48 protein-coding genes are annotated in these 46,008 nt (G+C 53.6%); 35 read left to right on the top strand and 13 right to left on the bottom strand.

The genetic code is table 11. The annotated features are described in order from the left end of the window. Positions 1 to 388: 388 nt before the first annotated feature. From EVJ33_RS13805 to EVJ33_RS13820, 4 genes are read left to right on the top strand one after another with little or no spacing between them, the layout of a single operon-like run. Positions 389 to 745: a flagellar protein FlaG gene (locus EVJ33_RS13805; RefSeq protein WP_131437988.1), complete on the top strand. Its 357-nt coding sequence runs from the start codon at positions 389 to 391 to the stop codon at positions 743 to 745. A gap of 12 nt (positions 746 to 757) precedes the next feature. Continuing rightward, positions 758 to 2,236: a flagellar filament capping protein FliD gene (fliD, locus tag EVJ33_RS13810; protein ID WP_131437990.1), complete on the top strand. Its 1,479-nt coding sequence runs from the start codon at positions 758 to 760 to the stop codon at positions 2,234 to 2,236. A gap of 14 nt (positions 2,237 to 2,250) precedes the next feature. Further along, positions 2,251 to 2,625 (top strand): flagellar export chaperone FliS, encoded by a 375-nt coding sequence (gene fliS / locus EVJ33_RS13815; RefSeq protein WP_201739719.1) that lies wholly within the window; start codon positions 2,251 to 2,253, stop codon positions 2,623 to 2,625. Beyond that, complete coding sequence (locus EVJ33_RS13820; protein ID WP_131437992.1) at positions 2,622 to 2,975, top strand: flagellar protein FliT; 354 nt, start codon at positions 2,622 to 2,624, stop codon at positions 2,973 to 2,975. Before fliS ends, EVJ33_RS13820 begins: the two co-directional genes overlap by 4 nt. A 35-nt stretch (positions 2,976 to 3,010) precedes the next feature. Here EVJ33_RS13820 and EVJ33_RS13825 read toward each other — a convergent pair whose 3' ends face one another. After that, the gene (locus EVJ33_RS13825; protein ID WP_131437994.1) at positions 3,011 to 3,388 is read right to left on the bottom strand and encodes a DUF3021 family protein; all 378 of its coding nucleotides are present in this window, start codon (positions 3,386 to 3,388) and stop codon (positions 3,011 to 3,013) included. A 191-nt stretch (positions 3,389 to 3,579) separates the two neighbouring features. Here EVJ33_RS13825 and EVJ33_RS13830 point away from each other — a divergent pair, with 191 nt between their 5' ends. From EVJ33_RS13830 to EVJ33_RS13840, 3 genes are all read left to right on the top strand, one after another. Beyond that, the gene (locus EVJ33_RS13830; RefSeq protein WP_029595024.1) at positions 3,580 to 3,765 is read left to right on the top strand and encodes a hypothetical protein; all 186 of its coding nucleotides are present in this window, start codon (positions 3,580 to 3,582) and stop codon (positions 3,763 to 3,765) included. Positions 3,766 to 3,913: 148 nt separating this feature from the next. After that, entirely contained in the window at positions 3,914 to 4,543 is a 630-nt protein-coding gene (locus tag EVJ33_RS13835) for a hypothetical protein (RefSeq protein ID WP_131437996.1), read from the top strand. Between the two features lie 147 nt (positions 4,544 to 4,690). Next, positions 4,691 to 5,332: a DUF4352 domain-containing protein gene (locus EVJ33_RS13840; RefSeq protein WP_236634638.1), complete on the top strand. Its 642-nt coding sequence runs from the start codon at positions 4,691 to 4,693 to the stop codon at positions 5,330 to 5,332. Positions 5,333 to 5,363: 31 nt separating this feature from the next. On the opposite strand, the gene EVJ33_RS13845 is transcribed toward EVJ33_RS13840, so the two are convergent. The 8 genes from EVJ33_RS13845 to EVJ33_RS13880 all read right to left on the bottom strand — a co-directional run bounded on the left by EVJ33_RS13845 (position 5,364) and on the right by EVJ33_RS13880 (position 11,018). Then, positions 5,364 to 5,864, bottom strand: a complete 501-nt coding sequence (locus EVJ33_RS13845) for a DUF1572 family protein (RefSeq protein WP_131437998.1) — start codon at positions 5,862 to 5,864, stop codon at positions 5,364 to 5,366. A 279-nt stretch (positions 5,865 to 6,143) separates the two neighbouring features. Further along, the gene (locus EVJ33_RS13850; RefSeq protein WP_131438000.1) at positions 6,144 to 6,809 is read right to left on the bottom strand and encodes a DUF2225 domain-containing protein; all 666 of its coding nucleotides are present in this window, start codon (positions 6,807 to 6,809) and stop codon (positions 6,144 to 6,146) included. Positions 6,810 to 6,818: 9 nt separating this feature from the next. Then, positions 6,819 to 7,262, bottom strand: coding sequence for a YaaR family protein (locus EVJ33_RS13855; protein ID WP_131438002.1), 444 nt, complete (start codon positions 7,260 to 7,262; stop codon positions 6,819 to 6,821). A gap of 21 nt (positions 7,263 to 7,283) precedes the next feature. Continuing rightward, a complete protein-coding gene (locus EVJ33_RS13860; protein WP_131438004.1) occupies positions 7,284 to 8,108 on the bottom strand; it encodes a flagellin N-terminal helical domain-containing protein in 825 nt (274 codons plus the stop codon). Then, entirely contained in the window at positions 8,092 to 8,472 is a 381-nt protein-coding gene (locus EVJ33_RS13865; protein ID WP_131438005.1) for a flagellar export chaperone FliS, read from the bottom strand. The genes EVJ33_RS13860 and EVJ33_RS13865 overlap by 17 nt, the downstream gene beginning before the upstream one ends. Continuing rightward, positions 8,469 to 8,759: an EscU/YscU/HrcU family type III secretion system export apparatus switch protein gene (locus EVJ33_RS13870; protein WP_029595031.1), complete on the bottom strand. Its 291-nt coding sequence runs from the start codon at positions 8,757 to 8,759 to the stop codon at positions 8,469 to 8,471. Before EVJ33_RS13870 ends, EVJ33_RS13865 begins: the two co-directional genes overlap by 4 nt. Before the next feature lie 9 nt (positions 8,760 to 8,768). Continuing rightward, complete coding sequence (locus EVJ33_RS13875; protein WP_236634639.1) at positions 8,769 to 10,433, bottom strand: hypothetical protein; 1,665 nt, start codon at positions 10,431 to 10,433, stop codon at positions 8,769 to 8,771. 90 nt (positions 10,434 to 10,523) lie between these two features. Next, positions 10,524 to 11,018 (bottom strand): competence protein ComK, encoded by a 495-nt coding sequence (locus EVJ33_RS13880; RefSeq protein ID WP_131438009.1) that lies wholly within the window; start codon positions 11,016 to 11,018, stop codon positions 10,524 to 10,526. Between the two features lie 272 nt (positions 11,019 to 11,290). Here EVJ33_RS13880 and cspD point away from each other — a divergent pair, with 272 nt between their 5' ends. From cspD to EVJ33_RS13940, 12 genes are all read left to right on the top strand, one after another. Next, positions 11,291 to 11,488: a cold-shock protein CspD gene (gene cspD, locus EVJ33_RS13885; protein ID WP_021065411.1), complete on the top strand. Its 198-nt coding sequence runs from the start codon at positions 11,291 to 11,293 to the stop codon at positions 11,486 to 11,488. 315 nt (positions 11,489 to 11,803) lie between these two features. Further along, positions 11,804 to 12,364, top strand: a complete 561-nt coding sequence (gene hpf / locus EVJ33_RS13890; RefSeq protein ID WP_021065412.1) for a ribosome hibernation-promoting factor, HPF/YfiA family — start codon at positions 11,804 to 11,806, stop codon at positions 12,362 to 12,364. Between the two features lie 141 nt (positions 12,365 to 12,505). Beyond that, positions 12,506 to 15,028 carry a preprotein translocase subunit SecA gene (secA, locus tag EVJ33_RS13895; RefSeq protein ID WP_131438012.1) on the top strand — a complete coding sequence of 841 codons (2,523 nt, stop codon included), beginning with the start codon at positions 12,506 to 12,508 and terminating at the stop codon, positions 15,026 to 15,028. A 54-nt stretch (positions 15,029 to 15,082) separates the two neighbouring features. After that, positions 15,083 to 16,183 (top strand): peptide chain release factor 2, encoded by a 1,101-nt coding sequence (prfB, locus tag EVJ33_RS13900; protein ID WP_131438013.1) that lies wholly within the window; start codon positions 15,083 to 15,085, stop codon positions 16,181 to 16,183. 61 nt (positions 16,184 to 16,244) lie between these two features. Beyond that, positions 16,245 to 17,102 (top strand): YitT family protein, encoded by an 858-nt coding sequence (locus EVJ33_RS13905; protein ID WP_131438015.1) that lies wholly within the window; start codon positions 16,245 to 16,247, stop codon positions 17,100 to 17,102. 107 nt (positions 17,103 to 17,209) lie between these two features. Then, positions 17,210 to 17,542 carry a cytochrome c551 gene (gene cccB / locus EVJ33_RS13910; RefSeq protein WP_131438016.1) on the top strand — a complete coding sequence of 111 codons (333 nt, stop codon included), beginning with the start codon at positions 17,210 to 17,212 and terminating at the stop codon, positions 17,540 to 17,542. 382 nt (positions 17,543 to 17,924) lie between these two features. Beyond that, complete coding sequence (gene ftsE / locus EVJ33_RS13915; RefSeq protein WP_131438018.1) at positions 17,925 to 18,611, top strand: cell division ATP-binding protein FtsE; 687 nt, start codon at positions 17,925 to 17,927, stop codon at positions 18,609 to 18,611. Continuing rightward, complete coding sequence (gene ftsX, locus EVJ33_RS13920; RefSeq protein ID WP_131438020.1) at positions 18,601 to 19,503, top strand: permease-like cell division protein FtsX; 903 nt, start codon at positions 18,601 to 18,603, stop codon at positions 19,501 to 19,503. Before ftsE ends, ftsX begins: the two co-directional genes overlap by 11 nt. 30 nt (positions 19,504 to 19,533) lie before the next feature. Then, positions 19,534 to 20,892, top strand: a complete 1,359-nt coding sequence (locus tag EVJ33_RS13925; protein WP_131438022.1) for a murein hydrolase activator EnvC family protein — start codon at positions 19,534 to 19,536, stop codon at positions 20,890 to 20,892. Positions 20,893 to 20,991: 99 nt separating this feature from the next. Beyond that, entirely contained in the window at positions 20,992 to 22,395 is a 1,404-nt protein-coding gene (locus tag EVJ33_RS13930) for a S41 family peptidase (RefSeq protein WP_131438024.1), read from the top strand. A gap of 40 nt (positions 22,396 to 22,435) precedes the next feature. Next, the gene (locus EVJ33_RS13935) at positions 22,436 to 23,572 is read left to right on the top strand and encodes a PDZ domain-containing protein (RefSeq protein WP_131438026.1); all 1,137 of its coding nucleotides are present in this window, start codon (positions 22,436 to 22,438) and stop codon (positions 23,570 to 23,572) included. A gap of 270 nt (positions 23,573 to 23,842) precedes the next feature. Further along, entirely contained in the window at positions 23,843 to 25,204 is a 1,362-nt protein-coding gene (locus EVJ33_RS13940) for an IS1182 family transposase (RefSeq protein ID WP_131438028.1), read from the top strand. Positions 25,205 to 25,332: 128 nt separating this feature from the next. On the opposite strand, the gene glpK is transcribed toward EVJ33_RS13940, so the two are convergent. From glpK to EVJ33_RS13955, 3 genes are all read right to left on the bottom strand, one after another. Beyond that, positions 25,333 to 26,850 carry a glycerol kinase GlpK gene (gene glpK, locus EVJ33_RS13945; RefSeq protein ID WP_131438030.1) on the bottom strand — a complete coding sequence of 506 codons (1,518 nt, stop codon included), beginning with the start codon at positions 26,848 to 26,850 and terminating at the stop codon, positions 25,333 to 25,335. A 30-nt stretch (positions 26,851 to 26,880) separates the two neighbouring features. Further along, a complete protein-coding gene (locus EVJ33_RS13950) occupies positions 26,881 to 27,588 on the bottom strand; it encodes an MIP/aquaporin family protein (protein WP_131438032.1) in 708 nt (235 codons plus the stop codon). 101 nt (positions 27,589 to 27,689) lie between these two features. Further along, positions 27,690 to 28,544 (bottom strand): sulfite exporter TauE/SafE family protein, encoded by an 855-nt coding sequence (locus EVJ33_RS13955; protein ID WP_145963186.1) that lies wholly within the window; start codon positions 28,542 to 28,544, stop codon positions 27,690 to 27,692. Between the two features lie 144 nt (positions 28,545 to 28,688). Here EVJ33_RS13955 and uvrB point away from each other — a divergent pair, with 144 nt between their 5' ends. The 4 genes from uvrB to EVJ33_RS13975 all read left to right on the top strand — a co-directional run bounded on the left by uvrB (position 28,689) and on the right by EVJ33_RS13975 (position 35,207). Then, on the top strand, positions 28,689 to 30,665 hold the full coding sequence (uvrB, locus tag EVJ33_RS13960; protein ID WP_131438036.1) for an excinuclease ABC subunit UvrB: 1,977 nt from the start codon (positions 28,689 to 28,691) through the stop codon (positions 30,663 to 30,665). Next, a complete protein-coding gene (uvrA, locus tag EVJ33_RS13965) occupies positions 30,666 to 33,539 on the top strand; it encodes an excinuclease ABC subunit UvrA (RefSeq protein ID WP_131438038.1) in 2,874 nt (957 codons plus the stop codon). 66 nt (positions 33,540 to 33,605) lie between these two features. After that, the gene (locus EVJ33_RS13970; protein ID WP_131438040.1) at positions 33,606 to 34,784 is read left to right on the top strand and encodes a DUF4097 family beta strand repeat-containing protein; all 1,179 of its coding nucleotides are present in this window, start codon (positions 33,606 to 33,608) and stop codon (positions 34,782 to 34,784) included. Positions 34,785 to 34,847: 63 nt separating this feature from the next. After that, complete coding sequence (locus EVJ33_RS13975; RefSeq protein ID WP_131438042.1) at positions 34,848 to 35,207, top strand: hypothetical protein; 360 nt, start codon at positions 34,848 to 34,850, stop codon at positions 35,205 to 35,207. Positions 35,208 to 35,256: 49 nt separating this feature from the next. On the opposite strand, the gene EVJ33_RS13980 is transcribed toward EVJ33_RS13975, so the two are convergent. Continuing rightward, on the bottom strand, positions 35,257 to 35,613 hold the full coding sequence (locus EVJ33_RS13980) for a hypothetical protein (RefSeq protein ID WP_131438044.1): 357 nt from the start codon (positions 35,611 to 35,613) through the stop codon (positions 35,257 to 35,259). Positions 35,614 to 35,766: 153 nt separating this feature from the next. Between EVJ33_RS13980 and hprK the strand changes: the two genes are divergently transcribed. The 12 genes from hprK (at position 35,767) to EVJ33_RS14040 (ending at position 45,857) form a co-directional block, all read left to right on the top strand. After that, a complete protein-coding gene (hprK, locus tag EVJ33_RS13985) occupies positions 35,767 to 36,705 on the top strand; it encodes an HPr(Ser) kinase/phosphatase (RefSeq protein WP_131438046.1) in 939 nt (312 codons plus the stop codon). Continuing rightward, on the top strand, positions 36,705 to 37,523 hold the full coding sequence (gene lgt / locus EVJ33_RS13990; RefSeq protein ID WP_131438048.1) for a prolipoprotein diacylglyceryl transferase: 819 nt from the start codon (positions 36,705 to 36,707) through the stop codon (positions 37,521 to 37,523). Before hprK ends, lgt begins: the two co-directional genes overlap by 1 nt. After that, the gene (gene ppaX, locus EVJ33_RS13995; RefSeq protein ID WP_131438049.1) at positions 37,523 to 38,173 is read left to right on the top strand and encodes a pyrophosphatase PpaX; all 651 of its coding nucleotides are present in this window, start codon (positions 37,523 to 37,525) and stop codon (positions 38,171 to 38,173) included. Before lgt ends, ppaX begins: the two co-directional genes overlap by 1 nt. Next, positions 38,166 to 38,648 (top strand): acyltransferase, encoded by a 483-nt coding sequence (locus EVJ33_RS14000; protein WP_131438051.1) that lies wholly within the window; start codon positions 38,166 to 38,168, stop codon positions 38,646 to 38,648. Before ppaX ends, EVJ33_RS14000 begins: the two co-directional genes overlap by 8 nt. A gap of 295 nt (positions 38,649 to 38,943) precedes the next feature. After that, positions 38,944 to 40,416, top strand: a complete 1,473-nt coding sequence (locus EVJ33_RS14005; RefSeq protein WP_236634640.1) for a tetratricopeptide repeat protein — start codon at positions 38,944 to 38,946, stop codon at positions 40,414 to 40,416. A 68-nt stretch (positions 40,417 to 40,484) separates the two neighbouring features. After that, the gene (gene trxB / locus EVJ33_RS14010; protein ID WP_131438053.1) at positions 40,485 to 41,438 is read left to right on the top strand and encodes a thioredoxin-disulfide reductase; all 954 of its coding nucleotides are present in this window, start codon (positions 40,485 to 40,487) and stop codon (positions 41,436 to 41,438) included. Between the two features lie 125 nt (positions 41,439 to 41,563). Further along, positions 41,564 to 42,436, top strand: coding sequence for an RNase adapter RapZ (gene rapZ / locus EVJ33_RS14015; protein WP_029595053.1), 873 nt, complete (start codon positions 41,564 to 41,566; stop codon positions 42,434 to 42,436). Between the two features lies 1 nt (position 42,437). After that, complete coding sequence (locus EVJ33_RS14020; RefSeq protein WP_131438055.1) at positions 42,438 to 43,433, top strand: gluconeogenesis factor YvcK family protein; 996 nt, start codon at positions 42,438 to 42,440, stop codon at positions 43,431 to 43,433. Positions 43,434 to 43,464: 31 nt separating this feature from the next. Beyond that, entirely contained in the window at positions 43,465 to 44,418 is a 954-nt protein-coding gene (whiA, locus tag EVJ33_RS14025) for a DNA-binding protein WhiA (RefSeq protein ID WP_131438057.1), read from the top strand. 86 nt (positions 44,419 to 44,504) lie between these two features. Then, on the top strand, positions 44,505 to 44,741 hold the full coding sequence (locus tag EVJ33_RS14030; protein ID WP_021065439.1) for a hypothetical protein: 237 nt from the start codon (positions 44,505 to 44,507) through the stop codon (positions 44,739 to 44,741). Between the two features lie 95 nt (positions 44,742 to 44,836). Beyond that, positions 44,837 to 45,352 (top strand): DUF2179 domain-containing protein, encoded by a 516-nt coding sequence (locus tag EVJ33_RS14035; RefSeq protein WP_131438059.1) that lies wholly within the window; start codon positions 44,837 to 44,839, stop codon positions 45,350 to 45,352. Between the two features lie 64 nt (positions 45,353 to 45,416). Continuing rightward, positions 45,417 to 45,857 (top strand): hypothetical protein, encoded by a 441-nt coding sequence (locus tag EVJ33_RS14040; protein WP_131438066.1) that lies wholly within the window; start codon positions 45,417 to 45,419, stop codon positions 45,855 to 45,857. Positions 45,858 to 46,008 lie beyond the last annotated feature (151 nt).

The raw sequence follows: 46,008 nt of genomic DNA on the forward strand, positions 1-46,008 counted from the left end.
TTCCTCCAAATCCATTCCCTCCAGATAAAATAGCCTCAACTACTCTATCGGAGTTCTGTTCTGATTCTTCGGCAATAGTGTAAAATCGTATCGAGCAAAAACTGTCAATTTTATTCTAGCGTTCACATCCTCCCCAATCCATTACGTCTCATCTCCCCATTTAAAAATCATCACTAGTTATATTCCCGATTATGTCAAAAGACCTAAAACATTAAAGTGTGACGTCGAAAATATTTACATTCCTTGATTCACTCAATTAATTAGAAGCTGGTTATGAAAAGTTATTCTTTTAGAGATACTAGCTACATTTCGATAAATTGCTACAAACTATGAAGAAACATGTCGATATAGTAGACGAGAACAATTAGTAAATGAGGAGTAGAACATTATGAATCCGACCATATCTGAAGTCCGGCTTCACTTACCTTCTTCTGTTTTGCCGTATGAACAAACAAAAAGTGTGTTCGTTGAAGCGAATCAAAAACGTCTCGCAGACGAGGGGATTGTCATTCTTCCAACGCCTCAACATGTGACCAAGTTAGAGGTAGCCGTAGAGAAGGCAAATCGAGTTCTTGAGCAACAACGAACTGGACTCAAATTTATGAAGCACGAAAAATTAAATGATTTTTATATTCAAATCGTAGATACAAACAATGAGGTAATTCGTGAAATTCCAAGTAAAAAATCATTAGATTTTTTTGCGGCATTTATGGAGTTTAACCAATTGTTTGATGAACGTGTATAAAGGAGGAGACATATGACGACACCTATACGATTTGGTGGAATGGCAAGTGGAATTGACACAGAGTCGATTATAAAGCAACTAATGGCCGTTGAAAGAATACCTGTAGATCGGTTAGAACAAAAAAAGCAATCTACAGGTTGGAAAGTAGATGGATATAGAGAAGTTAATAAATCATTGCTGAACCTCCGAAATGCTGCAGTAGACCTAACACTAAGTAAAAACTTCTATGCTCGTTCGGCTACTTCTTCCGATAGCACAAAAATCAGTGTGACGGCAACCCCTGCAAGTGGAAGTACTTCGCTTCAAATCGACTCTGTACAAGCACTTGCTAAACCAGCTTCTACCTTTAGTGCTACTGATACAGATGTGATGGATGAAAATGGTGTAAAGGTCACTCGAACAACAAAATTAACCGATTTAACTGATGTCACTGATCCGACTACTCTTTCATTCAAGTCTAGTGTTAGTGGAGAGTTTGTATCGCTAGGTTTATCAGCTGAAGCTACAGTCGAAGATTTGCTTACAAAATTGAATGCTAAAGGAAGTGGGGCAACTGCTTTCTTTGATGACGCGACTGGTAAACTTTCGCTGACATCTCGACTTACTGGAAGTGATGCAACGATCCAATTCAATGATGCTACACTGGCCACTGCATTCCATTTAACAAATGGGGTGACTGGGACAAACGCTGAATTGACTGTCAATGGACTCGCTATTTCGAGACCTAGTAACACCGTCACAATTGACAACGTCACCTTCACACTAAATCAGACTTTTGATAGCACTAGCTCTCCAGTGTCGTTGAACACGAAACCTGACACGCAAGCTGTACTCGATAACATTAAAGCGTTTGTAACTAAATACAACGAAACAATGGAATTGATGAATAAGAAATACGGTGAACAACAGTATCGAGATTTTCCACCGCTCACAAAAGCTCAAAGAGAAGAATTAAGTGAAGATGAAATTAAGAAGTGGGAAGAGAAAGCAATGAGTGGCTTATTACGTGGCGATAATATGCTCCAAACTGCGACGAGTAGATTACGCTCTTCCTGGTCCTCTACTGAGGTCACAACGAGTGGGCCTACACAAATGTATCAAGTTGGTCTTTCTACAGGTAAAGATTTTCGAGCGGGTGGGAAAATTGAAATTGATGAAACAAAATTAAAAGCATCAATTGAAGCTGATCCGGAAGCGGTGTATAAGCTATTTACTGACACGACTAATGGGTTGTTAGGAAAAGTAAGGACGATTACTAACGATTCGAGAAGTTCAATTACAAGAGTTGCTGGTGCTGAGGGGGGAACTTTGAATACCTTCAGTTTAGGCAGGGAGTTAAGTTCAATAGATACACGTGTTGATCGATTGAACGATTTATTATTAGCAAAAGAGAATGCCTACTATCGTCGTTTTTCTGCTATGGAAACAGCGATGAACCAAGCAAATGCTCAAGCTGCTTCATTACAACAATTTATGAGTGGTGGTATGTAAGAGGAGGAATTAAAATGATAGCCAATCCATATGCAGCATATCAAAACAGTGCGGTCACGACCGCGAACCCACAGGAACTCACGCTCATGCTTTATGATGGGGCGCTCAAGTTCATGCGCCTCGCCAAACTCGCCATCGAGCAAGGGAATCCTGATTTGAAAAATAAGAACATTCAGAAGGCGCAAGCCATCTTTCAAGAGATGCGCTTGACTTTGAATAAAGACATTGCCATCTCGGCGAATTTAGATTCGCTCTATGAGTACATGTGGCGTCGTCTCGTCGATGCGAACGTCAAAAATGACACGACCATCCTCGACGAAGTACTCGACTTCACGACCGAGCTCCGCGACACGTGGAAGGAAGCGATGAAACTCGCGAAGCAAGCATGAGACCTATCGATGAGATTATCTTCAAAACGCAACGACTAAAGGACTTGTTGGCGAAAGTCCCGGAAGAACCGACGTACGACACATGGATGGACCAAATCCATGATCTACTTGACGACCGTGAGCAATTGCTCGCGGCGCACGGTCCGGACTTGAAGGACGCTGACCAGACGGTAATTCGTCAGCTCGTCGATGACAGCCAACAGATTGCCCGCTTAATCGAGGCCGAGCATCAACGGCTCGGCATGACGCTCGGGACGGCGCGACAAGAACGGAAGACAGTCAAGTCGTACGTCGACCCGTACGAAGACGTCGATTCAAATTTCTCGGGGTTATTCGACGAACAGACATGAAACAGCTCGAAGGTGCGCCTTCGAGCTGTTGTCGTTCATAGAGTTTTAGCTTGCCGTCGTACCTTTTGTATTACATAGGATGAGCTGAACAGGATCAGCCCACTCACATTAAACTTCAAGTAAACCAACAGGGCGTCTTGCAACGACGTCACCGGGAGAAAACCGCTGAATATGACGAGCGGCAGAATCGTCACATGCATCGTGACCCAATGAATCAGAATCTGTTTCGGGAACGACCAACGTTTCACTTCGTAGATGACGCTTGTCAGACCAAGGAAAAATGCCATCCCGCCATAGACGAGCATATTATGTACATCTTCCATATTTCCATTCCACCACTGATATATTGCAAGAAATCCAAATAACGCGAACCACTTCACGCCACGAACGAATCCTATTTTCAATAACATCATCTATATCGTCCCCTCATCTATTCGTTATCATCATTTACGACCCAGCTACTAAAAAGTTTCATTCCATTTGATAGGGATGCAAAGACGTCTGATTTCAATTACAATCGACTCTATACCATTTAAACCGGTAGAAAACCGGGTAAATACCACTGTAACCGTTGCTTCTTTTCTGGAAAGGGGAGGGAAACGAGATGAGTGAGAAAAAGGTAAAGCCTAAGTCGTCGAAAGATCGTCGTTACTTCGTCTACGGTCCAGAAGGGGCGTACGATGAGTATGTGGAACGTGACCCGAAACTTGAAGCGTACATCGAAGACGATGCGCCAATCGAAGACGGTCCCGATCCGTATGAAGAAGAAGAACTCAAATCAAGAGGATAAAGCATGAGAAGTCAAGGTCCAATCGCGGACCTTGGCTTTTATTTATTCAGGATGACGACCCTATACGTTTTCTTACACCGGTCAGGCTAGACAATCCAGTATGCTCATCTTATCAACCACCATTCATACGAAAAAGGAGAGAAATAAGATGAACATGAAACGATACGGATTGATCCTCGCTTTACCTTTAACACTGCTTGTAGGCTGCGGAGAGGCCGATGAACTGAAGACGACAGCGACCGATACGGAGGAAGTTGTAGAGGCAGAGAAAAAGGAAGAACCAGCGGCAGACACAAAAGAAGAAGCAGAAGTGCAGGAGAGTGAACTTGGTTCAAACCAAATCTTCATGAAGAACAAGGCGCTCGACATCAAAGAGACGATTGGCTCTGTCAACTTCGCCATCGATAAAGTGCAGACATCCCGACTCACTGTTAACGAAGCGTATCGCGACTCGTTCGATGGACAAGAAGAAGTGACGGTCGTCGCGATGAACATGATTGTTGAGAACACGATTGATGAGACAATCAACTTTTATCCGGATCAAGCGACGCTCGTGACGAACACGGGCGAACAAGTGTCAGCCGACTTGTGGTTCTCGGATGATGTCGGCGGGGAGTTCCTCGGCAAAGTGAAGAAGGAAGGGAACGTCCTGTTCTTCGTCAAGGCGATGCCGAGAGATTTGGCGGATGTGAAAGTCGTCATCGATGGACCGTCTGACGCGGATTATCAGTCGATTGGCGAGTCTCGCTACGAATATACAATCAACGTCGAGAAATAAACAATGGCCGCGCTAGGCAACTGGCGCGGTCGTTTTGTGTCCTGATTAACACCAAAAAATTTAGCATTGACCTCGAATGCCCTTCTAAAAATGGGGAATAAGATTTATATAAGTTGGAAAAGTCTAGAGGTAAAGGAGAGGATTGGATTGAAGTCGTACGGATTCGTCTTAGCCATTCCCTTGCTCATGTTAGTCGGATGTGGAGACACGGAGTCATCATCGACTACTACCGAACCTACCAGTCAAAGTGAAAGCGTTCCGTCGACAGACAGCCAAAAAGAGACGACAGAAACAGAAACGGTACAAGAGGAAGAGTTTGAAGTACAGGAAGATGAGGTTGGCCGCAGTCAGATATACATGAAGAATCGAAATCTTGGAATCGAAGAAGTAATTGGACCAATCATCTTTCAAATCGATAAGGTGCAAACGTTGCGTCTAGAAGTCGCTACTGATTATCGTTTCTTCTTCGATGATCAAAAAGAAGTGACCATCGTCTCGTTCAATGTCATCGTCGAAAACACGAGTGACGAGACGGTCAGCTTTCATCCAAACCAAGCCAGGCTCGTCACGAACACAGGCGAACAGGTTGATGCTGACATCGTCATTTCAGAGGATGTAGGCGGGGAGTTTTTAGGGAAAGTGAAGAAAGAGGGTGGCGTACTGTTCCATGTCGAGTCGATGCCTGAGGAATTGACCGAAGTCCGTTTTGTTGTGGAGGGACCATATGATGATCAATTCCGTAAAATTGCCGAGGAGCGTTATGAATACACGATCGACGTCACCAAATAAGAGAACGCACATCTTCGCGATGCGCGTTCTCTTATTGTCGCTGATGCGGCAACGGAATCGTCAACACGTTCCAGTTCTCGCCGGCGAATACTTTCGCGAGATAGACGATTTGCCCGACGTGGTAGCTATAGTGCGAGACTTGCTTCTCGATCCCCCAGATGACGGTCTTCTCTTCGCCACGGATGAAGACGGTCTTGCCGAGGTCTTCCGGTGTGAGGCTCGAGAGTACGTCGTCCAACAGTTGCCAACGCTCATCCCACGTCGCCATCAGTTCGAACCGGGTCTGTTGTTGGTCCTCGAACTCGGCGTCACGGTTCCGGTCCGGCTTCTCGCCGTCCGTCGTCAAAAAGTCGGTCCAGCGCGACTTCATGTTGTTCGAGATGTGCTGGACGATGACCGCAAGCGAGAGCGTGTCTTTCGCGAGCACGCGATGCATGTCCTCATCGTTCACTTGCTTCAACGCGTCCTCGGCGAGCTGTTTCTGTTCCTGGAAAATCGAGCGTACCGTTTCGATATAGCGGGCTTCAAACATGGAATGACCTCCTTTGGATTCATCACTAGAATACCCTAATCTCGACGCGATAAAAATAATAGTAAAATAGCGAAAACCGGATTATAATGAGAATGAACCGTGCAAGACGCCACCGCGTGGTCGGTTCTTGGGTGCCCTGTTTAGGTTTTGATGCGAGTCATGTCGCGTATATCTCCTTTCGGTTTGGGGGTTCATCCGTTAAGAGAACCGACCGCGTTTGTCCGTGAGTGGATGAGCGCGGTCTTTGTATACGAAAAGGGAGAGCCGCGGCTCTCCCTTTTAAGCGTGTTCCGTCCGAAAATCTTCCCAATGTGACCGGGCCTGGGTACGGATCCGCTCTGACACTTCCTTACTGCCGAGCAGGATGCCGTACCAACGCCTCGCATCTTCATACAGACCGAGTGCGGCCGACAAGTCGGCAATTCGCAACATGAGCTGGTCATACGGGAGGCCTGTCCGGACTTGGTCCGTGTACGCCTCCTGTACTTCATTGTACTTGTCGAGCGTCCGCTTCATCCATTCCTTCTCGGACGCCTCATTCCCCGTCAGGCGATACATCCAGACGAGTCGCATGCCGAGCATGGCGACGACAGACGGTTTCTGTCCGCTCAGTTGGGCCGTCACGACGGCGAACTTGTATAGTCGGATGACGTGATCGGCCGAGCGGTCGCCCGTGAGCGCGTCCGCGTTCACCCGGTCGAAGTAGCCATTCTCGAGCGCCTCACGGTGTGTCTTTCTCACTTTGTCGAACGAGTCATGGAAAACGAGGTGACAGTGACTGCAAACGGTCGGCTCATAAAAGTACGGGTTGGCACCGGCATACGTCGTGTACCCGTCCTTCGCGACTTCCTGCGGCCGGATGTGGCGCGATAGGACGCGTGGCGTCTCGCTCTGTTTCAAACAATACGGACATTTCACTTTTTTCGAAAAGATATGTTCTGCCATCATCTCACCTCACACGTATACGTTGACGAGCAGGCCGCGAATCTCACCGACTTGGTCGAGGAGCGACAAACGTGACGCCTCACCCGAGATGACCTGGTCCGTCAGCGCGAGCAGCTTTTGGTCGACCTGTTCGACAATCTTATAGATTTTAGCCCGGCCGCGGCGGTTGAAGCCACGTTTGTCCTCGAGGCGGAGCGCCGCGTCGACGGCGTCTTTCATAAAGTCTTTAATGAGTTGCTTATATTCAGCGAGTGACTCGACGGTCTGACTCTCGGCGAGGAGCTCGCCTTTCTCGTGGATGGCCGCGATTTGGCGTTGGAAACGCTCGTGCTCGCGGTCCTCACGCTTTTGACCGATGACGTTTTGGAACGAGACGCCTGCCTCGGCGTCAGGGCGTTTCGCCTTCCCCGTGCCGTGAAGCGACTGCGTTTCCATGATGCGACGAATGTCCATAGGGATCCGTCCTTCCTTAAGTTAGTTCAATAATTGTAGCACGCCTTGCGGCAAGGCGTTCGATTGGGCAATCATCGCCATGCCGGACTGGTTCAAGATGTTGAGGCGGGCAAAGTCCATCATCTCGCGCGCCATGTCGGCGTCGCGGATACGTGACTCGGACGCCGTCAAGTTCTCAGAACCGATCGTCACGACGCTCACATTCGCTTCCAATCGGTTTTGGATGGCACCGAGCTTCGAGCGTTCGAGCGACACTTTTTGGATGGCGGCGTCAAACTTGGCGATGGCGTCATTGGCGCCACCTTGCGTCGTCACGTCAAGCCCGTCGATCCCGAGCGCGCCGGCGCGCATATCGTCAACGTTCAAGACGACACCTTCACCGCTACCGGCCCCGAGTTGGAAGAAGAGTGTCTCACTGCCGGCTATAAAGTCGCCGTTCATGATTTTCTTCGAGTTGAACTCGGTCGTCTCGGCGATCCGCGTCACTTCATCGGTTAGCGCCGTGATTTCGTCTTGAATCGCTTTGGCGTCATCACCACTCAACGTCCCGTTAGACGCTTGAACCGACAGCTCGCGCATCCGTTGCAGGAGTGAATGTGTCTCATTCATGCCGCCTTCGAGTGTCTGCGTGAGCGAGATGCCGTCGAGCGTATTTCGTTCGGCCATCGACAGTGAGTCGAGCCGGATGCGCATCTTCTCGGAGATGGCGAGTCCGGCGGCGTCATCGGACGCCTTGTTGATGCGGATACCGCTCGAGAGGCGATCCATCGTCTTCTTCATCGTCGCCTGGTTGACCGTGAGCGACGAGTAGGCTTTCAGTGCTTGCACGTTATTGGTAATTTTCATAACGGTTTCCTCCTGCAGGTACGGGTTTCAGACGAGCGTTCTCAATCGCTTCGCCCCACGTCTTGTCGAGCTCGGTCGCGAGGCCATGGAGCTCCTCGATTTTGTCCATATCTTGTTCAATCAACGCCTCGAGGCTTGATTTCGCCATATAGAGGTAAAGCTCGTCGAGTTGAGCCGAGATGATGCCGCCACCGTCGTGAAGTCCTTGGTGGAGCTTCGCGAGCAGTTCGCGCGCTTGACGCAAGTGACGGTTGCGTTCGGCGATCGTTGCCGTCCGGGCTTGCTCGTAATGATAGACGAGTGCGTGGAGCATCGCTTGGGTCAGTTCTTGCGGGCTCATTTCGTATAGTCGGTTCGGGTTCATGATGGATCTCCTTTGATAGTGTCGAGTTCTTCGATCAGTAATAGCACTTCGGCCATGACGTCATACAGTTGAGGGGGGATTGCGTCCCCGAGGTCGAGGTCGAGCAGGTGGCCAAGGAGCGAGTGGTCATGCTCAATGGCGACGCCGCGTGATCTCGCCTCGTCTAAAATCTTATCGGCGACGGCGCCCGTCCCGCGGGCGACGATGACCGGCGCCCGGTCGATCGTCTCGTCATAGCGGACGACAGCGGCCGTCTTGCGTTTCGTCAAATCCATACGTTGATACATAACAGCCTCCTAGATGCGGAAATCATAACCGGTCGTCTCGAGCGTCGGACGCTCGATTTCTGGTTTGTCCGTCTTCGTCAGTGGACGGAACTGGGTCGTCACGCTCCGGTAGCCAATCGCCTCGAGCGTCGTCTCGATCTTTCCGAGAAGCGGTTTGGCGAGCGTCTCAACGACCGGGTCATCATGTTCAAGCGTGAGCCGGAGATTTCGGTCGATCGCCTCGAGCTTGACGCCGATTTCGCCGAGACGTGGTGTCTCGAGCCGGATATAGAGCACGCTGTTCTCCCAGTCGACGACGTCCCCGGCCTCACGGTTTTGGATATGGACGTGGATGCCGGTGTCGATTTCTTGGACTTTCGCCGGTAAGGCGAGGATGAGCTGTTGGAGCTGTCCGCCGTCGAGCCGGTTCAATGTCTGTTGGACTTGGAAGAACGAGGCGAGTCGTTGCGCTTCGGGTGTCGCCGCATCGGGTTTCAATGACAACGTCGACGCCTGGACACGTTGGGCCGTCTCTTGGATGACGCGACCCGATAGGTTCGGGTCGACCTTGAACGGCGTGACGCGCGATAGTTCACCGGCGCGCGTCGCCTGATGCGGGATATATTCAAGTCGGACGTGGTTCGGCACGTAGCGGAACTCGTTCAAGCTGGCACGTACTTCTTTGATGAGCGCGGCACTCTCGGCCGGTTTCGTCGACAGCAGGCCGAGGGCGACGTCGAGCTTCGCCGTCATTGCGACGAGCGCTTTCTCTTGGGTCGCGCTCGTATGTAATAGGGCGTCCGTCTTTTGGATGAGTTGCGTCAGCCGGGTCGATACCGTCTCGAGAGCGGGTCTTGCTAGATGCGGATTCGTCTCGACGAGGGCGGCGACTTGGCCGAGCTGTTTCGTCACCGTCACTTGCTCGTTTCGGAACGTGTTCGTCACGTTCGCGAGATGCGTCGTCACTTCCTTGACGAGCACCGGTCGTCCGAGGACAGGCGGTAACGACTCGCGTGGTTCGATTCGCGTCGGGCGCGGCTCTGGCAATTCATTGATGAGTCGATCGACCGTCTCCGGCGTCGGTGTCATGCGCTCGCTGACCGGGCGCGACAAGTTGACGTGCTCGATGAAGCGTTCTTTTTGCGGGTACGGAGCGTCAGGTGCGGGCCGTGTCACGAGTTGTCTCGCTTCATCTAATGACGCGACAGCGATGTCACGGGCGACGTCAGGCGGGAGCGTCGGTGCCTCGATCGTCTTCAGCCAAAGGACCGCATCGCGCATGTCGCCTTTAAAGACGGTCTCGAGCAGACGCACCGTGTCCTCGTTCATCGGCAGGCGTCCGGATTGGAGCAGGCGGCTGACGGCGCTCCGCACTTCGGGCGGGAGCGACGCGAGCAAGACTTGGATTTTCGTATCGAGTTTTACCGGTTGACCGCTTGGCATGTCCGGCGTCTCTGGCTCAGGTTTGACGACGATCGTTCCGATGAGCTTTCCGTCTTGTTCAGCGAGCGTCAGTTGGAACGGATTCGTCTTCGGGAGCCCGCCCTCGAACGTGACCTCGACGTGCTCGCCGTTGATTTTGACGATGCCGGAGTCGGGTCCGGTCTGTTTGACGAGTTCGGCCTTATAGACCCGGTTCGTCTGAATGCCGGCTGTGACCGCGACGGCCGCGGTCAAGGGGGCTTGGATTTGCATAGTTGTCACCTCGACCAATATATCGACCTCTTTTTCAAAAAGTGAAGCGAAACCGACAGAAAAAAACCTCCCGTCAACACGACGGAAGGGTCAGGATTCGAGCAAGGCGCTCTGGTTCAATTGTTGGAACCGGGCGACGAGTTCTCCCGTCGCTTTCAGCTGATTGCGAAGGACATAAGCGGTCGCGTTCGTTTGAATCCGGTGGCCGTTTTGGGTGACGACTAAGCCATTTGACTCCAACGGGTCACTCGAGATGTCACGAATGTGAGACCAGGCGTACCATTCGCAGTCGGGGCGCTTCGGAGATTTCGTCGGGAAGAAGACGAGTCCGGACGTCGGTTCGATGACGACGGGCACTTTGCCTTTGACACCGGCGACGCGTTTGGCGACGAAGATGCGTTCTTCGATCGAACTGCTGTACTGACGGCATGAAAGTTGCAAGAGTTGGTAAGGGCGAAGCGGCGTCATAATCTCGGAGCCGTCCTCAAGAACGATTCGCGATTGCATCAACGTATCAAAACAGGGTAGAATCGCAACCGTCCGTTTCGTGATGCGGTATTTCTCTTCGGAATGGTAGGGGCGCATAGGGCTGCACCGTCCTTTTCGTATTAGATTTTCAGGCTTGGCCATAAGCATGGAACACGTGCCTAAATCATCTTTAATATGATATATCACAAAAAATGTAAATTCAATAAGTCGATATGAAAAGTAGGGAAATAGAATTCCAATGTAAGCCAAACGGGAATTCGTTTACAAAAAAATGAGAAAGTGTTTGTCACGCTTCCAATAAGGTGGTAAGATTACCGATAGAGGGAAAGCCTCTGTATTCTTCAATGGTGAAAGGAATGGATTTACACATGGTAGGTAAAGTAAAATGGTTTAACTCAGAAAAAGGTTTTGGATTCATCGAAGTAGAAGGCGGCAAAGACGTGTTCGTACACTTCTCAGCAATCCAAACTGACGGCTACAAATCACTTGACGAAGGTCAAGAAGTTGAGTTTGAAATCGTTGATGGCGAGCGTGGCCCACAAGCGGCTAACGTAACAAAATTATAATTTCGAACTACGAGTCGGCTCCTAACGGGGCCGACTTTTTTATTTTTCTCACATAATGAACATTCCGATCAAAATTGCGTTTAAGAACGGGCAGAACGGGTAGTTTGTTTCTATACTACCGATTCATCTAGAAGACGGACCTGTCGGAACAAAATTGTCATTATTTTCTGATGATAACGTTTTCAAATGATTTGGATTCGGGGTATACTATAAATGAGCCACCTGGTTCCACTTTCTTTTTAAGAAATGAAGCAGGAGATTCGGTCCAGTCTGACGAATCATTGGGTCAAGCGGTTATTTTAAGGAGGAGTTCAGATGATTTATAACATTCGCGGCGAAAACATTGAAGTCACACCAGCTATTCAAGACTATGTCGAGAAAAAGTTGGACAAATTGACTCGGTATTTCACAACTCCTACGGATGCACAGACGGCTTACGTCAACTTGAAAGTTTATAATGAGAAACAAAAAGTGGAAGTGACGATCCCGATGCCGAACTTGTTGCTCCGTGCTGAGGAAACAAACCTCGATATGTACGCGGCAATCGACCTCGTTGTCGACAAATTGGAGCGTCAAATCCGTAAACACAAAACGAAACTCAACCGTAAATCGCGTGCGAAAGATGGCGGTATCGGCGAGTACTTCAAATCACTCGAAGGTCCCGAGGACGTGGTCGTCTATGATGAGGACGAGGCAGAACTCGAACTCGTTCGGACGAAGCGTTTCACGCTCAAACCGATGGACACGGAAGAAGCGATTCTTCAGATGGACATGCTCGGTCACAGCTTCTTCGTCTTCTCAGACGCAGAGACGGGCAACACGAACGTCGTCTACCGTCGTAAAGATGGCAAATACGGCTTGATCGAACCAGAATAATTCAACCTTGAAACCACACGGCCTTCCGATTCGGAAGGCCGTTTCCTTTTGCCTTTCCTTGAAAGCGAAGGTCACTTCGGTTAAACTGTACATTAGGGAAAAAACATGCATTTTTCAGTGAATGCAGAGGAGATAAAGCGTATGGCGAACTTTTTGAAAGATTTATTTGCTCCACAGAAACGAGTATTGAAAAAAGCAGAAAAAGCGGCCGACCTCGTCGAGTCGTTCGCCGAACCAATCAAGGCGTTGTCTGACGAAGCACTTCAGGCGAAGTCGGTTGAGTTCCGTGAGCGCCTAGACAAGGGCGAGACGCTTGACGATATCTTGCCAGAAGCGTTCGCGGTCTGTCGTGAGGCGTCCGAGCGCGTGCTCGGCATGCGCCACTATCGCGTCCAGCTCATCGGGGGCTACGTGCTCCACAACGGTGACATCGCCGAGATGAAGACCGGGGAAGGGAAGACGCTCGTCGCGACCCTCCCAGTATATTTGAACGCGCTCACGGGCCGCGGCGTTCACGTCGTGACGGTCAACGAATACTTGGCCCGCCGTGACAAAGAACTCATGGAACCACTCTACTTCGCGCTCGGACTTTCGGTCGGCCTCAACGTGTCGAACATGGACCGCGTCGAGAAGCAGGCGGCATACAACTGTGACATCACGTACTCGACGAACAACGAGCTTGGTTTCGACTACTTGCGTGACAACATGGTCCTTTATAAAGAAGATCGTGTCCAACGCGAGCTCTACTTCACGATTGTCGATGAAGTCGACTCGATCCTCGTCGATGAAGCGCGGACCCCGCTCATCATCTCGGGATCGGCTCAAAAATCGACAGAGCTCTACACGCGGGCCGATGCCTTCGTACGGACGCTCAAGATTGAGGATGACTATACGGTCGACGTGAAGACGAAATCGGTCCTCTTGACGGACAACGGGGTCGACCTCGCCGAGAAGTTCTTCGGCATCGACAACTTGTTCGCGATCGAGCACGTCTCGGTCAACCACCACGTCGGGCTCGCCCTACGTGCCAACGCCGTCATGCATCATGACGTCGACTATATGGTCCGCGACGGCCAAGTTATGATCATCGACCAGTTCACCGGTCGGGTCATGGACGGACGCCGCTACTCGGAAGGGTTGCACCAGGCGATTGAAGCGAAAGAAGGCGTCGAGATTCAACGCGAATCGATGACGCTCGCGACGATCACGTATCAGAACTACTTCCGTATGTATGAGAAGCTGGCCGGGATGACCGGGACGGCGAAGACAGAGGAAGAAGAGTTCCGTAACATCTACAACATGCAGGTCGTGACGATCCCGACGAACAAACCGATCCTTCGGGAAGACCGTTCGGACCTCATCTTCAAATCGATGGAAGGCAAGTTCAAAGCCGTTGTCGACGAGATCATGGCAGCCCACGCGACGGGACAACCGGTCCTTGTCGGGACGGTCGCCGTCGAGACGTCGGAGTATTTGAGCAAGCTCCTCTCGAAGAAGAAAATCAAACACGAAGTGTTGAACGCGAAGAACCACGCCCGTGAGGCTGAAATCGTCGAGAACGCGGGCCAAAAAGGCTCGGTCACGATTGCGACGAACATGGCCGGACGCGGTACCGACATTAAGCTCGGCGAAGGTGTCATCGAGCTCGGCGGATTATACATCGTCGGGACCGAGCGCCACGAGTCGCGCCGGATCGACAACCAGCTCCGTGGACGGGCCGGACGACAAGGAGACCCGGGTAAATCCCAGTTCTACTTGTCACTCGAAGATGAGCTCATGCGCCGCTTCGGGACGGATAGCCTCCAAAACATGATGGAGCGTCTCGGCATGGACGACACGCAACCGATCGAGAGCCGTATGGTCTCGAAAGCGGTCGAGTCGGCCCAGAAACGTGTCGAAGGGAACAACTACGACGCCCGGAAACAGCTTCTCGGGTACGATAACGTCATGGCCGACCAACGGAAAGTCATGTATAAAGACCGGGCGAGCATTCTCGAGAACGAGTCGGTCACGGACATCGTCCGTTCGATGATTCAAGAGACGGTCGAGACGGGCGTCGCGCAATACACGCCACTCGAGCTCGTACCGGAAGAGTGGAACATCGATGAGCTCGCGCACTGGGCCAACCAGACGCTCGCCCTCGAGCATCCGGTCGAAGGTAAAGACTTCTTCGGCAAAGAGCGCGAAGAGATCATCGAGCTCCTCGCTGAACGCACGAACGCGCAGTATGAGGCGAAACGCCAACTCGCGCCGCCGGAACGCTTCAACGAGTTCGAGAAGATTATCGTCCTCCGTGCCGTCGATTCGCACTGGATGGCGCACATCGATCATATGGACCAACTCCGTCAAGGGATTCATTTGCGCGCGTACGGACAGAACGACCCGCTTCGTGAGTATCAGGCGGAAGGGATCAATATGTTCGATGCGATGAACGCGGCCATCTCCGAAGAAGTAACCGGCTTCGTGCTCCGTGCCGAAGTCGGCGACAACCTCCGACGCGAGAAAGTCGTCGAGGAGGAAGTGGCGGTGTCTGGCAAGGACGACACGCCGGTGAAGAAAAAACCGGTCCGTCGCTCTGAAGACCAACGGCTCGGGCGTAATGACCCGTGCTGGTGTGGTTCAGGCAAGAAGTTCAAAAACTGCCACGGCAAACAACAGGCTTAATTTTGAAAGAGGCGAGTCCGCTCGCCTCTTTCCTACGGAAAGGTGACCTACACTATGGAAATTTCAGATATTCGCAACGAACTCGAGGCGATGGCGAAACGCCTCGAGAATTATCGCCAATCGCTCAACCTGACAGAGAAGCAGGCCCGCATCGCCGAACTCGAGAACGAGATGACGTACCCGGACTTCTGGGACAGCCAAGAGAAGGCGCAAAAAGTCATCGACGAGTCGAACGCGCTTAAAGCGATGGTCGACAAGTATCAACAGCTTGCGGATGGCCATGAGGACGGCGACGTCACACTTGAACTCATCAAAGAAGAGCCGGATGCCGAGATGCAGAACGACCTCTCAGAGATGGTGACAGCGCTCAAGGCCGACTTCGACGCGTTCGAACTCGAGATCCTCTTGAACGGACCGTACGATGCCAACAACGCCATCCTCGAGTTGCACCCGGGGGCGGGCGGTACCGAGTCACAAGACTGGGCGTCGATGTTGCTACGCATGTATCAACGTTTTGCTGACAAGCAGGGCTGGAAAGTCGAGACGGTCGACTACCTTGCGGGCGAAGAGGCCGGTGTCAAATCGGTCACGCTCCGCATCGTCGGTCATAACGCCTATGGTTATTTGAAGGCGGAGAAAGGGATTCACCGTTTGGTCCGCATCTCGCCGTTCGACTCGTCGGGCCGTCGTCATACATCGTTCGTCTCGTGCGACGTCATGCCGGAGTTCAATGACGACATCGAAATCGAAGTGAAGACTGAAGACCTCCGCATCGACACGTACCGCGCGTCAGGCGCCGGCGGTCAGCACATCAACACGACCGACTCGGCCGTCCGGATCACACACGTGCCGACGGGTGTCGTCGTCTCATGTCAGGCTGAGCGTTCGCAAATCAAGAACCGCGAAGCAGCGATGAAAATGCTTAAAGCGAAACTGTATCAACGCGAACTCGACGAGCAGCAACGCAAGCTCGATGAAATCCGCGGCGAGAAGACAGACATCGGCTGGGGTAGCCAGATCCGTTCGTACGTCTTCCACCCGTACGCGATGGTCAAAGACCACCGGACGAGCTATGAAGTCGGGAACACAGGCGGCGTCATGGATGGGGACATCATGGGCTTCATCGACGCGTACCTTCGCAAGACAAATATGTGATGCAAGTGGCTCAAGGACTGACGTCTTTGGGCCACGTTGTATGTAGAGGAGAAAACCTTTAATGAAGCAAATCGTCAAAGACTACATCTATTTACTCACCGGGTCCGTGTTCGTCGCCTCGGCGTTCAGCTTGTTCCTGTTGCCGAACAACCTCGCCTCAGGTGGCGTAAGCGGGATCTCGATCATCACGTATGAGCTGTTCAACATCTCGCCAGGGGCGTTTCAGCTCGTGTCGAACGTGTTGCTCCTCCTCGTCGGTTGGATGATCCTTGGGCTCGGTTTCGGCGTCAAGTCGCTCGTCGGATCGATTTTCTTGCCAGGCGTGATCTTATTCTATGAAGCGATCGATGCAGGTGCGGCCGTCAATGACACGTTGCTCGCGGCCATCTTCGGCGGGGCCGGCGTCGGGATTGGTCTCGGTCTCATCTTCCGGGGCCGGGCCTCGACCGGGGGGATGGATTTGCTCGCGCAAATCCTACATAAGTTCACCCATATCCCGCTCTACCTCTGTATCGCTATTCTTGACGGAGCGGTCGTCCTCGTCGCTGCCGTCACGTTCTCGTTCACGACGGGGCTATACGCGCTTATCGCGCTTTTCATTACGATTAAGATGATCGACTTCGTCCAGCTTGGCTTCACGCAGGACAAAATGGCCTACGTCATCTCGGAGAAGCGGGACGTCATCACGCGCGCCGTCTTCGATGAGCTCGACCGAGGCGCGACCGAGATTCAAGCGATCGGAGCGTACTCGCGTCTTGAGCGCCCGATGCTCCTCGTCGTCGTCCGCCAGAACGAAGTGAGCCGTCTGAAAGAGATCATTCGCCGCATCGACCCGGAAGCGTTTCTCATCTTCAGTGAGGCGCACGAGGTGATGGGACAAGGCTTCACCTCGGACAAACGTTACATCAACGTCCCGTGAGTTGTGGAATCTTTGTGTATTTTTGATGAGTTAGGTTAGAAAGCGGTTCATAACGGCTATAATGGTAAAAGTAGGTTATTTCTACAACTTAGGAGGGGAACCCTATTATGAAGAAATGGATGATGGCAATTGGACTCGGCGCCATGCTCACGCTCGGTGCGTGTGGCGGTGGCGATGAAGAAGAGACGACGAGCAACGGGGACGGCGCGAACACGGCGTCGGTCGACGCGGAAGCAGTGTACGCACAAAACTGTGCGGCGTGCCACGGCGCGAACTTAGAAGGGATGAGCGGTCCGGCACTTGAAGACGTCGGTGCCCGCCTTTCGGCAGAAGAGATTGAGAACGTCATTCGAAACGGACAAGGCGCCATGCCTGCGAACGTGATCGAGAAGGACGAAGAAATCACAGCGGTCGCGGCTTGGCTCGCTGAGAAGAAATAAAAATCGAAACCACGAGGTGACTTGTGGGTTGAATGGAGGCACTCGCGGATGCGGGTGCCTTTTTGAATGTGCGTTTCACTGTGTGTGTCGATCTCGTGAAGCCCATCTTCATTTCGACAATTTCCCACCGAACTCAATCCAACTGAAACAATCCTGTAATGGTTATTTAAAAGTTCGATTGTTATAATTGTAGCGCTTGAACTAACGCCTGACCGATTTTTTGGACGGGGTGACCGGGACAGGGTCCCTTGACAGGTTACCTGATTATCGTGTAGAACAGAGGCTAGGTGAAAATATTCACTTAACGAATCAATTCAACGAAGCCAATTCAGAATTTGTCATAGATGCATGAAAAATATATAAAAAGGGTAGGGAATACGTTATGATTTCGATGCAAAAAGTCAGCAAAGTATATCCAAACGGCGTCGTCGCAGTCGACGACCTCGATTTGCAGATTCAAGACGGCGAATTTCTATATGTCGTCGGACCATCCGGCGCCGGGAAATCGACGTTCATGAAAATGATTTATCGGGAGGAGAAGCCGTCGAGCGGGCAGCTCTTAATTGATGGAATCGATGTCGGTAAGCTGAAAAACCGCCACGTCCCAAAACTGCGCCGTCAACTCGGCGTCATCTTCCAAGATTATAAGTTGTTGCCGTCCCTGACGGTTTATGAGAACGTCGCATTCGCACTCGAGGTCGTCCAAGCCGATACGAACACGATGCGTAAACAGGTCATGGACGTGTTGAACCTCGTCGGCCTGAAGCATAAGGCGCGCAACTATCCGGACGAACTATCGGGTGGGGAGCAACAGCGTGTATCAATTGCTCGTGCCATCGTTAATAAGCCGAAGCTCATCATCGCCGATGAGCCGACGGGTAACTTAGACCCGGACACGGCTTGGGGGATCATGGAAGTGTTCCAAGAGATTCACCGTCGCGGGGCGACCATCGTCATGGCGACCCACAACCGTGATATCGTCGACAAGATTCGCCATCGCGTCATCGCGATCGAGAACGGGAAAGTCGTACGCGATGAAGAGAAAGGAGCATATGGCTATGATATTTAAAAGTGGAATCCGTCATCTGCGCGAAGGGTTCAAGGGAATACTTCGCAACGGGTGGATGACGTTCGCGGCTGTCAGTGCTGTCACCATCACTTTGTTACTCGTCGGGGTATTCGCCCTCGTCATGTTTAACGTCAACGAGATCTCGGAGAACGTCGAGAACGACGTCGAGATCCAAGTGTTCGTCACCCGGACCGCGGAGGAAGGGAACGTCGAGAAGCTCGGTGAGAATTTAGAGCAGATTCCTGGCGTCGCGTCGGTCACGTTCAGCTCGAAAGAAGATGAACTTGAAAACTTCCGTAATCAACTTGGGGAAGACGCGAATGCGTACGGAACGGTCGAGAAGGACAACCCGCTCCACGACCGCTATATCGTCAAGGCATCAGACCCGCTCAATACAGAGACGGTCGCGGATGCGGTGCAATCGCTCGCTAACGTCGATAAGGTCACATATGGACAGGACTATATTGACAAAATGTTCGCCTTCTTCAACGGGATTCGCATCGGTGGACTCGTGTTGATCGTCGGTCTCACCCTCATGGCGATGTTCCTCATCTCGAACACGATCAAGATGACGATCTTCTCACGCCGTCGTGAGATTGAAATCATGCGTCTCGTCGGAGCGAAAAACAGCTTCATCCGCTGGCCGTTCTTCATCGAAGGGCTTCTCCTCGGTGTGCTCGGCGCGCTCATCCCGATCGCCGTCATCTACTTCGGTTATGACGTCGCATATAGTGCTTTACAACCATCGCTAGATCAACTGAATAGTGATATATTTAAATTGATTGATCCATCGGTACTGACGACACAAGTGTCGCTCGTCCTCTTGGCGCTCGGTGCTTTCATCGGGATCTGGGGCTCGACGACATCGCTCGGTCGGTTCTTGAAAGTCTAATCTAATTTAAATATGAGGAGGAGTTGGCGGATGAAACGTTCGCTTGCGCTTGGATTAAGTTTGACGCTACTTGCCTCGCCGGTCATGGCGACGGAGAAAGACACGCTGAAAGCACGACAAGATCGTCTATCCAATCAATTGGAGGAGTCCAAAAAAGCGCAAGACGAGACGGACGCCGAGCTCGACATCACCGAGGCGGAACGCGACGCGGTATCGACAGAAATCCGCGCCGTCAATGAACGTCTCGAAGGATTAAGTGAACAGATCGCCGTCCAGCAAGAAGAAGCGGACGCGGCGCGCACTGAGCTCGAGGAAACCCGTGATCAACTCGCTGCCCAAGGGCAGTACCTCGAAAGCCAGAAGGCGCTCCTCAGTGAGCGCCTTCGTGTGCTTCAAGTACACGAGGACCGGTCCTATCTCCAGGTCGTCTTTGAGTCCCGTTCGTTCGGGGACTTCGTGACGCGGCTCTTGACCGCGCAGACGATCGCGGAGCAGGACCGGGACCTCATACATACCTACATGAGTGAAGTCGAGCGGCTCGAATCGCTCGAGGCACGTCAGCGGACGCAGCTGTCGTTCTTAAAGCAAAAAGAGCGCGAGCTCGTCGTAACGAAACAAGCGCTCGACGTCGCCGCCGAACAGAAACGTGACTTGTTGAGCGAGCTGAACGAACAAGTCGAACTGCTCGAACTTGAAAAAATGAGCCGTGCCGAAGAGCAGGCGCTCATGAACGAACAGAGCCGTATCATCGCCGGACAGCTCGAAGCGATCGCCACGGCGGAGCGAGAAGCGGCCGAAGCGCAGGCGAGAGCCGAAGCGGAAGCACGGGCGAAGGCAGAAGCAGAGGCGAAAGCACAGGCCGAGGCCAAAGCCGCAGCGGAAGCGAAAGGACAGTCGGAGGATAAGCCCGCGGCTTCTCCAGCGCCGGCACCGTCACCACCCGCGAAAGTCCCGACGAACGTGTCTACACCGGCGACCTCATTCGTCCGTCCGGTGTCCGGATACGTATCGAGCCCGTTCGGCCCGCGTCAAAACCCGCTCACGGGCGTGGCGGAATCGCATCGCGGCATCGATCTCGTCAATGCGACCGGGACCCCAATCGTCGCTGCGGCACCAGGCATCGTCATCAAGGCGGCACCTGCGACCGGATACGGCAATGTCGTCTTCGTGTCCCATATCGTCGGCGGGGAAGTGTGGACGACCGTCTACGCCCACCTCGACGCGATCACGGTCACGTCGGGCCAGACGGTCTCTGCTGGACAGACCGTCGGTACGCTCGGCAACACGGGCTGGTCGACGGGTCCGCATCTCCACTTCGAGTTGCATCGTGGACAATGGGCGCCAGGGCAACCGAATGCGGTCGACCCGGGTCCTTATATCGGTTATTAATGAGACGGACGTGTTCCAAATTTGTGGAACGCGTCCGTTTTTCTGAACTTTTTGCTATACTGAATGAAAGACTGACAAAGAGAAAAGAGGGAATCACCCGTGAAAAATACAACCGCAGGATTACTAGCCGGCGCCACGTTCGTTGCCGGGGCCGGTGCAGGGCTCGCAACGATGGCGTTTACGGATACGGCGCTACCGATTCAACCGAAGGCTGAAGGCTGGGACAAAGTCGATCAAGTCCGCCAATTGATCGAAACGCATTCGCTCAAGGATATTTCGGAAGAAGACCTGTTGACAGGAGCGCTCGACGGCATGACCGGGGCGCTCGACGACCCGTACTCGGACTTCCTCGACGCTGAAGAGACGTCGCAGTTCACCGATTCGATCGAGTCGAGTTTTGAAGGAATCGGCGCGACTTTGGAGAAGAAAGGAGAAGACATCTTGATTGTCGCTCCAATCAAAGGCGCACCGGCCGAAGAGGCGGGTCTCCGGGCCGGAGACGTCATCACGGCTGTCGATGGGGAATCGATTGAAGGAATGGCCGTCGAAGAGGCGGTCCAGCTCATCCGGGGCGAGAAAGGGACCGTCGTCACACTCACGATCCGTCGTGGCGGCCAAGAGGCCGACTATGAGATTACACGCGATACAATTCCGATCGAGACCGTCTATTCAGAAGTGAAAGAACAGGACGGAAAAAAAGTTGGTTATATCGAGGTGACCCAATTTTCCGAGCCGACGGCGGACGAGTTTTTAGAGCAACTCGAGACGCTTGAATCGGAAGGGGTCGATAGCCTCATCATCGATGTACGAGGCAACCCGGGTGGCTTGCTCCCTGCCGTCATCGAGATGACCGAAGGATTCGTCCCGACGAACAAACCGGTCGTCCAAATCGAGAATGCGGACGGGGACCGCGAGTCGCAGAGCGGTCGTGCCCGTGAAGCGAAGCCGTACGACTTGTTCGTCTTGACGGACGAAGGGTCGGCATCGGCGTCTGAAATTCTGGCCGGTGCCCTGAAAGAAGGTGCCGGAGCCACGATCATCGGCAACAAGACGTTCGGCAAAGGTGTCGTCCAGACGGCGTTCGACTTAGAGGATGGCAGCAACTTGAAGCTGACGACGAGCAAATGGCTCACACCAGACGGGAACTGGATCAACGAGAAAGGCATTGAGCCGGACGTTGAGGTCGACCAACCGGATTATTTCAATGTCACCCGCATCCTCGCTGATGCGGATACGCTCAAAGTCGGGGACTACGGGGAAGCGGTCTCGAACTTGCATACGGTGTTGACGGGAATCGGCTATGAGCCGGGAGGGCAGCCGGGCTATTTCGGAGATACGATGGCCCGTGCCGTCAGCGACTTCCAAGCCGACAACAACTTGCCGGAAGACGGGGTCGTCAATGAGACGACGGCGTCGGCGCTCGAGTCACGTTTGCTCGAGGAGATTCAAGACGAGGTGAACGATGCCCAATTGAATCGCGCGCTCGAAGAAGCTGCAAAATAAGGATTAGGGAAAGGATTGGACAAGTGTGGACGTTCTACGAATGAGTTTTACTGCTTTGTTGACCTTGATCGGTAGTCCGCTACTCTGGGCGACGCTCGTCGCCCTCGCTTACATATCCATGACGCGCATCAAACGGGAGCGAGGCATGTTCCGTTCGCGCCGGCGTTCGCCGAAATCGGACTGGCGTCATTTTGCATGGCCGAGTCTGTTGCTCGCCGTCATCGGTTCGGCGGCACTGATTTTGCTCGAGACGACCGTCAACTGGGAATGGCTCGTGACATTCAGCGTGCTGTATGCGCTCATCGTCTTGACGATGCACCCGCGCTTCAGCAGCCCGGCGTTTCCGTTTTTGATCATGCTGACGGCAGTCTCGCTTCGCGGCGTCGTCGAGTATGGCGCCTTCACGGACTGGATGGACCGCATGGCCGAGGTCGACTGGCCGGTGTATGCGCTCGTGTTTGGTGTCGTCACACTGGCGGAAGCAATTCTCTTACGTTGGAGCGGTCCGGTCGAGACGTCACCGACGCTCATCTTGTCCAAACGCGGCCAGTTTATCGGCGGACACGTCGTCAAACGGCTCTGGTTCTTCCCGCTCGTCGTCTTCCTCCCGCCGTCATTCGGAATCGACGGCCCGGTACCGATCATCTTACCGATTCCGATCGGCGTCAGCCTGTTGTCGACGGGAGCGCTCCCGGGGACACTGCTCGGGCGCTTGAGCCTGTATCGCGGCCTGCTCGCGCTCATCGCCCTCGGTTTGTTCGGGGCCTCCTACGTCATCGATGTGCCGTATGCGGCCTACGGCTTGCTCGGTCTGTTCGTCTTGTATGAGCTGGCGCTACAACTCATCAAACGAGAAAATCGAGGAACGACACCGGTGTTCATCAACGGCAACCGGGGCGCGGTCATCATCGACACGCTCCCGGGCTCACCAGGTGAAGCGATGCTGCTCATCCCAGGTGAATCGATTTATAAAGTGAACGGGAGTGTCATCACGGGCGGGAGCAGCTTCTATGAGGCGCTCCAGCTGCATAAACCGTACATCAAACTCGAGGTACTCAACTTGAACGGGGACATTCGCTTCGTGCAACGGGCGATGTATGAGACCGACCCGCACGAGCTCGGCATCTTGTTCGTCGCTGAGCCGGCGAGCCCTCGTCTGCGATTACAGAAACTATAAAAGGGAGCATCCTTGGTGGATGCTCCCTTCAGACTGTAGACAAAACATTGTCTGCAGTCTTTTTTATTTGCCCGACCGGGCACAGCTCGCTTTTCTGGGGGCAAGCAGGGAGCCGCATCGCGACTTTGCCGCTGCTGGGTCTCCCTTTGCTTGCTAATCCCCTGGAAGTCTCGCCGTGCCCGCAGTCGGCCCACGCATCAATCCCTCTTTTCGTACCGTCGTCGCTTTTTTATAATGAGAGATATAGAAACAATTATGGAGGCGAATCGGATGATCAGGAAATCAACAGAATCGGAAACCAATCGGACACAACTGGAGATGGTCACGCTCGACGAGCTTGTGCCAGCGGACCATCTGGTCCGAAAAATCGAGGCGGTGATTGACTTTGAGTTCATCTATCCGCTCGTGGAGGACTTATATTCTGAGGACCGTGGCCGGCCAAGCGTCGACCCTGTCGTCCTGATCAAGATGGCCTTCCTTCAGTACCTGTTCGGTATCCCATCCATGCGACAGACAATTCGTGAGATCGAGACGAACGTCGCATACCGTTGGTTTCTCGGGTTCGGATTCACGGACAAGGTACCACATTTCTCGACGTTCGGGAAGAACTATGTGCGTCGGTTCCAGTACACGAGCTTATTCGACGACATCTTCTATCATATCCTTGAACAGGCTGCGGACGCAGGGTTCATCGATCGCGCCGTCCTATTCGTAGACTCGACACACGTCAAAGCGAACGCAAACAAGCGGAAGCTCGTCAAGAAGACCGTCCGGCAAGAGGTGAAACACTATCAGGAACAACTCGATGCCGAGCGAGACCGCGAAGAAAGTGGAAAGAAGCCCTTAGGGCCAAAAAAGAATCAGGCGGAGGAGACGAAGGAAATCAAGGTCAGCACGACAGACCCTGAGAGTGGATATTACGTAAAAGGTGAGCGTGAGAAGCAGTTCGCTTACTCTGTCCATGCGGCGAGCGACGCCCATGGGTTCGTGCTCGGTGCTATCGTCACACCGGGTAACGTGCACGATAGTGTAGCGTTCCCCAATCTGCTCGACAAGGTCTCCGACCGCCTGATTCAACCGTTCGCCGTCGCCGCCGACTCCGCCTATAAAAATCCGGCCATTGCCAAGCTGCTGATTGACCGTGGGATCCTGCCGGTCTTCCCATACACTCGCCCGAAGGGTAAGAAGGGCGCCTTCAAGACCAAGGATTTCATCTACGACGAGCACCATGACGTCTACATCTGTCCAAACAACGAGTTATTAACGTACAGTACGACGATGCGCGAGGGGAAACGCAAGTACGTCTCGAATCCCGCGGTTTGTGTGAACTGCCCGCTGCTCGAGCAGTGCACGAAGAGCCAGAAGCACCAGCGGATAATCGAGCGACACCTCTGGCAACCCTATATGGACGAGGTCGAAGACCTCCGCCACACGGAATTGAACCGCAACATCTATGACCGTCGTAAACAGACGGTCGAGCGCGTGTTCGCGGACGCAAAAGAGAAGCATGGCATGCGTTGGACCCGTTATCGGGGACTTGAAAAAGTTTCAATGCAGGCGATGCTTACTTTTGCTGCCCTCAATCTCAAGAAGATGGCGGGCTGGGCATGGAAGAACGCCCAGCCCGCTTGAAAAGGGGCTCGGGCAGAGCGCCTAAAGGCCCGAAAACGACAAAATCACGTTTCAGTTCGCCTGAAACGTGACTTTGTCTACAATCTGAAGGGAGCATCCTTGGTGGATGCTCCCTTTCGTGCGTTCGATTAAAGCTCAAGTTTTGATGGTTTGAAGCCCATTGTCGCTTCGACTGCGTGTTGCCAGCCTTTATAAAGATTTTCGCGGTGTGACTCGTCCATCTTCGGTTCGAACTGGTGGTCGAGTTTCCACTGTTGTTTGATCTCAGCTTGGTCTTTCCAGAAGCCGACGGCGAGACCGGCGAGGTAGGCGGCACCGAGAGCCGTCGTCTCGCTCACTTCCGGCCGTTCAACCGGGACGTTCAAGATGTCCGCTTGGAACTGCATGAGGAAGTTGTTGTTGACCGCACCACCATCGACGCGGAGTGTCTTCAACTCGATGCCAGAATCTTGTTCCATCGCCGTCAAGACGTCGCGCGTCTGATAAGCGAGTGACTCGAGTGTCGCCCGGACGAAATGCTCTTTCTCCGTCCCACGTGTGAGGCCGAAGATGGCACCGCGGACGTCCGAGTTCCAGTACGGGGCACCGAGTCCGACGAAGGCTGGGACGACGTAGACGCCGTCTGTCGTTTCGACGCGGTTGGCGTACTGTTCCGTATCTTTCGCTGACTTGAGCATACGAAGTCCATCACGGAGCCATTGGATGGCTGAACCGGCGACGAAAATCGAACCTTCGAGCGCATATTCGACTTTACCGTTATACCCCCATGCGATCGTTGTGAGCAGACCGTGGTCTGATTTGACGGCTTCTTCACCCGTGTTCATGAGCATGAAGCAACCTGTTCCGTACGTGTTCTTGCCTTCCCCTGACTCGAAGCAGGCCTGACCGAACAGGGCCGCCTGTTGGTCACCGGCCGCGCCGGCGATTGGGACTTCAAAGCCGAAGAAGTGATACGGGATCGTGTTGGCGTATACTTCACTCGACGGTTTGACTTCCGGGAGCATCGATTTTGGTACCGTCAAGATCTCAAGCAGTTCATCGTCCCATTGTTGCTCATAAATGTTATACATGAGCGTCCGTGAGGCGTTCGAGTAGTCTGTGACGTGGGCGTGGCCGCCTGACAGTTTCCAGATGAGCCAAGTGTCGATCGTTCCGAAGAGGAGGTCACCGGCTTCTGCTTTCTCGCGGGCACCTTCGACGTTGTCGAGAATCCATTTGACTTTCGTACCTGAGAAGTAGGCGTCAATCAAGAGGCCCGTCTTATCGCGGAACAAGTCGCCATGACCCGCTTCCTTCAATTCATCACAAATGCCGGCCGTTTGACGTGATTGCCAGACGACAGCGTTATAGACCGGGCGACCTGTCGATTTCTCCCAGACGACGGCTGTTTCCCGTTGGTTCGTAATCCCGATGGCAGCGATCTCTTTCGGATCGATGTCGGCCGAACCGAACGCCTCGGCCATGACGGCGAGGACGGAACCCCAAATCTCATTGGCGTTATGCTCGACCCAGCCTGGCTTAGGGAAGTATTGTTTGAACTCGCGCTGGGCGGTCGTGACGATTTTGCCGTCGTGGTCGAAGATGATGGCCCGTGAGCTTGTCGTTCCTTGGTCAAGTGCTAAGATGTAGCGTTTTTCTTTCTCCATATGAGAGAGCCTCCTTAGAAATTAGAAAGATTATGGTACAAGAATGCCGTACAGCAATGCGGCGATGACCGCCCCGATGATCGGTCCGACGACCGGGATCCATGAGTAGCCCCAGTCCGACGTGCCTTTACCTTTGATTGGAAGGATCGCATGCGCAATCCGTGGCCCGAGGTCACGCGCTGGGTTGATGGCATATCCCGTTGTACCACCAAGCGAGAGACCAATCGAGACAATCAAGAAACCGACGATGAGCGGATTCAATCCGTCGGCAAAAGTGTTGGCCCCAAATGACAAGAGGGCGAAGACGAGGACGAACGTGCCGATGATTTCCCCAATCAAGTTGAACGGCGTGTTACGAATCCCTGGTGCGGTCGAGAACGTCGCCAATTTGGCGCCTGGGTCGTCGGTCGCATCATAGTGCGGTTTGTAATGGACATACACGAGGACGGCCCCGATGAACGCCCCGATGAATTGTGCCAAAATATAGCCTGGCACATCGGCCCATGGGAATGAGCCTGCTGTCGCAAGTCCGATAGTGACGGCAGGGTTGATGTGCGCCCCTCCGTAGATGCCGGCCGCATAAACCCCGACCATAACGGCCAAGCCCCAACCGAACGTGATGACGATCCAGCCTGCGTTCTCCGCTTTTGAGTGACGGAGGACGACGCCGGCGACGACACCGTTACCGAGCAAGATGAGTAGCATTGTACCAATAATTTCGCTGATGAATGCTGACATGTGATACTCCCTTCCTTCCATATTAAATTTGGCTTACCACTTCATTATATGCCCCAAATGTAAGCGTTTCAAAACCGAATATGCAAAAAAAACCACTTTTCTTATGAAAAGTGGTTTTGATTGACAAACCGCCGTCTGAAATCGAGGGTGATGCCGACGAGAAAAGCAAGGAGGACAGCCAAACTCGCGTATGTGAGCAGGGGGAATCTCGTAGTGCCGAGGTCGAGGATGATCGACGCAATGACGGAAAGATAGAGCCAAGCAAGTCGTCTTGAAATCTCTTTGTCGTTATAACGATTCGTCAGTGTTGCACCGATCGGCGCACCGATGAATGCCCCGAGGACGAGGGCGAGCGGCGTCACATAATCGAGCGACAGCGATGGCAGATAGCCGACGAGGCCACCGAGCGAGATGAACAAGACCGCAGCCAAGCTCGTCCCGACCCCGCGATGCGTCGTGAAGCCGAGCCAACTGACGAGGAGCGGGACGATGATGAACCCGCCACCGATGCCGAGGAGGGCGGACAACAGTCCGGCCATCGCCCCGATCATGATCCCGGCAAAGAGTGTTGATTTTTTAGGCTTCTGCGGTTTTGATGTTTTCTTTAATAGCGTAACGGCAAAATAAGATAGGATAGCGAGATAAAATAGGTTCAACAACCAATCGTACGTCCCGGAAATCGAGAGGACGAGTCGGCTCGACAGCTGTGCTGTCAAGGCGCCGGTCAATCCGACCGTGATACCCGTCGACCAGGACACGTTGCCGAGAGATGTATGTTTTTTCGCGCCGGACAGGCTCGTCCCGACGACGAACAAGAGCGACGTGGCGACGGCCTCTGCTGCCGAATAACCACTAAAGAGAAGCACCGGGACGATGACGACCCCGCCGCCGATACCGAAGAATCCGGACAAGGCACCCACGATGGCACCGAGCGGGATGAAGAGAAGCGACCACATGACGACCAACTCGTTTCTATTTAGATTCACTCTCCATCATAACGAAAAGCGGAACGAGTTGGGAAGCGTGTCAGAAGCGAATATTTGTTCGCGTATGTGCTATAATCAAGTCAATATGCAAGGAACAGAAAGCGAGGAATATACATGGATAAGATTAGCGTTCCGTTCGGCTTACAATCAGAATATAAGCCGGCCGGCGACCAACCGGAGGCGATTCGACAGCTCGTCGAGGGTGTCAATCGCGGCGACCGGTACCAAACGTTACTCGGGGCGACCGGTACCGGGAAGACGTTCACCGTATCGAACGTCATCCAAGAAGTGAAGAAGCCAACGCTCGTCTTGGCCCACAACAAGACGCTCGCCGGACAGCTCTACTCCGAGTTCAAAGAATTCTTCCCGAACAACGCCGTCGAATATTTCGTCAGCTATTACGATTACTATCAGCCAGAGGCGTACGTGCCGTCGACCGACACGTTCATCGAGAAAGACGCCTCGATCAACGATGAGATCGATAAACTTCGCCACTCGGCGACCTCGGCTCTGTTCGAGCGCGATGATGTCATCATCGTCGCTTCGGTATCGTGCATCTACGGTCTCGGTAACCCGGAAGAATATAACAGTCTCGTCTTGAGTCTCCGTGTTGGGAAAGAGATGGGGCGCGATCAAATGCTCCGCAAATTGATCGACATCCAATATGAACGGAACGACATCGACTTCCAACGGGGTCGGTTCCGTGTCCGTGGGGACGTCGTCGAAATCTTCCCGGCGTCACGTGACGAGCAGTGCTTACGCGTCGAATTTTTCGGGGACGAGATTGATCGGATTCGCGAGATGGACCCGCTTACCGGCGAAATCATCGCCGATCGCGAGCATGTATCGATTTTCCCAGCATCCCACTTCGTCACGCGTGACGAGAAGTTACAAAAAGCGATCGTCAACATCGAGGCCGAACTCGAACAACAGCTTGAGAAGTTCCGTGAAGAAGGCAAGTTACTCGAGGCGCAACGTCTCGAGCAGCGGACGAACTACGATCTCGAGATGATGCGTGAGATGGGCTACTGTTCAGGCATTGAGAACTATTCGCGCCATTTGAACTTGACGGAGGCAGGAGCGACACCGTACACGCTCATCGACTACTTCCCGAAAGACTTCTTGCTCATCGCTGATGAGTCGCACGTGACGCTCCCGCAAGTGCGCGGGATGTATAATGGGGACCAAGCACGGAAACAAGTGCTCGTCGACCACGGTTTCCGTCTGCCGTCGGCAAAGGACAACCGGCCGCTCAAGTTTGACGAGTTCGAGAAGAAGTTGAGCCAGGCCATCTTCATCTCGGCGACACCGGGTCCGTATGAGCTCGAACATACGCCGAACATGATTGAACAGATTATCCGACCGACGGGTCTCCTCGATCCAACGATTGAGATTCACCCAATTAAAGGGCAGATTGACTACTTGATGGACCAAATCCGTGAGCGCATTAAACAGGACGAACGCGTCCTCGTGACGACGCTCACGAAGAAGATGGCCGAGGACTTATCGGACTATCTGCGTGAAGCGGGCATCAAGGTCAACTATATGCACTCGGAAATCAAGACGCTCGAGCGGATTGAGATTATCCGCGACTTGCGTCTCGGAAAATACGACGTCCTCGTCGGAATCAACTTGCTGCGGGAAGGTCTAGACATCCCGGAAGTGAGTCTCGTCACGATTCTCGACGCCGACAAGGAAGGCTTCCTCCGTTCGGACCGGTCGCTCATCCAGACGATCGGACGGGCAGCCCGGAACTCGAACGGCCACGTCATCTTGTTCGCGGATAAGATGACCGACTCGATGACACGGGCGATTGAAGAGACCGACCGCCGTCGCTCGATTCAACAGGCTTATAATGAAGAACACGGCATCACGCCGCAGACGATCCGCAAAGAAGTGCGCGGTGTCATCCGGGCGACGGTCGACGCCGAGGAGGATGTGCTCGAATCGCTCAGTTCGATGAAACCGGCCGAGCGCGAAGAAGCCATCGCCAAGCTAGAAGAAGAAATGAAACAAGCGGCCCGCGACCTCCAGTTCGAACGGGCGGCCGAATTGCGTGACTTAATCTTGGAGTTGAAGGTAGGGAATTAAATGGCTGAGAAGAAAAATGCGATCGTCATCAAAGGCGCTCGCGTCAATAACTTAAAAAATATTGATATTGATATCCCCCGTGATCAGCTCGTCGTCTTGACGGGCTTGTCGGGTTCCGGGAAATCGTCACTCGCGTTCGATACGATTTACGCCGAGGGACAGCGTCGCTACGTCGAGAGTCTATCGGCCTACGCCCGTCAGTTCCTCGGACAGATGGACAAGCCGGACGTCGACACGATTGAGGGCCTCAGCCCGGCTATCTCGATCGACCAGAAGACGACGAGCCGTAACCCGCGCTCGACCGTCGGGACGGTCACGGAAATCTATGACTACTTACGCCTGTTGTTCGCTAGGATCGGGAAACCGGTCTGTCCGCGTCACGGCATCGAAATCTCGAGCCAGACGATTTCGCAAATGGTCGACCAAGTGATGGAACTGCCGGAGAAGTCGCGCTTGCAAATTTTGGCGCCAATCGTCTCAGGTCGCAAAGGGACGCACGTCAAAGTGTTCGATTCGCTTAAAAAGGAAGGCTTCGTCCGCGTCCGTGTCAACGGGGAGACGATCGAACTGACCGATGAGATCGAACTCGATAAAAATAAGAAACATTCCATCGAAGTGGTCGTCGACCGCCTCGTCGTCCGTCCTGACGTCGAGGGCCGTCTCGCCGACTCACTCGAGACAGCGCTCCGTCTCGCCGACGGCCGGGCCATCATCGATAAGATGGATGGGACCGAGCTCCTGTTCAGCGAGCATCACGCCTGTCCGATCTGTGGGTTCTCGATCGGTGAACTCGAGCCGCGCATGTTCTCGTTCAACTCACCGTTCGGCGCTTGTCCGACGTGTGACGGACTCGGCACGAAACTCGATGTCGACCCTGAACTCGTCATCCCCGATCCGTCGAAAACGCTGAAGGAAGGCGCGGTCGTCGCTTGGCAGCCGACAAGTTCGCAATATTATCCACAACTGCTCGCCTCGATGTGCAAACACTTCGACATCGACATGGACGTGCCGTTCGAACGCCTATCCAAGCGGGACCAAGAGCTCGTCTTGCACGGGACGGACGAAGAGTCGTTCTTGTTCCGTTACGAGAACGACTTCGGACAAGTCCGGACGAACACAATCTTTTTCGAAGGGGTACTCCGAAACATCGAGCGCCGCTACAAAGAGACGACGTCCGATTACATCCGTGAACAGATGGAGACGTACATGGCGACACATGCTTGTCCGACATGTAGCGGCTACCGGTTGAAAGAAGAGACGCTCGCCGTTAAAATCACGGGACACCACATCGGGCAAGTGACGAACTTGTCGGTCGTCAACGCCATCGACTTGTTCGATTCAATCATGACGGAGTTGAGCGAGAAAGATATCGCCATCGCCCGTCTCATCTTGCAAGAAATCTGTGAGCGGCTCAGTTTCTTGAACAACGTCGGTCTCGACTATTTGACGCTGTCACGTGCTGCCGGGACGCTCTCTGGTGGAGAAGCGCAACGGATTCGTCTCGCGACGCAAATCGGTTCACGGCTCACGGGCGTCTTGTACGTCCTCGATGAACCGTCGATCGGGTTGCATCAGCGTGATAACGACCGCTTGATCGCGACGCTGAAACAGATGCGTGACATCGGCAACACGCTCATCGTCGTCGAGCACGACGAGGACACGATGATGGCAGCCGACTACTTGATCGACATCGGGCCGGGTGCCGGCGAACATGGTGGAGAAGTCATCGCCGCCGGGACGCCGAAACAGCTCATGAAGAACAGAAAGTCGCTCACGGGGCAATACTTGTCTGGTAAGAAGTTCATCCCGCTCCCGGCCGAACGGAAAGTGCCGGATGAGCGTTTCTTGAAAATCTTGAAGGCGGAAGAGAACAACTTGAAAGGGGTCGACGTCTCGATTCCGCTCGGGATGTTCATCGCCGTCACCGGCGTCTCGGGTTCCGGGAAGTCGACGCTCATCAATGAGATCCTCTACAAATCGCTCGCCCATCATATTAACCGGGCCAAGGCGAAGCCAGGGAAGCATAAGAAAATCGAAGGGCTCGACCATATCGATAAAGTCATCGATATCGACCAGTCACCGATTGGCCGGACACCGCGGTCGAACCCGGCGACGTATACCGGCGTGTTCGATGATATCCGTGACGTGTTCGCATCGACGAATGAAGCGAAGATGCGCGGCTATAAGAAAGGCCGGTTCAGTTTCAACGTCAAGGGCGGACGCTGCGAGGCGTGTCGCGGGGACGGGATCATCAAAATCGAGATGCATTTCTTGCCGGACGTTTACGTTCCGTGTGAAGTATGTCACGGGAAACGCTATAACCGCGAGACGCTCGAAGTGAAGTACAAAGGCAAGACGATTGCCGACGTGCTCGACATGACGATCGAGGAAGGACTCGACTTCTTTGATAAGATTCCGAAAATCAAACGGAAAGTCCAGACCATTTTTGACGTCGGTCTCGGTTATATGAAACTCGGACAACCGGCGACGGAACTGTCCGGTGGGGAAGCGCAGCGCGTCAAACTCGCCTCTGAACTCCATAAACGTTCGACCGGGAAGACGATCTACATCTTGGACGAGCCGACGACGGGTCTTCATGTCGACGATATCGCCCGGTTGTTGAAAGTGTTGCAACGCCTCGTCGAGAACGGGGACACGGTGCTCGTCATCGAGCATAACCTCGACGTCATCAAATCGGCCGACTACTTGATCGACCTCGGACCTGAAGGCGGGGACGGCGGCGGTACAATCGTCGCGACCGGGACTCCGGAAGAAGTCGCCGAAGTGGCAGCATCGTATACCGGCAAGTATTTGAAGCCGGTGTTAGAACGGGATTCGGCCCGGGCGAAACCGAAAGCAGGAAAACGGAAGTAAGGTATAGAAATGATGAGAAACGGGAACATGATTGACGTGTGACCAAATCAAAGGGGGAAACGAACAGTGAAACAAGAAATGCGTGAACTGATTCTCCAGCAAGTGAAAGATGGGAAGTTGACGATTGAAGAAGGGATGACCCAGCTTGAACGGCTCGAGAAGTTAGAGCCTGAGCATGTTCAAGCGCTCGAAGAACGACAAGAGACGGAAAAAGTCGACGCCTATTCGGTCGAGTCGCTCACGACGAAACTGACATCGGCCGTCGAAGGACTCGTCACGAAACTTCGCGACAGCGACTTCACGTTCAGCTCGAATTTCGGGCCGGAAGTGACGTATTCGAAATCGTTCCCGTTCACCGGGAAAGACATCTCGCTCGATTTGTTTAACGCCTCGGCGACGATCGTCTCGTCGGACAACGACGAGTGTGAACTGATCGTCACCGGTCGTCCGCTCCGTCAACAAGACGCGGACAAGGCGCTCGAACAACTCCAGTCAGCCGTCAAGCATTCGGTCATCGGTGACCGTCTCGTCGTGTCACTCCGCGATAAGCTCGTGCGGGCGCACGTCGAACTGTACGTCCCGCATCATCATTTCGATCACCTGCACGTACAGACGCTAAACGGGGAAGTCCGCGCTGACGGACTCGACGTCGAGAGCGTCCGCATCCAGACGGCGAACGGTCGAGTCGTGCTCCATGAAGTGCATGCCTCGGAGCTCCTCCTCAATACGGGGAACGGCACGGTCGAAGTCGAAGGAGTCGAATCTGAACTCGTTCACGTCCGGACCGGTAACGGATCCGTTATCGTGAACGGCAAATACGACAAGGCGTCGCTCAAAACCGGCAACGGAAACATCCGCGCTGAACTCGCGACGGCACGTCCGGCCAAGTTCGAGCTCGCCTCGCTCGCCGGAAACGTCCGTCTCGTCTTGCCGCACGGCGTCGAGGTCGAAGGAGAGCTCGAAACGAACTTCGGCGGTCTCCACTGTAATTTAGACGAACTCGAGATCATCCGCGACCGGAAAGACGTCGCCCAGCGTCGTCTTGAATTCCTGTCGGGACGTGGTCAAACGCCGCGCATCGAAGTTGAGGCCGGGACACGTACCGGTACGATTGACCTCGAACACGGTTCGCTCCACACGCCGTCAACGTTCCTCGAAGAGGACAAGCACGAACCGACGGAACCGATTGACCCGGTCGACCCGGTCAATCCGGGCGACTTGAACAATCCGTTCCATCAGAAATGACCCTGAGCCCGAAGGCAAATCGCTTTCGGGTTTCTTTCAACTTGATAGATGAGGAGGGGCAGGATGAGGCGATTTGTGTCAGCATACGGATGGCTAATGGTCGCGGCGCTGTTACTTGGTGGATGTGATGAGGAACAACGTATCGTTAACGAAACTGAGCCGGCTGGTGATGAAGCGATCGCCATCGCCTGGTCGTATGTGACCGCGCACAATTGGCAGGAACCCGCAATCGATGCAGGGGGGAGTGCCGAGGTGCAGCGTGTTGTGGTCGATGACAGCTATGAACTGTTGGACGATGCGTATGCGGGGACTGAGGCGCTCGCCGTCTCGTTTGCATCCAATCCGAACAGTGTCGTCGGCGTCCCGACGATTTTGGTCGCGCCGGAGTCGAATACCGTGGTCGGTTATTTGCCGGGTGAATGAGACATCCATGACAAAACCCGATGGCGATCGCCTTCGGGTTTTGTCATGCTTACAGATTCATTTGATACTCCATCTGTTCCCAATCCATCATTTGACCGTCATAGATGGTGAACGATCCGATGATGAACAGGATGAATAGGCCCGGTCCGGCGATGAGTAAGAAAATCCCGAGGTTCCGCATCGTCTTCGACCGTTTCCAATAGAAGATGATGGCGACGATCATCGATAAGAGTGACCCGGACAAGAACAAACCGACGATGTTCAAGATGAACAACAATAGTACCGTCTCGTTTTTCGTCACGGCGTATTCACGCCACATGTCAAATAGTGATTTGACCAAGTAGACGAGCGCTGCGATCCCGACGATAAAAATAAAGACAATGGCAATCCAAAATAGTGCATTCATGTAATTTCACCTCCCTATTCGTCTATACCCGTTCTACGGAATTGCCACAATTTAGTTTCAATTGTTTTTTTCGGCGCGTTTCGACTCACTTTCGTTGACGCTTCTCAAGTATAGCTATGATACAATAATGAGCGTGAAAGGGGCAGATTACTCATGCAAAATATCGTACGCACGGCTCAACTCGTTGAGCGCTTCAAACTTCAAGTCATCGCCGGGGAAGAGGGACTTCATCGTCCTGTCGCCACACCGGACCTCAGTCGACCGGGACTCGTCCTTGCCGGCTACTATACCCACTATGCGAAAAATCGGCTTCAAGTGCTCGGGAAGACGGAGCTCACGTTTTATGCGAGCTTGTCGGAAGAGAGCCGCCGCGAGCGGGCGAAGATTTTATGCACGGAATCGACACCGGGCATCCTCATCACGCGCGGCTTCGATATCCCGAAAGAGATTGAAGAAGAGGCCGAGGCGGCGAACGTCCCGCTCATGCGCACGAACGCGGTGACGACGTCGATCGAGTCACAAATCACGAACTTCCTCGAGATGGAACTCGCGCCGATGACGGCGATGCACGGCGTACTCGTCGACATCTATGGCGTCGGGGTGCTCATCAAAGGACAGAGCGGTGTCGGGAAATCCGAGACCGCACTCGAACTCGTCAAACGGGGCCACCGTCTCGTCGCCGATGATTCGGTCGAGATTCGTCAGACCGGGGACCAACTGCTCGTCGGTTCGGCACCGAAGCTGATCCGTCACTTGCTCGAGATTCGTGGGATTGGCATCATCGACGTGATGACGTTGTTCGGTGCTGGCGCCGTACGCTCGCACAAGAAAATCAGCTTGATCATCAACCTCGAGAACTGGGATGCGGGCAAAGTATATGACCGCGTCGGGCTCGATCATAACACGATGAAAATCATCGACAGCGAAGTGCCATTACTCACAATCCCGGTCCGTCCGGGACGAAACTTGGCAGTTATCGTCGAAGTTGCGGCGATGAACTATCGCCTGCAGAACATGGGCATCAACACGGCCGAAGAGTTTGCCGAACGGCTCGCGAACGCCATCCATGATAACGAAGGGGAGATGGAATAATGGTAGAGCCGACATTTGACCGCGTCGCGTTTGAAATCGGATCGCTCCCGATCTATTGGTACGGCATGATCATCGCCTTCGGTGCGATGCTCGGTCTCATCCTCGCCTTGTTCGAGGCGAAACGACTCAATTATGATTCAGAACGGGTCGTCGACGTCATCATCTGGTCGATTCCGATCAGTATCGTCTTTGCCCGGATTTACTACGTCATCTTCCAATGGGATTACTATAGCGAGAACCTCGGACAAATCATCGATATCCGCCAAGGTGGGATCGCGATTCATGGCGCCATCTTCGGAGCGCTCCTCGTCGTCGTCATCTATTGCATGCGCAAGTCGATGTCGTTCTGGAAAATCACGGATATTCTCGCTCCGTCGCTCCTGCTCGGACAAGCGGTCGGACGTTGGGGGAATTTCATGAACCAAGAGGCGCACGGTGCCGAGACGACGAGCCGTTTCTTGAAAGAGACACTCTTCCTCCCGGACTGGATCGTCAATCAGATGTATATCGACGGGGCTTACTACTTGCCGACATTCTTGTTCGAGAGCGTCTGGAACATCATCGGCGTCATCTTGCTCGTCGTCTGGCGTATGGTCGGTAACCCACCGCGCGGCTATATCTTCTTGTCTTACTTCGTCTGGTATTCCATCGGCCGCTTCTATATCGAAGGACTCCGGACCGATAGCTTGATGGCCGGTGACCTCCGGACGGCAGAGCTTGTCTCGATTGCGATGATCGTGTTCGGTGTCGTCATGATGATCGTCCGCCGCAAAGCGAAACGATACGACGACCCTTCAGAGAAAGGACTGTTTGATTGATGGATACACTTCTATTTGACTTAGATGGTACGTTGCTCGATACGAACCCGCTCATCATCGCGAGTTTCCGTCACACGCTCGGGTACTACTTCCCGGATGAGACGTATCGCGATGAGGACATCTTCCCATTTATCGGACCGACGCTCGAGAAGTCGTTCAAAGCGCTCAATGAGCCGGAATGGAAAGAGATGCAGGCGTTCTATCGCAGCTTCAATATCGCCATGCACGACCAGCTCGTCGCCGAGTACCCCGGTGTGATCGAGGGGCTATACCGCCTCCATGCCAAAGGCTACAAGATGGGGGTCGTCACGTCGAAAGGCCGTCCCGTCGTCGAGCATGGTTTGCGTCTGTTCAACATCGACCACTTGTTCGACGTCGTCGTCACGGCCGACGATGTCGTGCATGAGAAACCACACGCTGAACCGGTCGAACGTGCGCTCCGTGCGCTCGGGTCGACGGCGGACCGTGCCGTCATGGTCGGAGACAACGACACGGACATCTTCAGCGGGAAAAACGCCGGTACGAAGACGGTCGCTGTCGGTTGGGCCCTCAAAGGTCGTGCGTTCCTAGAAGCACTCGAACCGGACGTCATCATCGACTCGATGGAACATTTCGAGGCGTGGCTCGATGAGGTCACGATTCATGCGTAAGACGGAACGGTTTCGTCTCGACGGACCGAACCCGCTTTGGCAGATGTATCGGACGATCCGTTTCCTGCGCGTCTTCAAGAACACGACCGTCATCCTCATCGGCCGGTACTTCCCGTCCGTCAAAGCGAAGCGCTGGTTATACCAGACGTTTCTCGGCATGGAGATCGGCGAGTATAGCGCGCTCGCTCTCATGGTGACGCCGGACGTCATGTTCCCGGAGCGCATCTCAATCGGCCGCAACACGGTCATCGGCTTCAACTCGACGATTCTCTGTCACGAGTACCTCGTCGACGAGTATCGAATCGGGGATGTCCATATCGGGGATGAAGTGTTGATCGGGGCGAACGTGACCATTCTTCCGGGTGTCACGATTGGCGACCGCGCCGTGATCGGTGCTGGTGCTGTCGTCCATCGCGATGTTCTACCTGGAGAGCGCGTCGTTGGGGCAAAGCTCCATACCGTCGACACGAAATAGACACAATTTAGCACGAAATCATTTTGAGGTCGAGACACGTATGACCACATAAAATTACTAGGGCGGTATCACTTTTTTTAAAGGGGATGCCGCTTTTTTGTGTCTGTGGGCGCTGACCTGAAACCACCATATTTTTGTCAGAAAGTATTTAATCGACCTAGCAAAATATATTCATTATAGAAGGAATATAGTCCCGATTTTTTTTAAGTTTTTCAGTTGCCCTCGTTGTTTGAGTGCGGTATTCTTAACCCTGCAACTAAAAAAAGATTTAGAGATGATGTGGAGGATTTAGAATATGGAAGCGAACTATGAAGCATTAATGACGCTGCCCGAACCAGAATCTCCGCTCGCCGCGGAGCTCCACTACTATAGAGGTCGTCGTGCGTTACGTGAAGGTCGCCTAGATGAAGCGACTTTTTTCATGGCTGAAGCCACTGCCGCCGCAGCCCACCGCGTCGACTATCACAAACAGTACGCTGAACTGTTATTTGAAGTAGGGGAGATCTATCACGCCAATGATGTGTGGAAACGGGTGCTAGAACTCGATGAGACGTCAACCGAGGCCTTGTATCACCTTGCGAGCAATTGTGCTTATATCTCTTTATATGAAGAAGCGGCGATGTATGCGAAACGTTACCTCGACGTCGAGGCACACGGACGCTATGCGGACTCTGTCCAATCGCTATTAGAACTGATCGAACTCGAGCAAGAACTCGAGGATGAAGATGAAGACGAGTTGATCACGTGGCATACCGAAGCCCAGCAACATATCGACAAAGGGCGACTGTTCGCTGCCAAGTCGACGCTCGAACGATTGATTGACCGCTACCCGCGCTTTTGGCCGGCGTTCAACAACTTGGCCATCGTCAATTTCTATCTTGGCAACGATGAAGCGGCATTCGAGACGCTCGAGTATGTGCTCGACGAAAACCCAGGCAACTTGCATGCGCTCTTAAACACGATTCTGTTGTTGCATGAAGCTGGACAATCGGAAGCGGCGCTCCAACTGTCGGTCCCGCTGACACGTGTCCGTCCACTCCAGTTCGACTTACGCTACAAACTCGCCACGACACTCGCGCTCGTCGGTCAATATGACCGCGCGTACGAAGAACTTCGCCTGTTGAAAGATCGCGGATTCCGTGGGGATTCACTGTTCGGGCATTGGCTCAGCGTGTCCGCCTACAAGACCGGGCGTCTTGAAGAAGCGGCCACCTATTTGAACAGTGACGAGTTGAAACAATTTGAAGAAGCGAGCCCGTATGACATTCGCGACAACCTCGAGTTTCGTTCGGCACTCGTCCAAGGGTTGCGCCAAGAAGAAGACGCGGCTCGAATCGAAATCATCCGAATCATCTCAAAACTTGCCGACGACGAGGCGTTTGAAGCCCTCGCGTTGACGAACGGGATCACCGACAACGAGATGGTGATCGCCTTCGCCGAGAAATGCCGCGCCGAGATTTGCGGGGCCCCGTTCATGGGTGACACTCGAATCACTCGAGCGTATGATGCTCTCGTGCTCGCCGAGACGGAAGTGACGGAAGCGGAACAGATGAGCCTCGAAGGCGATTTCTATGAACGATTTTCCCGTCTGCTGCTCGCCGATGCATCGTTTGAGGATGTCACGGCATCGGCCGCGGCCCTCGTATGGATGTTCTATGCGAAGCGGGATGCCCTCGTCCTCGACGACTGCGCGACCACGTTCGGAATCGATGTCTTGACGCTCACGGAGACGATCCGTTCGTTCAAACAGACACTCGAACAAGCATAAAGATAGACGATACCTCCCTAGGTTTCTTATACTGAAGTCAATCAATTTCATGCAGAGGTGGAATCATTATGACAGAAGAAAAAATCTATGACGTCATTATCATCGGGGCCGGCCCAGCCGGAATGACAGCGGCACTTTATGCGTCGCGCGCCAACTTATCGACACTTATGATCGAACGCGGTATCCCCGGTGGTCAGATGGCGAATACGGAAGATATCGAAAACTATCCAGGATACGACAGCATCCTTGGCCCAGACTTGTCTCAAAAAATGTTCGACCACTCGAAAGCATTCGGGGCGGAGTACGCTTATGGCGACGTCCAAAGTATCTCGGACGAGACGGAATACAAAGTCGTCCACGCGCACAACCGTGACTATAAAGCACGGGCGATCATCCTCGCTTCTGGCGCGCAGTACAAGAAAATCGGTGTCCCGGGCGAAGAAGAGCTCGGCGGCCGCGGTGTATCGTACTGTGCGGTCTGTGACGGGGCGTTCTTCAAAGGGAAGAACTTGTTCGTCATCGGCGGCGGCGACTCAGCTGTCGAGGAAGGCGTGTTCTTGACACGTTTTGCCGACAAGGTGACGATCGTTCACCGTCGCGACGAGCTTCGCGCGCAGAAGATTCTTCAAAAACGGGCGTTCGACAACCCGAAAATCGACTTCATCTGGAACCATACGCTCAAAGAGATCGTGGAAGCGGACGGTAAAGTCGGTGGGGCGCGTCTCGTCAGCACGGTCGACGGGACCGAGTCGGACCATGAGATCGACGGCGTGTTCATCTATATCGGCATGAACCCGATCACTGGTTTCGTCAAAGACCTCGGCATCACGAACGAGCAAGGCTATATCGTCACGAACGAAGCGATGGAGACGACAATCCCAGGGATTTTCGCAGCCGGAGACGTTCGCGACAAGACGCTCCGTCAAGTCGTCACCGCGACGAACGACGGATCGATTGCCGCTCAAAACGCGCAACATTATATCGAGGGACTCCTCGAGGCGTTGCACGAACAACAGGCGTGACATGAGGGAGAAGGGATTGCGGGCGACCGCAATCCCTTCTCTTTTTTTCAGACGTTCGTTATACTAAAGACAGAAGAGAGCTGCACACACGGCTCGGTTGTCAATTTTAAGGGGGCGTCAGTGACATGGAAGACTTTAAAGGATTAGAAGAATTGATCATCATCAGCGGGATGAGCGGGGCCGGGAAATCGGTCGCAATGAATAGCTTTGAGGATCTCGGCTATTTTTGCGTCGATAACTTACCGCCGGTGCTGTTGCCGCAATTGATCGATGTCATCAGCTCGGTCCGGCCGAAGATCGCCGTTGCGATCGACACACGGACGCGTGACTTCATCGACAGCCTGTTCATCGTCATCGATGACTTGGAACAGAAGAACGTGCACCCGCACTTGCTCTATCTCGATACACGGGACGAAGTGCTCGTGCGACGCTACAAAGAGACGCGCCGGTCGCATCCGCTCGCCCCGGAAGACGCACCGCTCGTCGGTATCGGCATGGAGCGTTCGTTGCTCGAAGGGTTCCGAGATCGGGCTCACACACTCTACGATACGAGCGATTTGAAGCCACAGATGCTCAAAGACCGCATCTTGCTCCAGTTCAATGAGGAACGGATCCCGTTCACGGTCAACTTCATGTCGTTCGGGTTCAAGCACGGTGTCCCGCTCGACATTGACCTGTTGTTCGACGTTCGCTTCATCACGAACCCGTTCTATATCCCGGAGCTCCGTCCGCTTACCGGGCAGACGGAAGAAGTCCAGAATTACGTCATGTCGCACCCAGAGGCGCGAGCGTTTTATAAGAAGCTGATCGACATGCTCGAGTTCCTGTTACCGCAGTACAAGCGGGAAGGGAAGACGCAAGTCGTCGTCGCCTTCGGCTGTACGGGCGGCAAGCACCGCTCGATCACGTTCGCCGAAAAAGTGTCGGCGCATTTCGCTGAGCGCTATAACGTCAAGACCGTCCATCGCGACCTCGCGCATGCGACGAAGGAGAAATGAGATGAGACGCGATAGAAAAGTAGTGGCGATCGGTGGCGGTACGGGCCTCTCGACGCTCGTCCGGGGCTTGAAGCACTATCCGCTTGATATCACGGCCATCGTCACGGTCGGGGACGATGGGGGCAGCTCGGGGCGCCTCCGGGACGAGTTCCATATGTTGCCGCCGGGTGACATCCGAAACGTCATCCTCGCCTTGTCCGAGGTCGAGCCGCTCATGGACAAGATTCTGCAATATCGGTTCGACAGCGGCTATGGCCTCGAGGGCCACTCGCTCGGCAACCTCATGTTGACGGCGGCGACGCATATTTGTGAAGGGTCGTTCGTCAAGGCGGTCGACGTCTTGTCGCAACTGCTGAACGCGCAAGGCAAGGTGCTCCCGGTGACGGAGACGCTCATGACGCTCGCGGCCGAATTTGAGGACGGGACGATCGTCAAAGGCGAATCGAAAATCCCGCTCGTCGAGAAACCGATCAAGCGCCTGTTCTTGCTCGAAGATGGTATTAAGCCGGCGGCCGGTGTCGTTGAGGCGATCGCGGACGCGGATTTGATCGTGCTCGGGCCAGGCAGTCTGTATACGAGCATCATCCCGAACTTGTTGATTCCGGAAGTGCGTGACGCCATCGTCCGCTCTAAAAAACCGGTCGTCTATATCTGCAACGTTATGACGCAGCCGGGTGAGACGAAAGGGTACGACGCGATGAGACATTTGAAATCGATCGAGGCGTACCTTGGCAAGTCGACGGTCGACACGATCGTCGTCAACAACGAACCGATCGAGGACATCTATTTAGAGCGTTATCTCGAAGACGGCTCGGAAGAGGTCCGCTTCGACCGGAAAAAGCTACGAAATTACGGCACGAACGTGCTCGCGGGTGACATCGTCGACTATAACCGTGACTATATCCGCCACGACTCGGATGCGATCGCCGGACTCGTCATGCAGCGCGTCCTGCGCATCAAGAAACCACGCTCATTCCAAGAGCTTGAGCTGAAATAAGTTACGTTTGAACAGAAAGGAGGGGACTGGCATGAGCTTTGCCTCTGACGTCAAAAAAGAATTGACGCAACTCGTCGTGACCGATGCCGAGGCGAAAGCGGAACTATCCGCGCTCGTCCGGATGAACGGGGTCATCTCGCTCGCCTTAGGACGAGGGATGACGCTCGACGTCTCGACCGAGAACGCCGCCATCGCACGCCGCATCTATTCCCTCATGAAACGGCTGTACGACCATCATCTCGATTTGTTCGTACGGAAGAAAATGCGATTGAAGAAGAATAACGTCTACATCGTCCGCGTCGCCCAGCGTGCCGAGACGATGCTTCGCGACCTCGAGATCCTCGGGGAGAACTACGAGATGATCCGCACGCTCAACTCGGATATGACACGTGATGAGAATCTCGCCCGTGCCTATTTACGCGGGTCGTTCCTCGCCGGCGGGTCAATCAACCATCCGAAGACGTCGTCGTACCATCTCGAGGTGTATAGCCTATACGAGAACCATAACCAGGCGCTGCGTGACCTTGCCAACCGCTTCGGCTTGAACGCGAAGACGCTCGAGCGGAAGAAAGGGCATATCCTCTACATTAAAGAAAGCGAGAAAATCTCGGACTTCTTGAAGCTCATTGGGGCGACGCGAGGCATGCTCGACTTCGAAGACGCGCGCATCATCAAAGATATGCGCAACTCGGTCAATCGGCTCGTCAACTGTGAGACGGCGAACTTGAACAAAACGGTCGGTGCGGCGCTCCGCCAAGTCGAGAACATCAAGTTCCTCGAGCGCACGGTCGGACTTGAGATTTTACCGGTCAAACTCCGGGAAATCGCCGAACTTCGGGTCACCCATCAAGACGTCTCGCTCCAAGAACTCGGCGAGATGCTTGAAACGGGACCGATTTCGAAGTCGGGGATTAACCATCGGCTCCGCAAGATCGACCAGATCGCGGAGAAGGTGCGCAACGGTGAAGAAATCAGCTCGTCATGACGCCGGTTGCGCCAAAACCATTCTTCCTATATAATTAGCAATTGTGTATAGGACTTAGAAATGTAATTTAAAGGAGCTTCATGATTATGTCGAATGCAAAGAAAAGAATTTCGCTCACGATCGACGCTGATTTAGACCAGGTCATCACGGAGCGAGCGAAACAAATCGGGATCCCGAAAAGTGCCCTCGTCACGTTCGCAACAAGCCTCTTCCTCAACCAATTGCGCGCGGAAGAAGTATTGTCAGGCGACACGAACGCCATCTATCAGGTCATCCGTAAAGATTATGAACTGCTTACGAGCGTTGATAACTTAGACAAATAATTGCGAAAGGCTGACTCCGGTCAGCCTTTTTTGGTTGCATCCGGCCTTGAAATTTGGAATAGTGGTTATATTGAATTCGAATGGAGGTCGATCCTATGGGGCAAATCTTGCTCATCCTATTGTTACAACTACTCTACGTACCGGTGCTGACGCTTCGGACGATTATGCTCGTCAAAGGGAAAACGATGATTGCGGGGCTGTTTGGAACGCTTGAGACACTCATTTACATCTTTGCGCTCGGTATCGTATTCCAAGATTTGACGACGCTCGGGATGATCGTCTATGCGGTCGGGTTTGGACTGGGGATTCTGCTCGGGGGCTATGTCGAACGAAAACTTGCCATCGGCTACAATATGATCCAAGTCCACACGCAAGAGTTTCCGGCCGAGCTCATCCAAAAGATGCGCGACAGCGGCTATGGTGTGACGCACTATCAAGGGCAAGGTCGTGATGGTGTCCGGTATCGCCTCGATGTCTTGGCGGCGCGGACACGGATGAAAGATTTGCGACAAATGGTCGAGGAGTATGAACCGAAGGCGTTCCTCGTCGCATTCGACCCGATCGACTTTAAAGGCGGCTATATGATGAAAGGGCTCCGACGCCCGAAATGAACGGGACGACTCACAGCAGTGGGTCGTTTTTTTCATGGAACGGGGAATACAAGATACAAAGGAGATGAGCGAGTTGAGACGAAAAGGATTATGGCTTATCGTGGTCGGATTGATTCTCGTCGGTGGCGCGCTGCTGGCCACCTCGTTTTGGAAGTCGGAGTCTTCCATCAAACCACCACTCCCAACGGTACGGGTCGGGTCGGTGACGGCAGAAGTGAAGCAGTCGACATTCTGCTGGTCCAATGGGAATGAGGCAGTATGCGAGGACCACGGCTTGCCAGAAGCGGATGACTTGCAGCTCATACCGGTCGAGCCGGGCGCAGAGATAGAGATCGACTTCCATGCCGAACCGTCGAACGCCTCGTTCCATCAAATCGTCAACGGGGAGCTCGTTCGGTCTGAACCCATCGTCCCCGACGCACCAGGAATCTACTTGTTCGAGACGGGCGGAGATTGGCCGCAAGGGGATAGCCGCTATGTGTTCGGGGTCGAGGTCAAAGAGTAAACAAAAAACCCCATCCTCCGAGGAGAGGGCACTGAAAAACTTCAAATGTTTTTGAACAGAGGAGCGCCGTCCCGGAAGGGATGGCGCTCCTCTGTTTTCATCGCCCTTCAGCCGCCCTGTCCGGCACGCCGCTTTCCTGGGGGCGGGCTGC

This window comes from Exiguobacterium sp. SL-10, assembly GCF_004337025.1.
Classification (GTDB): Bacteria; Bacillota; Bacilli; order Exiguobacteriales; family Exiguobacteriaceae; genus Exiguobacterium.

Excerpts from the sequence above, each read along its gene's own strand:
- whiA (WP_131438057.1), top strand. The coding sequence starts at position 43,465 with ATGAGCTTTGCCTCTGACGTCAAAAAAGAATTGACGCAACTCGTCGTG.
- cspD (WP_021065411.1), top strand. The coding sequence starts at position 11,291 with ATGGTAGGTAAAGTAAAATGGTTTAACTCAGAAAAAGGTTTTGGATTC.
- EVJ33_RS13835 (WP_131437996.1), top strand. The coding sequence starts at position 3,914 with ATGAACATGAAACGATACGGATTGATCCTCGCTTTACCTTTAACACTG.
- EVJ33_RS14000 (WP_131438051.1), top strand. The coding sequence starts at position 38,166 with ATGCGTAAGACGGAACGGTTTCGTCTCGACGGACCGAACCCGCTTTGG.
- fliS (WP_201739719.1), top strand. The coding sequence starts at position 2,251 with ATGATAGCCAATCCATATGCAGCATATCAAAACAGTGCGGTCACGACC.
- EVJ33_RS13830 (WP_029595024.1), top strand. The coding sequence starts at position 3,580 with ATGAGTGAGAAAAAGGTAAAGCCTAAGTCGTCGAAAGATCGTCGTTAC.
- hpf (WP_021065412.1), top strand. The coding sequence starts at position 11,804 with ATGATTTATAACATTCGCGGCGAAAACATTGAAGTCACACCAGCTATT.
- fliD (WP_131437990.1), top strand. The coding sequence starts at position 758 with ATGACGACACCTATACGATTTGGTGGAATGGCAAGTGGAATTGACACA.
- EVJ33_RS13855 (WP_131438002.1), bottom strand. The coding sequence starts at position 7,262 with ATGGACATTCGTCGCATCATGGAAACGCAGTCGCTTCACGGCACGGGG.
- EVJ33_RS14040 (WP_131438066.1), top strand. The coding sequence starts at position 45,417 with ATGAGCGAGTTGAGACGAAAAGGATTATGGCTTATCGTGGTCGGATTG.
- EVJ33_RS14030 (WP_021065439.1), top strand. The coding sequence starts at position 44,505 with ATGTCGAATGCAAAGAAAAGAATTTCGCTCACGATCGACGCTGATTTA.
- EVJ33_RS13950 (WP_131438032.1), bottom strand. The coding sequence starts at position 27,588 with ATGTCAGCATTCATCAGCGAAATTATTGGTACAATGCTACTCATCTTG.
- uvrA (WP_131438038.1), top strand. The coding sequence starts at position 30,666 with ATGGCTGAGAAGAAAAATGCGATCGTCATCAAAGGCGCTCGCGTCAAT.
- cccB (WP_131438016.1), top strand. The coding sequence starts at position 17,210 with ATGAAGAAATGGATGATGGCAATTGGACTCGGCGCCATGCTCACGCTC.
- EVJ33_RS14020 (WP_131438055.1), top strand. The coding sequence starts at position 42,438 with ATGAGACGCGATAGAAAAGTAGTGGCGATCGGTGGCGGTACGGGCCTC.
- EVJ33_RS13935 (WP_131438026.1), top strand. The coding sequence starts at position 22,436 with ATGAGTTTTACTGCTTTGTTGACCTTGATCGGTAGTCCGCTACTCTGG.
- ppaX (WP_131438049.1), top strand. The coding sequence starts at position 37,523 with ATGGATACACTTCTATTTGACTTAGATGGTACGTTGCTCGATACGAAC.
- trxB (WP_131438053.1), top strand. The coding sequence starts at position 40,485 with ATGACAGAAGAAAAAATCTATGACGTCATTATCATCGGGGCCGGCCCA.
- EVJ33_RS13820 (WP_131437992.1), top strand. The coding sequence starts at position 2,622 with ATGAGACCTATCGATGAGATTATCTTCAAAACGCAACGACTAAAGGAC.
- rapZ (WP_029595053.1), top strand. The coding sequence starts at position 41,564 with ATGGAAGACTTTAAAGGATTAGAAGAATTGATCATCATCAGCGGGATG.
- EVJ33_RS13850 (WP_131438000.1), bottom strand. The coding sequence starts at position 6,809 with ATGGCAGAACATATCTTTTCGAAAAAAGTGAAATGTCCGTATTGTTTG.
- EVJ33_RS13975 (WP_131438042.1), top strand. The coding sequence starts at position 34,848 with ATGAGGCGATTTGTGTCAGCATACGGATGGCTAATGGTCGCGGCGCTG.
- EVJ33_RS13875 (WP_236634639.1), bottom strand. The coding sequence starts at position 10,433 with ATGCAAATCCAAGCCCCCTTGACCGCGGCCGTCGCGGTCACAGCCGGC.
- glpK (WP_131438030.1), bottom strand. The coding sequence starts at position 26,850 with ATGGAGAAAGAAAAACGCTACATCTTAGCACTTGACCAAGGAACGACA.
- EVJ33_RS13860 (WP_131438004.1), bottom strand. The coding sequence starts at position 8,108 with ATGAAAATTACCAATAACGTGCAAGCACTGAAAGCCTACTCGTCGCTC.
- EVJ33_RS13870 (WP_029595031.1), bottom strand. The coding sequence starts at position 8,759 with ATGTATCAACGTATGGATTTGACGAAACGCAAGACGGCCGCTGTCGTC.
- EVJ33_RS13825 (WP_131437994.1), bottom strand. The coding sequence starts at position 3,388 with ATGATGTTATTGAAAATAGGATTCGTTCGTGGCGTGAAGTGGTTCGCG.
- uvrB (WP_131438036.1), top strand. The coding sequence starts at position 28,689 with ATGGATAAGATTAGCGTTCCGTTCGGCTTACAATCAGAATATAAGCCG.
- lgt (WP_131438048.1), top strand. The coding sequence starts at position 36,705 with ATGGTAGAGCCGACATTTGACCGCGTCGCGTTTGAAATCGGATCGCTC.
- EVJ33_RS13880 (WP_131438009.1), bottom strand. The coding sequence starts at position 11,018 with ATGCGCCCCTACCATTCCGAAGAGAAATACCGCATCACGAAACGGACG.
- EVJ33_RS13905 (WP_131438015.1), top strand. The coding sequence starts at position 16,245 with ATGAAGCAAATCGTCAAAGACTACATCTATTTACTCACCGGGTCCGTG.
- secA (WP_131438012.1), top strand. The coding sequence starts at position 12,506 with ATGGCGAACTTTTTGAAAGATTTATTTGCTCCACAGAAACGAGTATTG.
- EVJ33_RS14005 (WP_236634640.1), top strand. The coding sequence starts at position 38,944 with ATGGAAGCGAACTATGAAGCATTAATGACGCTGCCCGAACCAGAATCT.
- prfB (WP_131438013.1), top strand. The coding sequence starts at position 15,083 with ATGGAAATTTCAGATATTCGCAACGAACTCGAGGCGATGGCGAAACGC.
- hprK (WP_131438046.1), top strand. The coding sequence starts at position 35,767 with ATGCAAAATATCGTACGCACGGCTCAACTCGTTGAGCGCTTCAAACTT.
- ftsE (WP_131438018.1), top strand. The coding sequence starts at position 17,925 with ATGATTTCGATGCAAAAAGTCAGCAAAGTATATCCAAACGGCGTCGTC.
- EVJ33_RS13805 (WP_131437988.1), top strand. The coding sequence starts at position 389 with ATGAATCCGACCATATCTGAAGTCCGGCTTCACTTACCTTCTTCTGTT.
- EVJ33_RS13980 (WP_131438044.1), bottom strand. The coding sequence starts at position 35,613 with ATGAATGCACTATTTTGGATTGCCATTGTCTTTATTTTTATCGTCGGG.
- EVJ33_RS13940 (WP_131438028.1), top strand. The coding sequence starts at position 23,843 with ATGATCAGGAAATCAACAGAATCGGAAACCAATCGGACACAACTGGAG.
- EVJ33_RS14035 (WP_131438059.1), top strand. The coding sequence starts at position 44,837 with ATGGGGCAAATCTTGCTCATCCTATTGTTACAACTACTCTACGTACCG.
- EVJ33_RS13925 (WP_131438022.1), top strand. The coding sequence starts at position 19,534 with ATGAAACGTTCGCTTGCGCTTGGATTAAGTTTGACGCTACTTGCCTCG.
- ftsX (WP_131438020.1), top strand. The coding sequence starts at position 18,601 with ATGATATTTAAAAGTGGAATCCGTCATCTGCGCGAAGGGTTCAAGGGA.
- EVJ33_RS13845 (WP_131437998.1), bottom strand. The coding sequence starts at position 5,864 with ATGTTTGAAGCCCGCTATATCGAAACGGTACGCTCGATTTTCCAGGAA.
- EVJ33_RS13865 (WP_131438005.1), bottom strand. The coding sequence starts at position 8,472 with ATGAACCCGAACCGACTATACGAAATGAGCCCGCAAGAACTGACCCAA.
- EVJ33_RS13955 (WP_145963186.1), bottom strand. The coding sequence starts at position 28,544 with ATGTGGTCGCTTCTCTTCATCCCGCTCGGTGCCATCGTGGGTGCCTTG.